Origin of the sequence: Phycicoccus jejuensis (genome assembly GCF_000720925.1) — a bacterium.
Lineage (GTDB): Bacteria > Actinomycetota > Actinomycetes > Actinomycetales > Dermatophilaceae > Phycicoccus > Phycicoccus jejuensis.
Genome location: NZ_JOEE01000010.1, coordinates 1 through 56,654 on the forward strand (window position 1 = coordinate 1; position 56,654 = coordinate 56,654).

At 74.0% G+C, this 56,654-nt stretch carries 53 protein-coding genes, 1 other RNA gene and 1 riboswitch; of the genes, 12 read left to right on the top strand and 42 right to left on the bottom strand.

The genetic code is table 11. The features are described 5' to 3' along the window. Positions 1–597: 597 nt before the first annotated feature. Positions 598–1,872 (bottom strand): tyrosine--tRNA ligase, encoded by a 1,275-nt coding sequence (gene tyrS / locus IG69_RS0116990; protein ID WP_030529364.1) that lies wholly within the window; start codon positions 1,870–1,872, stop codon positions 598–600. Positions 1,873–1,984: 112 nt separating this feature from the next. Here tyrS and IG69_RS0116995 point away from each other — a divergent pair, with 112 nt between their 5' ends. Beyond that, positions 1,985–3,031, top strand: coding sequence for an adenosine deaminase (locus tag IG69_RS0116995; RefSeq protein WP_030529365.1), 1,047 nt, complete (start codon positions 1,985–1,987; stop codon positions 3,029–3,031). Here IG69_RS0116995 and IG69_RS0117000 read toward each other — a convergent pair. The 13 genes from IG69_RS0117000 to IG69_RS0117060 form a co-directional block, all read right to left on the bottom strand. After that, complete coding sequence (locus IG69_RS0117000) at positions 3,017–3,640, bottom strand: DNA-3-methyladenine glycosylase (protein WP_036830556.1); 624 nt, start codon at positions 3,638–3,640, stop codon at positions 3,017–3,019. The two genes, IG69_RS0116995 and IG69_RS0117000, sit on opposite strands and share 15 nt — an antisense overlap. Before the next feature lie 4 nt (positions 3,641–3,644). After that, complete coding sequence (argH, locus tag IG69_RS0117005; RefSeq protein ID WP_036830527.1) at positions 3,645–5,090, bottom strand: argininosuccinate lyase; 1,446 nt, start codon at positions 5,088–5,090, stop codon at positions 3,645–3,647. Further along, a complete protein-coding gene (argR, locus tag IG69_RS0117010; protein WP_030529368.1) occupies positions 5,087–5,590 on the bottom strand; it encodes an arginine repressor in 504 nt (167 codons plus the stop codon). Before argR ends, argH begins: the two co-directional genes overlap by 4 nt. Continuing rightward, positions 5,587–6,534: an ornithine carbamoyltransferase gene (gene argF / locus IG69_RS0117015; RefSeq protein ID WP_030529369.1), complete on the bottom strand. Its 948-nt coding sequence runs from the start codon at positions 6,532–6,534 to the stop codon at positions 5,587–5,589. The genes argR and argF overlap by 4 nt, the downstream gene beginning before the upstream one ends. After that, entirely contained in the window at positions 6,531–7,745 is a 1,215-nt protein-coding gene (locus tag IG69_RS0117020) for an acetylornithine transaminase (RefSeq protein ID WP_030529370.1), read from the bottom strand. Before IG69_RS0117020 ends, argF begins: the two co-directional genes overlap by 4 nt. Next, a complete protein-coding gene (gene argB, locus IG69_RS0117025) occupies positions 7,738–8,685 on the bottom strand; it encodes an acetylglutamate kinase (protein WP_030529371.1) in 948 nt (315 codons plus the stop codon). The genes IG69_RS0117020 and argB overlap by 8 nt, the downstream gene beginning before the upstream one ends. A gap of 13 nt (positions 8,686–8,698) precedes the next feature. Continuing rightward, a complete protein-coding gene (gene argJ / locus IG69_RS0117030; protein ID WP_030529372.1) occupies positions 8,699–9,853 on the bottom strand; it encodes a bifunctional glutamate N-acetyltransferase/amino-acid acetyltransferase ArgJ in 1,155 nt (384 codons plus the stop codon). Next, entirely contained in the window at positions 9,853–10,257 is a 405-nt protein-coding gene (locus IG69_RS0117035; protein ID WP_030529373.1) for an ACT domain-containing protein, read from the bottom strand. The genes argJ and IG69_RS0117035 overlap by 1 nt, the downstream gene beginning before the upstream one ends. Positions 10,258–10,262: 5 nt before the next feature. Then, entirely contained in the window at positions 10,263–11,306 is a 1,044-nt protein-coding gene (gene argC / locus IG69_RS0117040) for an N-acetyl-gamma-glutamyl-phosphate reductase (protein ID WP_030529374.1), read from the bottom strand. A gap of 323 nt (positions 11,307–11,629) precedes the next feature. Beyond that, positions 11,630–12,445, bottom strand: a complete 816-nt coding sequence (locus IG69_RS0117045) for an SDR family oxidoreductase (protein ID WP_245616185.1) — start codon at positions 12,443–12,445, stop codon at positions 11,630–11,632. After that, complete coding sequence (pheT, locus tag IG69_RS0117050; RefSeq protein ID WP_030529376.1) at positions 12,442–14,991, bottom strand: phenylalanine--tRNA ligase subunit beta; 2,550 nt, start codon at positions 14,989–14,991, stop codon at positions 12,442–12,444. The genes IG69_RS0117045 and pheT overlap by 4 nt, the downstream gene beginning before the upstream one ends. Further along, positions 14,991–16,085 carry a phenylalanine--tRNA ligase subunit alpha gene (gene pheS / locus IG69_RS0117055; protein WP_030529377.1) on the bottom strand — a complete coding sequence of 365 codons (1,095 nt, stop codon included), beginning with the start codon at positions 16,083–16,085 and terminating at the stop codon, positions 14,991–14,993. Before pheS ends, pheT begins: the two co-directional genes overlap by 1 nt. A gap of 211 nt (positions 16,086–16,296) precedes the next feature. Beyond that, positions 16,297–17,511, bottom strand: a complete 1,215-nt coding sequence (locus IG69_RS0117060) for an MFS transporter (RefSeq protein ID WP_036830531.1) — start codon at positions 17,509–17,511, stop codon at positions 16,297–16,299. 144 nt (positions 17,512–17,655) lie between these two features. Between IG69_RS0117060 and IG69_RS0117065 the strand changes: the two genes are divergently transcribed. Beyond that, a complete protein-coding gene (locus IG69_RS0117065; RefSeq protein ID WP_030529379.1) occupies positions 17,656–19,221 on the top strand; it encodes a catalase in 1,566 nt (521 codons plus the stop codon). A 4-nt stretch (positions 19,222–19,225) separates the two neighbouring features. Here IG69_RS0117065 and IG69_RS0117070 read toward each other — a convergent pair whose 3' ends face one another. The 19 genes from IG69_RS0117070 to IG69_RS0117160 form a co-directional block, all read right to left on the bottom strand. After that, positions 19,226–20,293 carry a sensor histidine kinase gene (locus IG69_RS0117070; protein WP_036830533.1) on the bottom strand — a complete coding sequence of 356 codons (1,068 nt, stop codon included), beginning with the start codon at positions 20,291–20,293 and terminating at the stop codon, positions 19,226–19,228. A 10-nt stretch (positions 20,294–20,303) separates the two neighbouring features. After that, positions 20,304–21,113: a TrmH family RNA methyltransferase gene (locus IG69_RS0117075; RefSeq protein WP_030529381.1), complete on the bottom strand. Its 810-nt coding sequence runs from the start codon at positions 21,111–21,113 to the stop codon at positions 20,304–20,306. 11 nt (positions 21,114–21,124) lie between these two features. Further along, positions 21,125–21,508, bottom strand: a complete 384-nt coding sequence (gene rplT / locus IG69_RS0117080) for a 50S ribosomal protein L20 (protein ID WP_030529382.1) — start codon at positions 21,506–21,508, stop codon at positions 21,125–21,127. A 47-nt stretch (positions 21,509–21,555) separates the two neighbouring features. Then, a complete protein-coding gene (gene rpmI, locus IG69_RS0117085) occupies positions 21,556–21,750 on the bottom strand; it encodes a 50S ribosomal protein L35 (protein WP_030529383.1) in 195 nt (64 codons plus the stop codon). Between the two features lie 60 nt (positions 21,751–21,810). Further along, complete coding sequence (infC, locus tag IG69_RS0117090) at positions 21,811–22,533, bottom strand: translation initiation factor IF-3 (RefSeq protein WP_084696895.1); 723 nt, start codon at positions 22,531–22,533, stop codon at positions 21,811–21,813. A gap of 231 nt (positions 22,534–22,764) precedes the next feature. After that, complete coding sequence (locus IG69_RS0117095; protein WP_030529385.1) at positions 22,765–23,514, bottom strand: SseB family protein; 750 nt, start codon at positions 23,512–23,514, stop codon at positions 22,765–22,767. Between the two features lie 23 nt (positions 23,515–23,537). Then, complete coding sequence (locus tag IG69_RS0117100; RefSeq protein WP_030529386.1) at positions 23,538–24,764, bottom strand: MFS transporter; 1,227 nt, start codon at positions 24,762–24,764, stop codon at positions 23,538–23,540. 53 nt (positions 24,765–24,817) lie between these two features. Further along, positions 24,818–25,555 carry a bifunctional 1-(5-phosphoribosyl)-5-((5-phosphoribosylamino)methylideneamino)imidazole-4-carboxamide isomerase/phosphoribosylanthranilate isomerase PriA gene (gene priA, locus IG69_RS0117105; protein ID WP_030529387.1) on the bottom strand — a complete coding sequence of 246 codons (738 nt, stop codon included), beginning with the start codon at positions 25,553–25,555 and terminating at the stop codon, positions 24,818–24,820. Positions 25,556–25,766: 211 nt separating this feature from the next. Then, positions 25,767–26,408, bottom strand: a complete 642-nt coding sequence (gene hisH / locus IG69_RS0117110) for an imidazole glycerol phosphate synthase subunit HisH (protein ID WP_030529388.1) — start codon at positions 26,406–26,408, stop codon at positions 25,767–25,769. Next, the gene (locus IG69_RS0117115; protein ID WP_051750699.1) at positions 26,405–27,064 is read right to left on the bottom strand and encodes a hypothetical protein; all 660 of its coding nucleotides are present in this window, start codon (positions 27,062–27,064) and stop codon (positions 26,405–26,407) included. The genes hisH and IG69_RS0117115 overlap by 4 nt, the downstream gene beginning before the upstream one ends. Before the next feature lie 4 nt (positions 27,065–27,068). Beyond that, positions 27,069–27,683: an imidazoleglycerol-phosphate dehydratase HisB gene (gene hisB, locus IG69_RS0117120; protein ID WP_030529390.1), complete on the bottom strand. Its 615-nt coding sequence runs from the start codon at positions 27,681–27,683 to the stop codon at positions 27,069–27,071. Beyond that, the gene (locus IG69_RS0117125; protein ID WP_036830537.1) at positions 27,680–28,804 is read right to left on the bottom strand and encodes a histidinol-phosphate transaminase; all 1,125 of its coding nucleotides are present in this window, start codon (positions 28,802–28,804) and stop codon (positions 27,680–27,682) included. The genes hisB and IG69_RS0117125 overlap by 4 nt, the downstream gene beginning before the upstream one ends. Positions 28,805–28,892: 88 nt before the next feature. Next, entirely contained in the window at positions 28,893–29,942 is a 1,050-nt protein-coding gene (locus IG69_RS0117130) for a ribonucleotide-diphosphate reductase subunit beta (protein WP_030529392.1), read from the bottom strand. Next, complete coding sequence (locus IG69_RS0117135) at positions 29,939–32,365, bottom strand: ribonucleoside-diphosphate reductase subunit alpha (protein ID WP_030529393.1); 2,427 nt, start codon at positions 32,363–32,365, stop codon at positions 29,939–29,941. The genes IG69_RS0117130 and IG69_RS0117135 overlap by 4 nt, the downstream gene beginning before the upstream one ends. Positions 32,366–32,524: 159 nt before the next feature. Further along, positions 32,525–32,733: riboswitch (cobalamin riboswitch) on the bottom strand. A 388-nt stretch (positions 32,734–33,121) separates the two neighbouring features. Then, on the bottom strand, positions 33,122–34,471 hold the full coding sequence (hisD, locus tag IG69_RS0117140) for a histidinol dehydrogenase (RefSeq protein ID WP_030529394.1): 1,350 nt from the start codon (positions 34,469–34,471) through the stop codon (positions 33,122–33,124). 67 nt (positions 34,472–34,538) lie between these two features. Continuing rightward, the gene (locus IG69_RS0117145; protein ID WP_157577700.1) at positions 34,539–35,201 is read right to left on the bottom strand and encodes a PAS and ANTAR domain-containing protein; all 663 of its coding nucleotides are present in this window, start codon (positions 35,199–35,201) and stop codon (positions 34,539–34,541) included. A 57-nt stretch (positions 35,202–35,258) separates the two neighbouring features. Further along, positions 35,259–38,249: a bifunctional [glutamine synthetase] adenylyltransferase/[glutamine synthetase]-adenylyl-L-tyrosine phosphorylase gene (locus tag IG69_RS0117150; RefSeq protein WP_030529396.1), complete on the bottom strand. Its 2,991-nt coding sequence runs from the start codon at positions 38,247–38,249 to the stop codon at positions 35,259–35,261. A 10-nt stretch (positions 38,250–38,259) separates the two neighbouring features. Continuing rightward, entirely contained in the window at positions 38,260–39,597 is a 1,338-nt protein-coding gene (locus IG69_RS0117155; RefSeq protein ID WP_030529397.1) for a glutamine synthetase family protein, read from the bottom strand. Positions 39,598–39,704: 107 nt separating this feature from the next. Further along, positions 39,705–41,978: an immune inhibitor A domain-containing protein gene (locus IG69_RS0117160; RefSeq protein WP_084696904.1), complete on the bottom strand. Its 2,274-nt coding sequence runs from the start codon at positions 41,976–41,978 to the stop codon at positions 39,705–39,707. 308 nt (positions 41,979–42,286) lie between these two features. Between IG69_RS0117160 and panB the strand changes: the two genes are divergently transcribed. Together panB and IG69_RS0117170 are read left to right on the top strand one after the other, a co-directional pair. After that, positions 42,287–43,162, top strand: coding sequence for a 3-methyl-2-oxobutanoate hydroxymethyltransferase (gene panB, locus IG69_RS0117165; RefSeq protein WP_030529399.1), 876 nt, complete (start codon positions 42,287–42,289; stop codon positions 43,160–43,162). Beyond that, complete coding sequence (locus IG69_RS0117170; protein WP_245616186.1) at positions 43,159–43,848, top strand: class I SAM-dependent methyltransferase; 690 nt, start codon at positions 43,159–43,161, stop codon at positions 43,846–43,848. Before panB ends, IG69_RS0117170 begins: the two co-directional genes overlap by 4 nt. A gap of 9 nt (positions 43,849–43,857) precedes the next feature. On the opposite strand, the gene IG69_RS0117175 is transcribed toward IG69_RS0117170, so the two are convergent. Next, positions 43,858–44,049, bottom strand: a complete 192-nt coding sequence (locus IG69_RS0117175; RefSeq protein WP_030529401.1) for a hypothetical protein — start codon at positions 44,047–44,049, stop codon at positions 43,858–43,860. A gap of 44 nt (positions 44,050–44,093) precedes the next feature. Here IG69_RS0117175 and map point away from each other — a divergent pair, with 44 nt between their 5' ends. From map to IG69_RS0117190, 3 genes are read left to right on the top strand one after another with little or no spacing between them, the layout of a single operon-like run. After that, a complete protein-coding gene (map, locus tag IG69_RS0117180; protein ID WP_030529402.1) occupies positions 44,094–44,966 on the top strand; it encodes a type I methionyl aminopeptidase in 873 nt (290 codons plus the stop codon). Continuing rightward, positions 44,963–45,742 carry a polyphosphate--glucose phosphotransferase gene (ppgK, locus tag IG69_RS0117185; protein ID WP_030529403.1) on the top strand — a complete coding sequence of 260 codons (780 nt, stop codon included), beginning with the start codon at positions 44,963–44,965 and terminating at the stop codon, positions 45,740–45,742. The genes map and ppgK overlap by 4 nt, the downstream gene beginning before the upstream one ends. Positions 45,743–45,746: 4 nt before the next feature. Next, positions 45,747–46,211 (top strand): anthrone oxygenase family protein, encoded by a 465-nt coding sequence (locus IG69_RS0117190; RefSeq protein ID WP_030529404.1) that lies wholly within the window; start codon positions 45,747–45,749, stop codon positions 46,209–46,211. Positions 46,212–46,218: 7 nt separating this feature from the next. Here IG69_RS0117190 and IG69_RS0117195 read toward each other — a convergent pair whose 3' ends face one another. The 4 genes from IG69_RS0117195 to IG69_RS0117205 all read right to left on the bottom strand — a co-directional run bounded on the left by IG69_RS0117195 (position 46,219) and on the right by IG69_RS0117205 (position 49,559). After that, on the bottom strand, positions 46,219–46,875 hold the full coding sequence (locus IG69_RS0117195) for an MBL fold metallo-hydrolase (RefSeq protein ID WP_030529405.1): 657 nt from the start codon (positions 46,873–46,875) through the stop codon (positions 46,219–46,221). Between the two features lie 20 nt (positions 46,876–46,895). Beyond that, positions 46,896–47,609 (bottom strand): cobalamin B12-binding domain-containing protein, encoded by a 714-nt coding sequence (locus IG69_RS21285; protein ID WP_030529406.1) that lies wholly within the window; start codon positions 47,607–47,609, stop codon positions 46,896–46,898. Positions 47,610–47,712: 103 nt separating this feature from the next. Continuing rightward, an RNA gene (gene rnpB / locus IG69_RS21305) (RNase P RNA component class A) lies at positions 47,713–48,094 on the bottom strand. A 13-nt stretch (positions 48,095–48,107) separates the two neighbouring features. Continuing rightward, positions 48,108–49,559 carry an RNB domain-containing ribonuclease gene (locus tag IG69_RS0117205; protein WP_030529407.1) on the bottom strand — a complete coding sequence of 484 codons (1,452 nt, stop codon included), beginning with the start codon at positions 49,557–49,559 and terminating at the stop codon, positions 48,108–48,110. Between the two features lie 32 nt (positions 49,560–49,591). Between IG69_RS0117205 and IG69_RS0117210 the strand changes: the two genes are divergently transcribed. The 3 genes from IG69_RS0117210 (at position 49,592) to IG69_RS0117220 (ending at position 52,441) form a co-directional block, all read left to right on the top strand. Next, the gene (locus tag IG69_RS0117210) at positions 49,592–50,338 is read left to right on the top strand and encodes a YaaA family protein (protein WP_030529408.1); all 747 of its coding nucleotides are present in this window, start codon (positions 49,592–49,594) and stop codon (positions 50,336–50,338) included. Next, on the top strand, positions 50,335–51,429 hold the full coding sequence (locus IG69_RS0117215; RefSeq protein ID WP_030529409.1) for an ArsB/NhaD family transporter: 1,095 nt from the start codon (positions 50,335–50,337) through the stop codon (positions 51,427–51,429). The genes IG69_RS0117210 and IG69_RS0117215 overlap by 4 nt, the downstream gene beginning before the upstream one ends. 115 nt (positions 51,430–51,544) lie before the next feature. Next, positions 51,545–52,441, top strand: a complete 897-nt coding sequence (locus IG69_RS0117220) for an oxygenase MpaB family protein (protein ID WP_030529410.1) — start codon at positions 51,545–51,547, stop codon at positions 52,439–52,441. Here the strand turns inward: IG69_RS0117220 and IG69_RS0117225 are convergent. Genes IG69_RS0117225 through IG69_RS0117235 form a run of 3 tightly spaced genes read right to left on the bottom strand, consistent with a single transcriptional unit; the run spans position 52,425 to position 54,572 of the window. Next, a complete protein-coding gene (locus IG69_RS0117225; RefSeq protein WP_030529411.1) occupies positions 52,425–52,892 on the bottom strand; it encodes an SRPBCC family protein in 468 nt (155 codons plus the stop codon). The genes IG69_RS0117220 and IG69_RS0117225 overlap by 17 nt on opposite strands. A gap of 25 nt (positions 52,893–52,917) precedes the next feature. Further along, positions 52,918–54,162 carry an O-succinylhomoserine sulfhydrylase gene (locus IG69_RS0117230; RefSeq protein ID WP_245616187.1) on the bottom strand — a complete coding sequence of 415 codons (1,245 nt, stop codon included), beginning with the start codon at positions 54,160–54,162 and terminating at the stop codon, positions 52,918–52,920. Next, positions 54,159–54,572 carry a rhodanese-like domain-containing protein gene (locus IG69_RS0117235; RefSeq protein ID WP_030529413.1) on the bottom strand — a complete coding sequence of 138 codons (414 nt, stop codon included), beginning with the start codon at positions 54,570–54,572 and terminating at the stop codon, positions 54,159–54,161. The genes IG69_RS0117230 and IG69_RS0117235 overlap by 4 nt, the downstream gene beginning before the upstream one ends. Before the next feature lie 337 nt (positions 54,573–54,909). On the opposite strand from IG69_RS0117235, the gene IG69_RS0117240 reads away from it, so the two are divergent. Then, a complete protein-coding gene (locus IG69_RS0117240; RefSeq protein WP_030529414.1) occupies positions 54,910–55,476 on the top strand; it encodes a GNAT family N-acetyltransferase in 567 nt (188 codons plus the stop codon). Positions 55,477–55,500: 24 nt separating this feature from the next. Here the strand turns inward: IG69_RS0117240 and IG69_RS0117245 are convergent, their stop codons facing one another. Continuing rightward, positions 55,501–55,974: a GNAT family N-acetyltransferase gene (locus IG69_RS0117245; RefSeq protein WP_030529415.1), complete on the bottom strand. Its 474-nt coding sequence runs from the start codon at positions 55,972–55,974 to the stop codon at positions 55,501–55,503. A 51-nt stretch (positions 55,975–56,025) separates the two neighbouring features. Between IG69_RS0117245 and IG69_RS0117250 the strand changes: the two genes are divergently transcribed. Beyond that, positions 56,026–56,613 (top strand): maleylpyruvate isomerase N-terminal domain-containing protein, encoded by a 588-nt coding sequence (locus IG69_RS0117250; RefSeq protein ID WP_051750701.1) that lies wholly within the window; start codon positions 56,026–56,028, stop codon positions 56,611–56,613. Positions 56,614–56,654: the final 41 nt, after the last annotated feature.

Consider the following 56,654-nt stretch of genomic DNA (forward strand, 5'->3'; position numbering starts at 1 on the left):
CACACGAGATCGTGTGAAACCCGGCTGAGCACGAACAACCAGCAAAAGCTGTTTGTTCGTCATCAACCAAAGGAAAAACTCGGCACCACTCCCACCCCCCACCCGAACGGGCAAGGAACGAAGCGATGCGACGAGGTAAAAATTGGCATCGATTCTTGACACGCTGTTGAGTTCTCAAGGTCCGGACGCGCACCCACGAGCACCTCATCGAGGTGATCGCCGGGGCTGTTCCGTGGGAGTTGCTGTCTGCGGCGCTCTCGCTCCGCGGCAACCACTCCAAGTTACCCTCTCCGTTCCGTCCCGGTCAAACTCGCTCCGTGCGGGGCTCGCTGTCCGGTGGGGCCGGCCACGCGCTCTCCGTGCACCGTGGTGCTCGGGTCCTGCGTGGGGGATGTCAGCTCGGTGGTCCGGCCTACTTGGTGCGGGGCTGGACGGCCCTGCCGCTTGGTGTCCGGTTCGCCCTCTCGGGCTGACGTCGAGAACAGTAGATGACTCCTCGCGCAGAACACAAATCCGCTGCCCCGCCGCACGCCGCCTTTGCCCAGAACGCGACGAACCCCGCTGCAGCACAGCGGGGTTCGTCGTCAGATCGTCAGCTCAGGCGCTTGGCGACGCCTCGACGAGCCCCGCCGCGAGGTTCTTGCGCCCTCGCCGCAGCACGACGACGCCGCCCGCGAGCACGTCGTCGGCGCCCAGCACGGCGTCCGGGTCGGAGACCTTGGCCCCGTTGACCGAGGCCCCGCCCTCCCCCAGCGTCCGTCGCGCGGCGTTGCGGGAGTCGGCGAGGCCGACCGCGACGAGCGCGTCGACGAGGGGCATCCCGACGGTCACGGCACCCGAGGGCAGCTCGGCCGCGGCGTCGCGCAGGGTCGGGCCGTCGAGCGCCCGCAGGTCACCCTTCCCGAAGAGCGCCTCGGCCGCGGCCCGCGCGGCGTCGGTCGCGGCCTGCCCGTGCACCAGCGCGGTGACGTCCTCGGCGAGCGCCCGCTGGGCCGCCCGCTTCCACGGCTCCGCCTGCACCTGGCGCCCGAGGTCCTCGATCTCCTCGCTCCCCCGGTCGGTGAAGACCTTGAGGAGGGTGACGACCGAGGCGTCCTCGACGTTGAGCCAGTACTGGAAGAAGGCGTAGGGGCTGGTCATCGACGGGTCGAGCCAGATGGCGTTGCCCGCGCTCTTGCCGAACTTCTCGCCCGAGGAGTCCGTGAGCAGCGGGGTCGTCAGCAGGTGGACCGAGGCGCCCTCGACGCGGTGGATGAGGTCGGAGCCGGCGGTGAGGTTGCCCCACTGGTCGTTGCCGCCGGTCTGCAGCGTGCAGCCGAAGTCGCGGTAGAGCTGGAGGTAGTCCAGCCCCTGGAGCAGCTGGTAGCTGAACTCCGTGTACGAGATGCCCTCGTCGCTGTTGAGGCGCGCCGCGATGGCGTCCTTCTTGACCATCTGGTTGACCCGGAAGTGCTTGCCGACGTCCCGGAGGAAGTCCAGTGCCGACATCGGCGCCGTCCAGTCGAGGTTGTTGACGAAGACCGCCGGGTTGGCCTCGTCGCCCCCGAGGAACGGCTCGACCTGGCGGCGGATGTTCGCCACCCACTCGGCCGTCTGCTCCTTGGTCTTGAGCACCCGCTCGGCGGTGGGCCGCGGGTCGCCGATCAGCCCGGTCGACCCGCCCACGAGGCAGATGACGCGGTGCCCCGCCCGCTGGAGGTGGCGCAGCAGCACGAGCTGGACGAGGTTGCCGAAGTGCAGCGACGGCGCCGTCGGGTCGAACCCGCAGTACGCCGTGATCGGCCCGTCGGCGAGTGCGGTGCGCAGCGCGGACTCGTCGGTGGACTGCGCCACCAGCCCCCGCCACTGCAGCTCGTCGAGGATGTCGGTCACGGTGCGCGCTCCTGGGGTCGTCGGGTGCCGGCGGTGCGCCGGCCCGGCCAAGCCTGCCACGCGGGGCGCCGACGCCGCCCCGGGGTCCGGCGGTGCGTCATGCTTGCGGCTCGTGACCGCCCCCACCCCCTCGCCCCGCCCCGACCTCACGGACTTCGTCGCCGGCCTGCCCAAGGCCGAGCTGCACGTGCACCACGTCGGCTCCGCCTCGCCGCGCATCGTCGCCGAGCTCGCGGCCCGCCATCCCTCCAGCCCGGTCCCGACCGATCCCGAGGAGCTGGCGCGGTTCTTCACGTTCACGGACTTCGCGCACTTCGTCGACCTCTACCTCGCGACCGTCGACCTCGTCCGCACCGACGACGACGTCCGGATGCTCACCTACGAGGTCGCGCGGGAGCTGGCCGGCCAGAACGTGCGCTACGCCGAGCTGACGATGACCCCGTACACCTCGGTCGTGCGCGGCATCCCCATCGAGGCCTACACCGCCGCGATCGAGGACGCCCGGGTGGCCGCCGATCGCGACCTCGGCGTCGTCCTGCGATGGGTCTACGACATCCCCGGCGAGTCGGGGCGGCCCGCCGCCGACGCGACGCTCTCGCACGCCCTCGACCACGGTCCCGGCGCGCTCGTCGGCTTCGGCCTCGGAGGGCCCGAGATCGGCGTCCCCCGGCCGCAGTTCGAGCCCCACTTCGCCGCGGCGCGGGCGGCGGGCCTGCACTCGGTGCCCCACTCGGGCGAGTCGACCGGTCCGCAGTCGGTGTGGGACGCCCTCCTCCTGCTCGGTGCCGAGCGCATCGGCCACGGCACGTCGTCCGTGCAGGACCCCGCGCTGCTCGCGCACCTCGTCGAGCACCGCATCCCGCTCGAGGTCTGCCCCACGAGCAACGTCGCGACCCGGGTCGTGGAGCGCCTCGAGGAGCACCCGATTCGCGCCATGGTCGAGGCCGGCGTCGTGGTGACGGTCAACAGCGACGACCCGCCGATGTTCGGGACGACCCTGAACCGCGAGTACGAGGTCGCCGCTGCGCTGCTCGATCTCGACGCCGCCGGGGTCGCCGACCTCGCGCTGGCAGCGGTCGACGCCTCCTTCGCGCCGGACGCCGTGCGCACGGCCCTCTGCGACGAGATCCGCGCCTACGCGGCGTCAGCCCCGGCCTGACGCCGGGCGGCGGCGGGCGACGGCCGCCCGGTAGGGGCTGACCGTCGGCTCGCCCGCGAGCCAGAACCGCCAGGGGAACGCCGCCCCGTCGCCGCCGGCGCCGCTCACGCCCACTCGCGGCCCGGTCGCGACAACGGCCGGGTCCGGGGGGTCGGCCAGCACGAGCCGGCCGTCCGTGGCGGGGTCGAGGAGGTCGAGCCCGTTCTGCTCGCGTCCGAGCGCGAGCGTGCGCGTGAGCCGCGCGGGTCCGCGGGCGAGGTCGCGCGCCCGCACGCCGGGGCGCCGCTCGGCGGCGGTCGCGTGGCCGTCCACGACCTCCCCGGCCCGCAGCAGGACCGCCGACGCGCTGCCCTCGGGGCCGGTGACGACGTTGGCGCAGAAGTGCATCCCGTAGGTGAAGTACACGTAGAGCAGCCCGGCCCGGCCGAACATCACCTCGGTGCGCGGGGTGCGGCCTCGGAAGGCGTGCGACCCCGGGTCCACCGACCCGGCGTAGGCCTCGACCTCGGTGATCCGCAGCGTCACCCCCGCGTGGGTCAGGTGCGCGCCGAGGAGGCGCGGGGCGACGTCGAGGACGTCGCCCCGCAGCACCTCGGCCACGCCGGGCACGGGGTCAGCGGGCCCGCGGCAGGTCCCGCGACCAGTCACGGGCAGCCGCGACCAGCGCCTCGACACGCTCGAGCTGCTCGGCCACCCGGGCCGGTGCGGTCCCGCCCAGCGCGGACCGCGAGGCCATCGACCCCTCGACGCTCAGCACGTCGCGGACCCCGGGCGTCAGGTGGGGCGAGATGGCCGCGAGGTCGTCGTCGTCGAGGTCCCACAGCTCGATGCCACGCTCCTCGCACGCGCGCACCGACTCGCCCGCGACCTCGTGCGCCACGCGGAAGGGGACGCCCTGGCGCACGAGCCACTCGGCGACGTCGGTGGCCAGCGAGAAGCCCTCCGGCGCGAGCGAGGCCATCCGCTCCGTGTGGAAGGTCAGGGTGGCGACCATGCCGGAGAACGCCGGCAGGAGGACCTCGAGGGTGTCGACGGCGTCGAACACCGGCTCCTTGTCCTCCTGGAGGTCGCGGTTGTAGGCCAGCGGAAGCGCCTTGAGGGTCGTCAGCAGCCCGGCGAGGTCGCCGACGAGCCGGCCGGCCTTGCCGCGGGCCAGCTCGGCGACGTCGGGGTTCTTCTTCTGCGGCATGATGCTCGACCCGGTCGAGTACGCGTCGTCGAGCGTGACGAAGGAGAACTCCTTGGTCGCCCAGAGGATGACCTCCTCCGCGAGCCTCGAGACGTCGACGGCGGTCATCGCGCAGACGAACGAGAACTCGGCGACGAAGTCGCGCGAGGCAGTGCCGTCGATGGAGTTCTCGACCGCGCCGGCGAAGCCCAGGTCGCTCGCGACGGCCTCGGGGTCCAGGCCGAGCGAGGACCCGGCGAGCGCGCCGGAACCGTACGGGGACAGCGAGGTCCGCGCGTCCCAGTCACGCAGGCGGTCGACGTCGCGCAGCAGCGGCCAGGCGTGCGCGAGCAGGTGGTGCGAGAGCAGCACGGGCTGCGCGTGCTGGAGGTGGGTGCGCCCCGGCATCGGCACCCCGAGGTGGGTGCGGGCCTGCCCGACGAGGGCCTCGACGACGTCGAGCACGAGCCCGGCGACGACGCGGGCGTGTTCGCGCAGGTACATCCGGAAGAGCGTGGCCACCTGGTCGTTGCGCGAGCGGCCGGCCCGGATGCGGCCCCCGACGTCGGCCCCGGCGCGCTCGATGAGCCCGCGCTCGAGGGCGGTGTGCACGTCCTCGTCGGACTCGGCGGGGACGAACGCGCCCGACTCGACGTCGGCGCGCAGCCGCTCGAGGCCGTCGAGCATCGCGTCGAGCGTGGCGTCGTCGAGCAGACCCGCGGCGTGGAGGACGCGGGCGTGCGCGCGGGAGCCGGCGAGGTCGTGCGGCGCGAGCCGCCAGTCGAAGTGCGTCGACTTCGAGAGCGCGGCGAGGGCGTCGGCCGGCCCGCCGGAGAACCGTCCGCCCCAGAGGCTCACGGAGGCGGCGGGGTCGGCGTCGGGCGGGGTCACGGGGTGTCCTTCCGGGTGTACGACAGGAGCCGGTCGACCACCTCGCGGCTGCGGGCGGGGCCGGACGTGATGACCATGATGGTGTCGTCGCCGGCGATCGTGCCGAGCACCCCCTCGACCGAGGTGTGGTCGATGGCCGACGCGAGGAAGTTCGCAGCGCCCGGCGGAGTCCGCAGGACGACGAGGTTGCCCGAGTGCTCGGCGGCCACGAGCAGCTCCTGGCACCGGGATGCGAGGCGTGTGGTGCGCTCGTCCTCGTCCGGTGCCGGGCGCACGGTCCGGTCGCCGCCCTCCCCCGGCACGGCGTAGACGAGCGACTTGCCGACCCGGACGCGCTCGGCGCCGACGTCGACGAGGTCGCGCGACAGGGTCGCCTGCGTCACCTCGATGCCGTCGGCCGCGAGCAGGTCGAGCAGCTCGGTCTGGCTGCGGACCGGCGTGGACTGGAGGATCTCGGTGATCCGCTGCTGGCGGGCGGCGCGCGAGGTCGAGACGGTCACGCGCTCGCCCCGGCCTGCTCGACCAGCCAGGACAGCAGCGCCTTCTGGGCGTGCAGCCGGTTCTCGGCCTCCTGCCAGACGACCGAGCGCGGCCCGTCGATGACCTCGGCGCTCACCTCGTAGCCGCGGTACGCGGGCAGGCAGTGGAGGAAGACCGCGCCTGCGGCCGCGTGCGCCATCAGCGCGTCGTCGACGGCGTACGTCGTGAACGGGCTGCCCTCGCCCTTGCGGTCGTCGGCTTGGGCCTCCTGGCCCATCGAGACCCAGGTGTCGGTCGCCACCGCGTCGGCGCCGGTGATCGCCTCGACGGGGTCGTCGGTGACATGGACCGAGCCGCCGGTGGTGGCGGCCAGCTCGCGGGCGCGCTCGACGACGTCGGCGGCCGGCGGGTGGCTCGCGGGGGTGCCGATGCGCACGTGCAGGCCGGCGGTGACGCCGCCCAGCAGGTAGGAGTGCGCCATGTTGTTTGCGCCGTCGCCGACGTAGGCCAGGGTGCGGCCCGGCAGGTCGCCGAGCGCCTCGCGCAGGGTCAGCAGGTCGGCGAGGACCTGGCACGGGTGGAAGTCGTCGGTCAGCGCGTTGACCACCGGCACACCGGCGTACGCCGCCATCTCGGCGAGGTCGGACTGCGCGAAGGTGCGCCACACCACGGCCGCGGACTGCGGCCCGAGGATGCGGGCCACGTCGGCGACCGACTCGCGCACCCCGACACCGGCCAGGCGCCCGTCGACGACCATCGGGAAGCCGCCGAGGCCCGACACGGCGCCGACGAACGACACCTGCGTGCGCAGCGTCGGCTTGTCGAAGAGGATCGAGACGGTGCGCGGTCCCTCGAGCCGGCGGTCCGAGAACGGCTCGGCCTTGAGCGCGAGGGCGCGGTCGAGCACGGCGGCCTGCTCGGCGGGCGAGAGGTCGTCGTCGCGCAGGAAGTGGCGCAGGGTCATCGGGTCTCCTCCGTGGCGAGGTCGAGCAGCCCGGGCAGGGAGTCGACGAACAGGTCGAGCTGGCCGGCGGTGACGACCAGCGGCGGGGCGAGGCGGATGGCGTCGGGCGCCACCGGGTTGAGGATGAGACCGGCCTCGCGGGCGTGCGCGGCGACGGCCGGCGCCCAGTCGCCGGCGAGCGTGACGGCGCGCAGCAGGCCCGCGCCGCGCACGCCGGTGACCCGCGGGTCGGCGAGGGCCGCGATGCGCTGCTCGAGGTGCTCGCCCATCGCCCGCGCGTGGTCGACGAGCCCCTCGGACTCGATCGTGTCGAGGACCGCGAGCCCGGCCGCGCACGACAGGGGGTTGCCGCCGAAGGTCGAGCCGTGCTGGCCGGCGGTGAGCATCCCGGACACCTCGGGCCCGAAGGTGACGAGCGCACCGATCGGCACGCCGCCGCCGAGGCCCTTGGCGAGGGTCATCGCGTCGGGCACGACCCCGGCCTGCTGCCAGGCGAACCAGGAGCCGGTGCGGCCGACGCCGGTCTGGATCTCGTCGAGGACGAGCAGCGCGCCGGCCTCGGTCGTGACCCGGCGGGCCGCGCGGAGGAACTCCGGCGAGGCCGGCACGACGCCGCCCTCGCCCTTGATCGGCTCGAGGACGACGGCGGAGGTGTGCTCGTCGACGGCGGCCTCGAGCGCCGCGACGTCGCCCCACGGCACGTGGACGACGCCGGGGATGAGCGGCTCGAAGGGCTCGCGGTAGGCGGGCTTGTGGGTGAGCGCCAGCGCACCCGTCGTGCGGCCGTGGAAGGCGCCCTCGGCGGCGACGATGCCGGTGCGCCCGGTGCGCCGTGCGAGCTTGACCGCGGCCTCGATGGCCTCGGTGCCGCTGTTGCAGAAGAAGACCGCCGACCCCGCAGGTGCGTCTGCCACCTGGAGGATGCGCTCGGCGAGCTCGACCTGCGGGACCGAGGTGTAGAAGTTCGAGACGTGGACCAGCTGGCCGGCCTGCTTCGAGACGGCGGCGACGAGCGCCGGGTGGTTGTGCCCGAGCGCGTTGACGGCGAGGCCGCCGACGAGGTCGAGGTAGCGACGGCCGTCGACGTCCCAGACCCACGCGCCGTCACCGTGCTCGAGGACGAGCTGGGGGCGGCCGAAGACCTGGACGAGGGCGGACTCGTAGCGGCCGAGGAGCTCCTCGGTGTGCGGGGCGGGCTGTGCCTCAGGCATCCTCGCCCTCCTCCCGGTCCGGCAGGACCATCGTGCCGATGCCCTCGGAGGTGAACACCTCGAGGAGGATGCTGTGCGGCTGGCGGCCGTCGACGACGTGCGCCTGCGGGACGCCGTTCTCGACCGCGCGGATGCACGCCTCGAGCTTCGGGATCATCCCGGCGTCGACGCGGGTGAGCAGCTCGCGCGCGGCGCCCGCCCGCAGCTGCGACAGCAGCGAGCCGCGGTCCGGCCAGTCGGCGTAGACGCCCTCGACGTCGGTGAGGACGACGAGCTTGCGCGCGCCGAGCGCGACCGCGAGGGCGGCGGCGGCGGTGTCGGCGTTGACGTTGAGCACCTGGCCGTCGACCTCGAGGTCCGGGGCGATCGTCGAGACGACGGGGATGCGCCCGGCGTCGAGCAGGTCGAGCACCGCGCCCGGGTCGACCTCGACGACGTCGCCGACGAGGCCGATGTCCTGCTCCTCGCCGTCGATGGTCACGCCGCGACGCCGGGCACCGAAGAGACCGGCGTCCTCGCCGGAGAGCCCGACCGCGACCGGCCCGTGCTGGTTGAGCAGGCCGACGAGCTCGCGCCCGACCTGCCCGGTCAGCACCATCCGGACGACGTCCATCACCTCGGGGGTGGTGACGCGCAGGCCGCCGCGGAACTCGGACTCGAGGCCCAGCCGGTCGAGCATCCCCTTGATCTGGGGGCCGCCGCCGTGGACCACGACGGGTCGCAGCCCGGCGTAGCGCAGGAAGACGATGTCCTGCGCGAACGCCGCCTTGAGCGCGTCGTCGGTCATCGCGTTGCCGCCGTACTTGACGACGACGAGCGCCCCGCGGAAGCGCTCGAGCCAGGGCAGCGCCTCGACGAGGGTGGTCGCCTTGGACTGCGCGACGCGCAGGGCCGCGGCGTCGATCGCGCCGCGGAGCGACTGCTGCTCGGGTGGGGTCATCGGTCCGCTCCGATCAGGTGGAGTAGGCGGAGTTCTCGTGGACGTAGTCGTGCGTGAGGTCGTTGGTCCAGACGGTGGCCGTGGCGTCGCCCGCGTGCAGCTCGACGACGACGCGCACCTCGCGGGCCGTGAGGTCGACGAGGGAACGGTCCTCTCCCACACCGCCGGAGCGGCACACCTGCACGCCGTTCATCGCGACGTCGAGCGTCGCGGGGTCGAACGCGGCGGCGGTCGTGCCGACGGCCGCGAGCACCCGGCCCCAGTTCGGGTCGTTGCCGAAGACCGCGCACTTGAAGAGGTTGTTGCGCGCCACCGCCCGGGCGACCTCCAGCGCGTCGTCCTCGGTGGCGGCCGAGCGCACCTCGACGGCGATGTCGTGGTGGGCGCCCTCGGCGTCGGCGACGAGCTGCCGGGCGAGGTCGGCGCACACCGCGGTGACGGCCTCGGTGAGGGCGGCGGGCTCGGCCTCGACACCGGAGGCCCCCGATGCCAGGAGGACGACGGTGTCGTTGGTCGACATGCACCCGTCGGAGTCGACCCGGTCGAACGTCTCGCGAGTGGACGCGCGCAGCACGCCGTCGAGGGCGGCCGGGTCGACGACGGCGTCCGTGGTCACGACGACGAGCATCGTCGCGAGGGCGGGCGCGAGCATCCCCGCGCCCTTGGCCATGCCGCCGACCGCCCAGCCGTCGGGGTGCACCTCGACGGCGGTCTTCGCGACGGTGTCGGTGGTCATGATGGCCTCGGCCGCGGCCGCTCCCCCGTCGTCGGCGAGGCCGGCCGCGGCGGCATCCACGCCGGGCAGCAGGAGGTCCATCGGCAGCCGCTCGCCGATGAGGCCGGTCGAGCAGACGACGACGTCGCCGGGGGCGACCCCGAGGGCGGCGCCGACGTGCTCGGCGGTGCGGTGGGTGTCCTGGAAGCCGGGCGCCCCCGTGCAGGCGTTGGCGCCGCCGCTGTTGAGGACGACGGCGTCGGCCCGGCCGTCGGCGACGACCACGCGCGACCAGGTGACGGGTGCTGCCTCGACCCGGTTGCTCGTGAAGACGGCGGCGACGTGGTGGTCGGGGCCGTCGTTGACGACGAGCGCGAGATCCGGGCGGCCGGAGGCCTTGAGCCCGGCCGTGACCCCGCTGGCGCGGAAGCCCTTCGGCGTGGTGACGGACATCAGCGCAGACCTCCCGAGAGCGAGCTGGGCGTGACGACGAAGCCGGCCTTGCGCCACGCGGCCGACGCGTCGGCCGTGCGCTCGGACGGGACGAGCACCCAGTCGGTGTCGAACGTCGAGATGCCGAGCACGCTGATCTGCGCGTCGACGAGCGGGGCGAGGATGTCGGCGAAGACACCGACCGCGGAGAAGTCGAGCGGGCCGGCGACCTCGACCGCGCGGAACGGGCCCTCGGTGCGCGCGCCGGCCGGCACCGAGGCGCTGGCGCAGACGACGGAGGTCTCGTCGGCCGTGCGGGTCAGGGACGCGAGGGGGCCGGTGCTCCAGTCGAACGCCGGCTCCTCCCCGCTGGGCAGGCGGACCACCGAGACGTCCTCGGGGTGCTCCATGAGGTGCAGGGGCATCGCGCTCACGGGGCCACCCCCGCAACCGGCAGGCCGGTGGTCTCGGGGAGGCCGAGTGCGAGGTTGAGGCACTGGACGGCCGCGCCGGCCGTGCCCTTGGCGAGGTTGTCGACCGCCGCGACGACGACGACCCGTCCGACCCGCTCGTCGAGGACGACCTGGAGGTGCACGCAGTTGCTGCCGAGGACGCTCCCCGTGCTGGGCCAGCGCCCCTCCGGGAGGAGGTGCACGAAGGGCTCGTCGGCGTAGGCGGCCTCCCACGCCGCGCGGACGGCCGCCGCGCTCGTGCCGGGCGTCACCCGGGCCGTGGCGGTCGCGAGGATGCCGCGCGGCATCGGGGCCAGCGTGGGGGTGAACGAGACCGTCACCTCGCCCGCACCGCAGGCGCCGAGGTTCTGCTCGATCTCCGGGGTGTGCCGGTGCACGCCGCCGACGCCGTAGGGCGACATCGCGCCCATCACCTCGGCGCCGAGCAGGTGCGGCTTGAGGACCTTGCCGGCGCCCGAGGTGCCCGAGGCCGCGACGACGGTGATGTCGCCCGGCTCGACGACGCCGGCGACGAGGCCGGGGGCGAGGGCCAGCGACACCGCGGTCGGGTAGCAGCCGGGGACGGAGATCCGCGTGGCCCCGGTGAGGGCGTCGCGCTGCGGACCGTCCGCGGTCGGCAGCTCGGGCATCCCGTAGGGCCACGAGCCGGCGTGCGGGGTGTCGTAGAAGGCGGTCCAGGCCGCGGCGTCGCGCAGCCGGAAGTCGGCGCCGCAGTCGACGACGACGACGTCGTCCGGCAGCTCGGCGGCGAGGGCCGCGGAGTGGCCGTGCGGCAGGGCGAGGACGACCGCGTCGTGCCCGGTGAGGACCTCGACCGTCGTCTGCTCGAGCACCCGGTCGGCCAGCGGCGTGAGGTGGGGGTGGATGCCCCCGAGGCTCTGGCCCGCGTTGCCCGCGGCGGTGACCGCCCCGACCTCGAGCCCGGGGTGCGCGAGGAGGAGCCGGAGGACCTCTCCCCCGGCGTACCCGCTCGCTCCGGCGACGGCGACACGCTGCGTCATGTGCATGACCATACAGGACTCGGTACATCCATGCACATGCGGTCCGGGCGCCGACCCCGCACGTGCGGGGTTATCGCTGTCCGATCAGCCCTCCGACCACGAAAAGCCCGCACGTGCGGGGTTATGGCTGTCCGATCGGCACGCCGACCACGGAAAGCCCGCACGTGCGGGGTCATCGCTGTCCGATCGGCACGTCGACCACGGAAAGCCCGCACGTGCCGGGTTGTCGACGGCTGCGGCCGGGGAGGCGTGCAGGATTCGACACTTTCGTCGGTCCGTGCACGCGCCTGGGGAGCGTGACCCGGGACCCGGGACGCGGTGGGTCAGGCCAGGGGGTCGTCCGGACGCAGGACGAGGTAGAGCATTCGCTCCCCCGGCTCCAGCCCGCGCTCGGCCATCGCCCGCAGCGACGCCGGGGTGTCGACGCCGGCGCGGACGAAACGGCCGGAGAACGCGTCGAGCTCGCCCGACGCGAGGGCCAGCACGAGCGCGGTGACCTCCTCGGGGGAGGTCCACTCGGTGCGCCCGGCGTGCGCCTCCATCGACTCGGTCATGTCGGTGCGGACGACACCCGGCATGAGGTCGAAGGCCCGGATGCCGCGATCCCACCCCGCGAGGTGCGTCGACCCCGTGATGCGCGCCAGCGCCGTCTTGCTCACGTTGTAGGCGCTCGCCTCCGCGCCGGCCCGCCGGCCGGCCCCGGAGTTGAGGTTGACGACCCGACCGCTGCCCGCGGCGAGCAGCTGCGGGGCGACGGCCCACGTCACGAGGTAGGCGCCGAGGACGTTGACCTCGACGGTGCGCCACCACTCGTCGGGGTCGGAGGCGAAGAGGTCGACCTCGGTGTCGATGACCCCCGCGTTGTTGACGAGGAGGTCGATGCGACCCTGCCGCTCGACGACGTCGGCGACCCACTCCTGCACCGCAGCCCGGTCGGTGACCGGCGCGACGGCGGACGAGCCGCGCTCGACGACCCAGCCGGCGTCCTCGAGCGCGTCCGCGACGGCCCGGCCGATGCCCCGCGAGGCACCGGTGACGACGGCGACGAGGTGCCCGCCGCGGCCGGCCTCCTCCTCGGTGTCCGGCTCCGGGGTCACGTCGCCGTCGTCGTCGACCGGCTCGTCGAGGACGTCGGTCACGCCCGCTGCACCGCCCCGTGGACGCGCGCCGCCTCGGCCACCGCCGCGTCACGCAGGGCGGAGACCTCGTCGGTCGTCATCGTGCGCTCGGGGCTGCGGAAGGTCAGCCGGTAGGCCAGCGAGCGCCGGCCCTCCCCGACCTGGTCGCCCTCGTACACGTCGAAGAGCCGCACCTCCTCGAGGAGGTCGCCGCCCCCGGCGACGAGCGCCTCGTGGACCTGCGCGGCGGGCACCGACGCGTCGACGACGAGCGCGACGTCGCTCTGCGCCATCGGGTACGTCGCGAGCGTCGAGGCCGTGACCGGCCGGTCGGCCGCGACCGTGAGGGCATCGAGGTCCAGCTCGCCGCCGACCGTGCGGGCGGGCAGCCCGAGGGCCGCGACGACCTTGGGGTGGAGCTCGCCGACGTGGCCGAGCACCGTGCCGTCGGCCAGCGAGACCCGTGCGCACCGGCCGGGGTGCCAGGGCATCACGGCGTCGGAGGTCACGACGACCTCGACGGCCAGCGCCTCGGCGAGCGCCTGCACGAGCTCGAGGACGTCGACGACCTCGGCCCGGCGCCCGGCGCCCCACCAGCCGGCGCGGTCGCGGTCGCCCGCGAGGAGCACCGCGAGGTGGCGCGGCTGCGGGGGCACGGCGTCGCGGATGGCCGCGAGCGTCGCGTCGGACGGGTGGACGCCGACGTCCTCGGTCGGGGCCGCCTGCCGCGGGCCGGTGAGGGCCGTGACGAGCCCGAGCTCGAAGAGCGCGACGTCCTTGGCGCCCCGGGAGACGTTGCGGCGCAGCGCGTCGACCATCGTCGACACGAGCGAGGTGCGCATCCACGGCTGCTCGTCCGAGAGCGGGTTGGCGATGCGCACGGTGCGCGCCGACTCGGCGGCGACGTCGAGCCCGAGCGCGACCCAGCGGTCCTCGCCGACGAACGGCGCTCCCCACACCTCGGAGAGGCCCTGCGCGGCGAGCAGGTCGGCGACGGTGCGCCGCACCCGCTGCGCGTGCGTGAGCCCCGATCCACCCGGTGGCGTCGGCAGGACCGACGGGATGCGGTCGTACCCGTGGATGCGGGCGACCTCCTCGACGAGGTCCTCGGCGGTCGTGAGGTCGGGGCGCCACGTCGGCGGGAGGACCGTGAGCAGGTCGCCGTCGGCCGCGACCGTGCAGCCGATCTGCTCGAGGACGCCCACGACGGTCGCGGCGTCGTACTCCACGCCGACGATGCGCGACGGGAAGCCCACCGACATCGGGATGGCCGCCGGCGGCTCGACCGACCCGGCGTCGGTGACCTCGTTGCCGGCCGTGCCGCCGCCGTACTCGACGAGCAGCTCGACCGCGAGCTGGAGCGCCGCCGGCGCGAGCTCGGGGTCGACGCCGCGCTCGAAGCGGCGCGAGGCTTCCGACGGCAGCCGGTGCCGGCGGGCGCTGCGCGCGATGGTCACCGGGTCGAAGTGCGCCGCCTCGAGGAGGACGTCGGTCGTCGAGCCGGACACCTCGGTGCTCGCACCGCCCATGACGCCGGCGAGCCCGATCGGCGTCCCGCCGCCGTCGGTGATGAGCAGGTCCTCCGGGTCGAGGGCCCGGTCGACGTCGTCGAGCGTCGTCAGCCGCTCCCCCGGCCGGGCGCGGCGCACGACGATCTTCTCGCCGAGGGTCGCCAGGTCGTAGGCGTGCAGCGGCTGGCCGAGCCCGAGCATCACGTAGTTCGTCACGTCGACGGCGAGCGAGATGGGGCGCATGCCGGCCTCGGTGAGCCGGGTGCGCATCCACCCCGGCGTCGGCGCCGCGACGTCGAGGCCGCGGACGACCCGCGCCCCGAACCGGTCGCAGCCCGCACGGCCGCGGATGGGCGCGTCGTCGGCGAGCTCGACGGGGTAGCCGCTCGGGCTCGCCGGCGGGACGCGCCGCGCGAGGTCGGCGACGGGGTCCGAGAACGCCGCGCCGGTGGCGTGGCCGTACTCGCGGGCCACGCCGCGCACCGAGAAGCAGTACCCGCGGTCGGGCGTCACGTTGACCTCGACGGTCTCGCGGTCCAGCCCGAGCAGGGCGATGGCGTCCGCACCGGGCACGCAGCGCTCGAGCATCGCGGGGTCGTCGGCGTAGCGACGGGTCAGGACGATGATGCCGTCGTGGTCCTCGCCGAGCCCGAGCTCGCGCTCGGAGCAGATCATCCCGGCCGAGACGTGGCCGTAGGTCTTGCGCGCCGAGACCTCGAGCGGACCCTGCGGGGTCGGCAGCACGCCGCCCGGGAGGATGACGACGACGAGGTCGCCCGCCTCGAAGTTGTGCGCGCCGCAGACGATGCCCTGGGGCTCGCCGGTGCCGTTGGCCGACCCGACGTCGACCGAGCACCAGTTGATCGTCTTGCCGTTCTTCTGCGGCTCCTTCTCCAGCGTCAGCACCCGCCCGACGACGAGGGGGCCGGTGACCCCGCCACCGTGCAGCCCCTCCTCCTCGAGCCCGACGGCGACGAGGGAGGCCGCGATGTCGAGACCCGTGGCCTCCTGCGGCACCGCGACGTACTCGCGCAGCCAGTCGACCGGAACCCGCATCAGATCTCCATCCCGAACTGCGCGTCGAAGCGCACGTCACCCTCGATCATGTCGCGCATGTCGCTGACCCCCGTGCGGAACATCAGCGCGCGGTCGATACCCATCCCGAACGCGAACCCGGTGTAGCGGTCCGGGTCGACCCCGCAGGCCAGCAGCACGTTGCGGTTGACCATCCCGCAGCCACCCCACTCGATCCAGCCGGTGCCCTTGCACGTGCGGCAGTCGGGGTCCTCGCCGCGGCAGACGAAGCAGCGCAGGTCCATCTCGGCGCTGGGCTCGGTGAACGGGAAGAAGGAGGGGCGCAGGCGCGTGGTGATGTCCGCGCCGAACAGCTCGGCGGCCAGCCGGTCGAGGGTGCCCTTGAGGTGGGCCATCGTGATGCCCTCGTCGACGGCGAGGCCCTCGACCTGGTGGAAGGCCGGCATGTGCGTGGCGTCGAGCTCGTCGGTGCGGAAGACCCGGCCGATGGCCGCGACGTAGACCGGCACCCCGCGCTCGAGCAGGGTGCGCGCCTGCACCGGCGAGGTGTGCGTGCGCAGGATCAGCCCGTCCTGCGGGGGGTCGACGTAGAAGGTGTCCTGCATCTGGCGGGCCGGGTGGTCGGCGTCGAAGTTGAGGGCGTCGAAGTTGAACCACTCCGCCTCGATCTCCGGGCCCTCGACGACCTCCCAGCCCAGGCCGACGAAGAGGTCGGCGATGCGCTGCGACATCAGCTCGATGGGGTGGCGGCGGCCCAGCGGGCGGCGGCCGCCCGGCAGGGTGACGTCGAGCGCCTCCTCGACGAGGATGCGCTCGTCGCGCTCGGCCTCGAGCTCGGCCTGCCGCGCGGTGAAGGCCTGCCCGACGCGGCCGCGCGCCTGCCCGACGCGCTTGCCGGCCTCGGCCTTGGCGCTCGGCGGCAGGGCGCCGATCTCGCGGTTGGCGAGGGCGAGCGGGCTCTTGTCGCCCTGGTGGGCGCCGCGGACGGCCTTGAGCTCCTCGAGGGTCGTCGCGCCGGCGGCGGCGGCGAGCGCGGCCTCGACGGCGGCGTCGATCGTGGTGGGGTCGAGGGCGGCGACCTCGACGGGGTCGTAGCTGGTGTTGGGTCCGGACATCTGTCTGCTTCCACGTCGGTCGGGGTCGGCGGCACCGAGTCTAGGGAGCGGCGCGCCGGTGGCTGGACGGGGTCGTGCCCCCGGGCGCGGGAGCCGGTCGCAGGGACCGGCTGCGGGGTGCGGCGCTCAGGACGCGCGCGACAGCGGGCCCGAGGGCCTGATAAATCGCTGCGGAGCGGTGGTCACGCGCCCACCCTAGCCGCAGGGGCGCTCAGTGCGCCGAGCGCTCCGCCGCGGGCGCGGGCACGGGCGCGGCGCCCGAGGGGCGCGCGGGCCAGGCCGAGACGACCACGACGACGAGCAGCCCCACCGCCGCGACGGCGAGGAAGGCGCTCGGGGCGCCGTAGTGGTCCGCCGCGAAGCCGGCGAGCGGGGCGCCGACGGCGCCGCCCCCGGTGAGGGCCGAGCCGTGCCAGCCCATCGCCTCGCCGCGCACCCGCACCGGGACCGCCCGGACCGCCTCGTCGACGGTCGCGGTGATGGTCGGCGCGCAGAGCAGGCCGGCGACGAGGGCGAGGACGCCGAGCTGCAGCGGCGTCTGCGCGAGGGCCATCGGGGCCGTGACGACGACGAGCGTGAGCAGCAGCCACCGCGAGGGCACCTCGCGCGAGAGCGCCCCGTAGACGAGGCCGCCGACGAGCGACCCCAGGCCCCAGAGCACGATGACGAGCCCGAGCGCCGAGACCTCGCCGAGCTCCCGGACGGCGGCGACGAAGCCGAGGTCGGAGCCGGAGAGGACGACGGCGGTCGCGAGGACGCTGAGCAGCACCGGCAGGAACGGCCCGAAGAGCCAGGTCCGGCGGCGCACGCTGGTGTCGTGGCTCTCGCGCTCGGCCTCGCCGCGCAGGGGCGGGTCGACGAGCCACAGGACCGCCCCGGCGAGCACGCCGAGCACCTGGACCCAGAAGAGCACCCACGTGCTGCCGTACTGCGTGACCGCCCACACCCCGACGGCGGGAGCGGTCATGAAGACGAGCTCGAGGGCGGCGGAGTCCAGCGAGATGGCCGTGCGCCGGTCCTGCTCGGGCACGACGGCGATGACCGCCTGCCGGATGATCGAGGTGACCGGGACGAGGAAGAGCCCACCGATCGTCGCGAGCACGAGCAGGACCCAGTAGCCGACGAAGGGCGCCGCCAGCCAGCACGCGCCGGAGACGAGGACCGAGGGGCCGACGAGCGCCCGCAGACCGCGGCGGTCGAGCAGCTTCCCGCGCCAGGGGCTGCCGAGGGCGATGGCGACGGTCACCAGACCACCGACGAGCCCGGCCTGCGTGTAGCTGCGACCGAGGGTCGTGACGACGTGGACGGTCAGCAGGACCGGGGTCGCGAACAGGGCCAGGCGCGAGAAGACGCCGAGGAGCAGGGTGCGCCGCAGCGACGGTCTGGAGAGGACGCGCCGGTAGGGCGCCAGGGTCACCGTCGTCACCCGCACACTCTGTCACCGCCGCGGCCCGCTCGCCATCCGGGGAACTGCCCGGACCGGCCCCGAGATGCCCTGTCGCTCACGGCCGTCGCAGCAGGTCGGCGGGGTGATGATGGCGATGGAGGATCCGACCTCGAGAGGAACCCGATGACGAACGACCCGTACGAGAACCCCGACCAGCTCGGCACGCCCACCGGCTCCACCATGTCGAACGGCGCGCCCACCGAGAGCGACGAGCACAGCCTCAGCCTGTCCCCCAACGGGCCGCTGATGCTGCACGACGTGCACCTGCTCGACACGCTCGCGCACTTCAACCGCGAGAACATCCCCGAGCGCAAGCCGCACGCCAAGGGCTCCGGCGCGTTCGGCACCTTCACCGTCACCCACGACATCACGAAGTACACGAAGGCCGCGGTCTTCCGCCCGGGGGCGACCTCTCGCACGCTCGCCCGGTTCTCGACCGTCGCGGGTGAGCTCGGCTCCCCCGACACCTGGCGCGACGTGCGCGGGTTCTCGGTGCGCTTCTACACCGAGGAGGGCAACTGGGACCTCGTCGGCAACAACACCCCGGTCTTCTTCCTGCGCGACCCCATGAAGTTCCCCCACTTCATCCGCAGCCAGAAGCGCCTGGCCGACTCCGGCCTGCGCGACGGCACGATGCAGTGGGACTTCTGGACCAACTCCCCCGAGTCGGCCCACCAGGTCACCTACCTCATGGGCGACCGCGGGCTGCCCCGCTCGTGGCGGTTCATGAACGGCTACGGCTCGCACACCTACCTCATGAGCAACGAGGCCGGCGAGAAGCACTGGGTGAAGTTCCACTTCCACACCCAGCAGGGGGTCGAGAACCTCACGAACGAGGAGGCCGAACGGATCTCCGGGGCGGACTCCGACTACCACCGCCGCGACCTGTTCGAGGCGATCGACCGCGGCGACAACCCCCGGTGGACGATGTTCATCCAGGCGATGCCGTACGCGGACGCGAAGGACTACCGCTACAACCCGTTCGACCTGACCAAGGTCTGGCCGCACTCGGACTACCCGCTCATCGAGGTGGGCACCTTCGAGCTGAGCGAGAACCCGGTCAACCACTTCGCGCAGATCGAGCAGGCCGCGTTCGCGCCGAGCAACATCGTCCCGGGCATCGGCTTCTCGCCCGACAAGATGCTCCTCGCGCGGGTCTTCTCGTACGCCGACGCGCACCGGGCCCGGGTGGGCACCAACGCCCACCAGCTCCCGGTCAACCGGCCCCTGCCGGAGGTCGAGGAGAAGGCCAACCACCTCGTCTTCGACGGCGCGATGACCTACGAGGTCAAGGGCGGCCCCACGTACATCCCGAACAGCATGGGGCGCGGGCACTCCACGTTCCAGGGGCCGGTCGCCGAGGGCTGGGAGGCCGACGGCGAGATGGTCCGGCAGGCGTACGTCCTCCACGCCGAGGACGACGACTGGACCCAGGCCGGGATGCTCGTGCGCGACGTCTTCGACGACGACCAGCGCAACCGCTTCGTCGACACCGTCGCCGGCGCGCTCGGCGGCGTCCGGGAGGACGTGCTCGAGCGGGCGTTCGCCTACTGGAAGAACGTCGACGCCGAGACCGGCAAGCGCATCGAGGAGAAGGTGCGATCCGGCGAGGGCGACCCCATCCCGGGCGCCCCGGACGAGGACAAGGCGGTCGTCGAGCGACCGCTGCACGAGAGCGCGGCCCGCTGACCCGCTAGCCGACGTCGGGGAACGTGGCCCGGAGGCGTGCACCGCCTCCGGGCGCGTCCTCGACGACGACCTCACCACCGTGGGCCTCGACGAGCCCGCGCACGAGGTAGAGCCCGAGGCCGGTGCCGTGCTTGGCGCCCGCCTGCCAGAACCGGGAGAACACGAGCTCGCGGTGCTGCGGCGCGATGCCGTCACCGTCGTCGCTCACCGTGACGTCGACCGCGGCCGGCCCGTCCCAGTGCGAGCGCTCGGCGGACAGCCGCACGGTCCCCTTGCCGTGGCGCAGCGCGTTGTCGACGAGGTTGGTCATCACCTGCTCGAGGCGGTCCGGGTCGGCCCACACCACGTCGAGCCCCTCCTCGACCTCGACCTGGAGCTGCTCGCGGTCCATCCCGGCGGCCACCCGACGCTCGACCTGGCCCTCGAACCGGGTGCGCAGGTCGAGGGGCTGCGGGTGGACGGTGAGCCGGCCGGTGCCGATCCGCGAGGTGTCGAGCAGCTCGGTGATCAGGCGCGTCACGCGGTCGGCGTCGGCCTCGATCGTCTCGAGCATGAGGCGCTTCTGGTCGTCGGTGAACCGGTCCCAGTTGCGCAGCAGCGTGCTCGAGAAGCCCTTGACCCCGGTCAGCGGCGAGCGCAGCTCGTGGGCGACGGAGGTGAGGAGCGCGGCGGACTCCTTCTCGGCGCGGCGCCGGCCCTCGGCGTCGCGGATGCCGATGACGACCGAGCGGACCGGGCCGCAGCGCCACTCGCGGACGTACTTCGCCGTGACGAGGAGCTCGCGGCCGCTCGGCAGCACGAGGAGCCGCTCGCGGTGCCCGGTGCGGGTCTCGAGGCCCTCCCAGGGCGAGGACAGCTCCCACCAGGAGTCGCCCCCGAGGTCCTGCAGGGGCAGCGCCTCGACGACGTCGCGGCCGACGACGTCGGCGGCGCGCAGGCCGGTGATGCGCTCGGCCCGGCTGTTCATGAAGCGCACGATCCGCTTCGGGCCGACGGCGGCGACGAGCCCGTCGGGGATGAACTCCAGCCCGTTGGCGGCCAGGTCGTCGGGGACCATGAACCGCTCCGTCATGGGTCGCACGCTACCTCCCGGACCCGCCGGACCGCAGCACACCCGCCGAGGCGTAGAGGCAGATCGTCGCCGCCATCGCGAGGTTGAGCGACTCGGCCCGACCGTGGATCGGGACGCTGACGACCTCGTCGCAGAGGGTGCGGGTCTCCTCCGGCAGCCCCCACGCCTCGTTGCCCATGACCCAGCAGTGCGGGCCGGTGAGGTCGGCGTCGGGCAGCGCGGTGCGGCCCGTGCCGTCGGCCGCGAGGGTCCGCACGCCCCGCTCCCGCAGGGCCGCGAGGGCCCCCTCCACCTCGAGCCCGGTGACGACGGGCAGGTGGAAGAGGGAGCCGGCCGTGGAGCGGACGACCTTCGGCGAGAGGATGTCGACCGAGGAGTCGCTGACGAGGACGGCGTCGGCGCCCGCCGCGTCGGCGCCGCGGATCACCGTGCCGGCGTTGCCCGGGTCGCGGACGTTGGTCAGCAGGACGAGCAGGCGGGGGCCGGCGTCGAGGACCGCGCCGAGGGTGAGCGGCTCGTCGTCGACGACCGCGAGCACGCCCTGCGGCGCCTCGGACTCGGCCATCCCGGCGAGGACCTCGGCGCTCACCTCGTGCAGCCACAGCTGCGCGGCCCGGGCCGGCGCGACGATGTCGTCGGCGTACCTGGCCGCGGCCTCGGGGGTGAGGTAGAGGTCGCGGACCCGGCCGGCGGCGTACCGGACGGCCTCGCGCACGCCCTGTGGTCCTTCGACGCAGAAGCGGCCGGTGCGCTGTCGCACCGACCGCTTCTGCAACGAGCGGACCGCCTTGACCCGGTCGGACCGGGGGTTGGTCAGCACTCGGGGGTCGCTCAGGCGGAGGCCTTGGCGGGCTCGCGGGCCGGCTGGTTGGCCTTCGAGAGCTCGACGAGCGCGGCGAACGCGGCCTCGTCGTTGACCGCGAGCTCGGCGAGCATGCGGCGGTCGACCTCGACCTCGGCGGCCTTGAGGCCCTGGATGAAGCGGTTGTAGGTCATGCCGTTGGCGCGGGCCGCGGCGTTGATCCGCTGGATCCAGAGGCGACGGAAGTCACCCTTGCGGGCCCGGCGGTCGCGGTAGGCGTAGCCGAGGCTGTGCTGGACCTGCTCCTTGGCCTTGCGGTACAGGCGCGAGCGCTGCCCGCGGTAGCCGCTGGCCCGCTCGAGGACGACCCGGCGCTTCTTCTGGGCGTTGACCGCCCGCTTCACGCGTGCCACGTGAGTTCTCCTTGCTCTGCTTCGTCAGTAGGTGGGGGTGGGTCGGCTCACTTGCCGAGGAGCTTCTTGATCTTCGGGGCGTCGGCCGGCGAGACGAGGACGTCCTTGGAGAGGCGACGGGCCTTCTGCGGCGTCTTCTCGTGGAACTTGTGCACGTGGCCGGCCTGCTCGCGCATGACCTTGCCCGAGCCGGTGATCCGGAAGCGCTTCTTCGTGCCGCTGTGGGTCTTGTTCTTCGGCATGGTGCCGATCTCTCCTTGCGTCGGTGGTGCGTCGGGGGTGTGTCTGTCGGGGGGCGGGCGTCAGCCCGCGGTGGTGGTCTCGTCGGCCGTCGCGGCCGGCTCGGCCGCGGTGTCCTCGGAGACGGTCGCCTCGTCGCTCGTCGTGGTCTCGTCGAGCGGCTCGTCGGCGGCGGCGTGACCGGCCTTGGCCTCGTCGCGCTTCTTGCGCTGCTCGGCCATCGCCTGCGCCTTCTTCTTCGTCGGCGCGAGGACCATGACCATGTTGCGGCCGTCCTGCTTCGGCTGGGACTCGACGATGCCGAGCTCCGCGACGTCCTGCGCGAGGCGCTGGAGGAGGCGGAAGCCGAGCTCGGGGCGCGACTGCTCGCGACCGCGGAACATGATCGTCACCTTGACCTTGTCGCCGCCCCCGAGGAACCGGACGACGTGGCCCTTCTTGGTGCCGTAGTCGTGCGGGTCGATCTTCGGGCGGAGCTTGATCTCCTTGATGACCGTGTTGACCTGGTTCTTGCGTGCCTCACGGGCCTTCATGGCGGCTTCGTACTTGTACTTGCCGAAGTCCATGAGCTTGGCGACCGGGGGCTTGGCCATCGGCGCGACCTCGACGAGGTCGAGGTCCGCCTCCGCCGCGAGACGGAGCGCGTCCTCGACGCGGACGATGCCGACCTGCTCGCCGTTGGGGCCGACCAACCGCACCTCGGGAACCCGGATGCGGTCGTTGATGCGTGGCTCGCTGATGTGCTTCTCCTTCGTCACGTCCTGCGAATCGGTGCCCGCCGGCACGAGAAAGGCTCCTCGCGCCGGGTGCGAGGAGCCTGTCGTTTCCGACCGGCCCACCACGGGATGCCGCGGCACACCCTCTGCGGGTGCGCACGACGTCTCGTCGCGGACCGGGAACCCGGCGACCCTGGGGTCGACGCGGGTGGAAGCGGGGCTTCTCTTGCACACCGCCCCGTGACGAGGCGGTCGGTCAGCGGTCAAGGCTACCAGCAGCGGCCCTCGGGCCGAAATCGCTCAGACGATGCGGAAGGCGAGGCCGTCGACGCGGGCCCGCAGCTCGCCGTCGGTGGCGAGCCGCTCCCCCACCCGGGTGGCGACCGCCCGCACCTCGTCCGCGTCCAGCCCGGCCCGCAGGTGGAGCACGATGCCGAGCACGCCGGCGCCGTGCGGGGCGCCCTCCTCGACCTCGTGGCCGGCGACGGCGGGCTCGTCGGCGAGGGCGGTGGCGACCGCCCGGGCGACGAAGGGGTCCGTGTGGGCCGGCTCCCACGCCCGCTCCTGCGCCAGCGCCCAGAGCATCGAGGGCCGCAGCACCCTCGTCGCGGGGCCGGCGACGTCGACGACGAGGACGTCGCAGCCCTCGGAGACCGCCGCCTGGGCGGCGCGCGCCGGCGTGACCGGCACGGGTCGGGCGGCGGCGTCCCACGCGGCGAGCGAGTCGGCGCCGGTGAAGACGGGCAGGGCGCGCGAGCCGTCGGGGGCGACGAGGGTGACCGCGGCCATGTCGACGCCCTTCTCGACGGCGAGCGGGCCGGTGGCGTCGACCTCGGTCGGCTCGGCGACGACCGGCACGAGGAGGCGGCCGTCCTCGAGCGCGCGCATGAGCGCGAGGTCGTCGCCCGGGGCCGCGAGGAGCGCCCGCAGCGCCGGGTCGGCCTCGCCGGTGTCGGACTCGAAGCCGGACGGGCTCAGCTCGCGCCGCTGCCACGGGGTGCCCGCGGAGTCGCTCGCGGCGCCGCTGGTCTCGGGATGGTCGTCAGGCACGTCCGCCACGGTACCGAGCGGCCTCAGGCGACGGGCTCGCGGGCGGGAGGCGGCGCCACCCGTGCGGCCGCGCGGGCGGCCCGGCGTCCCCGGGCGGCACCGGAGGTGACGAGGCTCCCGAGCAGCGCGACGAGGACGCCCGCCGCCGCGACGACGAGGAAGCCCGCGCCCCAGCCGGTGTGGTCGATGACGAACCCGGTGAGGGGCGCACCGAGCGCGGTGCCGGCGGTCATCGAGGAGCCGTGCCAGCCCATCGCCTCGCCGCGGGCCGACGCCGGGACCGCCCGGCTCACCTGGTCGATCGTCGCGGTGATGGTCGGGGCGCAGAACAGGCCGGAGACGAGCGCGAGGACCCCGAGGGTCCAGGGGCCGCCGGCGAGCGCCAGCGGAGCGGTGGTGACGGCGAGGCCGCCGAGCAGCCAGAAGGCGCTGACCGAGCGGTGCATCCCGCCGTAGACGAGGCCGCCGACGAGCGAGCCGAGGGCCCAGACCGCGAGGACCGGGCCGATGGCGCCCGGCGCGCCGAGGTCGCGCAGCGCGGCGACGACGCCGAGGTCGGTGCCGGAGAGGACGACGGTGCTCGTCGCGGCTCCGAGGCAGACGACGAGGAAGCCCGGGCGCAGCCAGGCCGAGCGAGGGACGGCAGCCCGCGCCGGCTCGTCGGGGTCGACGTCCTCGCGCAGGACCGGGTTCGCGACCCAGAGCAGGACCCCGGCGAGGACGCCGGCGCCCTGGACCGCGAGCAGGACGAGGTCGGTGCGCCACGCGGCCGCGGCCCAGACGCCGAGCGCCGGCCCCACCATGAACGAGAGCTCGACCGCGACCGCGTCGAGCGAGATGGCGGTGCGCCGGTCCTCCTCGGGGACGGCCGCGATGACCGCCTGCCGGATGATGCTGAAGGACGGGACGACGAACAGCCCGGCGAGGGTCGCGAGCCCGAGCAGCCACCAGTAGCCGAGGAACGGCGCCACCGACCAGCACGCCGCCGTGACGAGCACCGACGGCGCGACGACGCGGCGCAGCCCCCGACGGTCGAGCAGGCGCCCGCGCCACGGCCCGGAGACGGCGATCGCGAGGGTCGCCGCCGCGGCGACGACACCCGCCTCGCCGTAGGAGCGACCCAGCGCCGAGACGACGTGGAGCGTGATGACGACCCCGCCGGCGAAGATCGGCATCCGCACGAGCACCCCGAGGAGGAGGGCACGGCGCAGGGCGGGCACCGCGAGGACGCGGCGGTAGCGGGTGGTCACCCGCCGATGGTCGCACCCACCGCCGACACCGGCGAAAACGGAGGGCGCGTGCCTCAGGGGCGGCCGGCGACCTCGAGGGCCTCGGGGAGGGTGAACGCCCCGCGGTAGAGCGCCGACCCGACGATGGCGCCCTCGACGCCGTCGGCGACGAGCCCGCGGACCGCGGCGATGTCCTCGAGGGTCGAGATGCCGCCCGACGCGACGACGGGCCGGTCGGTGCGGGCGCAGACCTCGCGCAGCAGTCCGACGTTCGGGCCCTTCATCATCCCGTCCTTGGCGACGTCGGTCACGACGTAGCGGGCGCAGCCCTCGCGGTCGAGCCGCTCGAGGGTCTCCCACAGGTCGCCGCCCTCGCTCGTCCAGCCGCGGGCGGCCAGCGTGGTGCCCCGGACGTCGAGGCCGATGGCGACGCGGTCGCCGTGCTCGGCGATGGCGCGGGCCGTCCACGCGGGGTCCTCGAGGGCGGCGGTGCCGATGTTGACGCGCCGGCAGCCCGTGGCGAGGGCCCGGGTCAGCGAGTCCTCGTCGCGGATGCCCCCGCTCATCTCGACGTGGATGTCGAGGCGGCCGACGATCTCGGCGAGCAGGTCGGCGTTCGAGCCGCGCCCGAAGGCGGCGTCGAGGTCGACGAGGTGCAGCCACTCGCTGCCCTGCTCCTGCCAGCGCAGGGCGGCCTCGATCGGGTCGCCGAACTCGCCGCCGCTGCCGGCGACGCCCTGGACCAGCTGGACGGCGCGGCCCTCGACCACGTCGACGGCGGGCAGGAGCTCGAGGCGGGGCTGGTCGCTCATGGGTCCAGTCTGCCGGTCGCCCACCGGCCGCCACCGACCGGTCCACCCGACCTCACACCCACCCTCGGACCTCACGCGTATCGGGTGACCCGATACCGCTGCGCTTCACCCGACAACCGTTCCCGGGTACAGCGCGGTCGTATCGGGTGACCCGATACGCGCGTGACGTGGGGGATCGGCCCGGGGACCTGGTGTCCCGCTGATGGCGCGGTCAGAGCGAGCGGACCCAGTTGGCGAGGAGGGTGAGCCCCGCCTCGCCGGACTTCTCGGGGTGGAACTGCGTCGCCGCGAGCGGACCGTTCTCGACCGCGGCGACGAACCGCTCGCCGTGCGTGGCCCACGTGACCTTCGGGGCGACGGCCGCGAAGGTGTCGTCCGGGGGCGCGAGCTCCCAGTCGTGGACCGCGTAGGAGTGGACGAAGTAGAAGCGCTCGGACTCCACCCCGGCGAACAGGGAGCTCCCGGAGGGGACCTCGACCTCGGACCAGCCCATGTGCGGCACCACCGGCGCGTGCAGCCGGGTGACGGTGCCGGGCCACTCACCCACCCCGGGCACCGGGGCGCCGCTCGGCTCGGCCGAGCCGTCGAAGAGCACCTGCATCCCGACGCACACCCCGAGGACCGGGCGGCCCCCGGCGAGGCGTCGGCCGATGATGAGCGGGCCGCGGGCGGCGGCGAGCCCCGCCATGCAGGCGTGGAAGTTGCCGACGCCGGGCACGAAGAGGCCGTCGGCGGCCAGCGCCGCCTCCGGGTCGCCGGTCAGCGTGACGCGGGCGCCCACGTGCTCGAGCGCGCGCACGGCCGAGCGGACGTTGCCGCTGCCGTAGTCGAGCACGACGACGTCGGGGCTCATCGGACCTCCCGCTCCCGGCCGACGGAGGGCTCGCCGCGGGCGGCCTCCCACTCGGCGCGGTGCTGTGCCTCGTCGGCGACGAGGCGGTCGAAGGCGAGGACGCCGCGGGCGCCGGGCTCGACGTCGGCAGCGCCGGCGGGGTGGCCGCGCACGAGCAGCTCCTCGCCGGGCAGCCCGAGCAGGCGCAGCACGGTGACGAGGACGTCGAGCGGCTCGCCGTCCCCGGCGCGCAGCACGCCGGCCACGTCCTGGACGCGGGCGCCGCCACCGGCGGCCCCGACCAGCTCACCGAGGGCGAGCCGTGGCAGGGACGGCGTCTCGACCACCCCGGTCCGGGGCTGCCAGACGAGCCAGTGCTGGGCGCGCCGGACGCCCCCGGGCTGGAGGGTGACCACCGCGTGACCGCCCAGGGCGAACATCCCGATGGCCGGGCACGCCGAGCGGGGCACCGGCCGGGCGGCCAGCACCTCGAGGGCGACGTCGAAGGGGGCGGCGCTGCGGGCCGCGTCCTCGGCGACCGTCACCGCCGTCCAGCGCCCGTACGGCACGACCGTCGCCGCGACGAGCCCACGGCGCAGCCACCGGCCGACCGCGGCGGGTGGCCGGCGCACGAGGAGCAGCCCGTGCCCCGCGCTCGGGCGCGCGTCGGCGGCCACGGCGTTAGAGCGCACCCTTCGCGCTCGGGACGCCCTCGACCCGCGGGTCGCGGGCGACGGCGGCGCGCAGGGCGCGCGCGAGCGCCTTGAACTGGGCCTCGACGACGTGGTGCGGGTCGCGGCCCGCGAGGACGCGGACGTGGAGGGCGACCTGGGCGTGGAAGGCGAAGGACTCGAGCACGTGGCGCGTCAGCGAGCCGACGTAGTGGCCGCCGATGACGACGTGCTCCTGGCCGGCCGGCTCGCCCTCGTGGACGCAGTAGGGGCGGCCGGCGACGTCGACGACGGCGAGGACGAGCGCCTCGTCGAGCGGGACGGTGGCGTCGCCGAAGCGCGAGATGCCGGACTTGTCGCCGAGCGCCTCGCGGACGGCCTGCCCGAGGACGATCGCGACGTCCTCGACGGTGTGGTGGGCGTCGACGTGGGTGTCGCCGTCGGCGCGCACCGTGAGGTCGATCAGCGAGTGCTTGGCGAGCGAGAGGAGCATGTGGTCGTAGAAGGGGACGCCGGTGCTCACCTCGCCGCGGCCGGTGCCGTCGAGGTCGACGGTCACCTCGACGGTGCTCTCGGACGTGGCCCGGCGCACCGTGGCGGTGCGGTGGGTCTCGGCGGTGCTCACGGGGCTGCTCCAGCGTGGGTGGGGACGAGGGCGGTCAGGGCGTCGAGGAAGGCCGTGGTCTCCTCGGGCGTCCCGGCGGTGACACGAAGATAGTGCGGGATGCCGACGTCCCGGACGAGGACACCCCACTCCAGCAGCGCCTGCCACGTCGCGTGGCTGTCGCGCAGGCCGCCGAAGAGGACGAAGTTGGCGTCGCTGGCCACCGGGTCGAGCCCGAGCGCGGCGAGCTCGGTGACGATGCGGTCGCGCTGGTCCTTGACGACGCCGACGGTCTCGAGCATGAGGTCGGCGTGGGCGAGCGCGGCGCGGGCGACGGCCTGCGTCGGCGAGGACAGGTGGTAGGGCATCCGGACCAGCCGGAGGGCGTCGACGAGGACCGGGTCGGCCGCGAGGTAGCCCAGGCGGCCCCCGGCGAGGGCGAACGCCTTGCTCATCGTCCGCGTGACGACGAGCCGCGGGCGCCCCTCGAGGAGGGTGAGGGCCGACGGCGTGCCGGGCCGCGCGAACTCGGCGTACGCCTCGTCGACGACGACGAGGCCGTCGGTGGCGTCGTGCACCGCCTCGACCGTCGCGAGGTCGAGCGCCGTGCCGGTCGGGTTGTTCGGCGAGCAGAGGAAGACGACGTCCGGGCGGTGCTCACGCACCTGGGCGACCGCGGACGCGGCGTCGAGGTCGAAGGCCCCGGCACCCGCGACGCCCCGCATCCCGTCGACCCACGTCGTGCCGGTCGTCGTCGTGATGATCGGGTGCATCGAGTAGGCCGGGGTGAACCCGAGCGCCACCCGGCCCGGGCCGCCGAAGGCCTGGAGCAGGTGCAGGAGCACCTCGTTCGAGCCGTTGCCGGCCCAGACCTGCTCGGCCGTGACGGCGGTGGCGCCGCGCGAGAGGTAGGCGGCGAGGTCGGTGCGCAGGGCCGTGAACTCGCGGTCCGGGTAGCGGTTGAGCCCGGTGGCGACCTCGGCCACCGCGCGCGTCATCGCCTCGGCGACGACCGCCGGCACCGGGTAGGAGTTCTCGTTGGTGTTGAGGGCCACCGGCACCTCGAGCTGGGGTGCCCCGTAGGCGGTCCGGCCCCGCAGGTCCGGCCGGAGCATCGCCTCGATCGTCGTGCGGGGGTCCATGCCGTGGAGTCTAGGAGGGCTGCCGGGAGGGGCTGCGCGGCGGACCACCCTGCGGCCCGCCGCGCCGCCCCGTCGCGGCCCGTCCCGGTCAGAAGTCGTCGTCGAACGTCACCGAGCCGCCGACCCCGACCTGGTAGGCCGAGACGCGGCGCTCGAAGAAGTTCGAGAGCTCCTGGACGTCCTGCAGCTCCATGAACGCCAGCGGGTTCGGGGAGCCGTACAGGGGCGTGATGCCGAGCCGCTCCAGCCGCCGGTCCGCGACGTGCTCGAGGTAGGAGCGCATGTCGGCGGTCGACAGCCCCGCCACCCCTCCCCCGAGCAGGTCCTGCGCGAACTGCGCCTCGGCGTCGACGGCCTCCGCGAGCATCCGGCGCACGTCGTCGGCGAATGCGTCGTCGACGAGGTCCGGCTCCTCGGCGCGGGCGGTGTCGAAGACGTCGAAGGCGAACGCCATGTGCATCGACTCGTCGCGGAAGACCCAGTTCGTGCCGGAGGCGAGGCCGTTGAGCAGGCCGCGCGAGCGCAGGAAGTACACGTACGCGAAGGCGCCGTAGAAGAACAGCCCCTCGATGCACGCCGCGAAGCACACGAGGTTGAGCAGGAACGCCCGCCGGTCCTCACGGGTCTCGAGGGTCCGCAGGTCGGCCAGGGAGTCGATCCACCGGAAGCAGAAGTCGGCCTTGGCCTTGATCGACGGGATGTTCTCGACGGCCGCGAACGCCTCGAACCGCTCGCGCTCGTCGGGGACGTAGGTGTCGAGCAGCGTCAGGTAGAACTGCACGTGCACCGCCTCCTCGAAGAGCTGGCGCGAGAGGTAGAGGCGCGCCTCGGGGGCGTTGACGTGCTCGTAGAGGTTGAGCACGAGGTTGTTCGCGACGATCGTGTCGCCCGTCGCGAAGAACGCGACGAGGCGCTTGACGAGGTGCTGCTCGGCCGCGCTGAGCCTCCGGAGGTCCGCGAGGTCGGAGTGCAGGTCGACCTCCTCGACCGTCCACGTGTTCTTGATGGCGTCGCGGAACCGGTCGTAGAAGTGCGGGTAGCGCATCGGCCGGAGCGTGAGGCTCATGCCGGGGTCGAGCAGCCGCGCGTCCTGGCCGGAGGTCGAGGCGGTGGTGGGCGTGGTGGCGGGGGTGGTCACTGGCAGGCCTCGCAGCTCTCGGGGTTCTCGAGCGAGCAGGCGAGGGCCTCCTCGTCGGTCGGGGTGGTCGTCGTGGGCAGCGGTGCGGCGGAGCGGGTCTCGGACACCGTCGCCTGCTGGATGCGCGTCGCCGGCCGCGAGCGCAGGTAGTACGTCGTCTTGAGGCCGGACTTCCACGCGTGGAGGTACATCGACGACAGCTTCCCGATCGTCGGGCTGGCCATGAAGAGGTTGAGCGACTGGCTCTGGTCGACGTACGGCTGGCGGGCGGCGGCCATCGCGATGAGCGCCCGCTGCGGCAGCTCCCACGCCGTGCGGTAGAGCGTGCGGACGTCTTCGGGCAGGTCGGTCAGACCCTGCACCGACCCCTCGGCGCGCTTGACGGCGTCCCGCGTGGCGGCGGTCCACAGGCCGCGGGCCTTGAGCTCGCGCACGAGGTGGCCGTTGACCTGGAGGAACTCGCCCGACAGCGTCTCGCGCTTGAAGAGGTTCGAGACCTGCGGCTCGATGCACTCGCCGCAGCCCGCGATCGAGGCGATCGTCGCGGTCGGGGCGATGGCGACGACGAGGCTGTTGCGCAGTCCGTGCTCGGCCACGTTCTCGCGCAACCGGTCCCAGCGCTCGGGCTGCGTCGGCGTGACGTCGAAGTGGTCCGGGTGGAGGACCCCGCGGGCCGCCCGGGTGCGCCGGAACGCCGGGTGCGGGCCGTGCGCCGCGGCGAGCTCGCTGGAACGCTCGAGCGCCGTCAGCAGGACCTCCTCCGCGATCCGCGTCGAGAGGGCGAGGGCCTCCTCGGAGTCGAAGGGCAGCCGCAGCGCGAAGAGGACGTCCTGCAGGCCCATGTAGCCCAGCCCGATCGGGCGCCAGCGCGGGTTGGACGCCGCCGCCTGCTCGCTCGGGTAGTAGTTGACGTCGACGACGCGGTCGAGGAAGGTCACGGCCGTCCGGACGGTCGCGCGCAGCTTGGCCCAGTCGACGTCGGTGCGGTCGGCCGTCAGGTGCCGCGAGAGGTTGACCGAGCCGAGGTTGCAGACGGCGGTCTCCTCGTCGCTGCTCACCTCGAGGATCTCGGTGCAGAGGTTCGAGAGGTGCACGACCTGGCCGGGCTCGGCGGTCTGGTTGCACGCGCGGTTCGCGGCGTCCTTGAACGTCATCCAGCCGTTGCCGGTCTGGGCGAGCGTGCGCATCATCCGTCCCCACAGCTCGCGCGCGGGCACCTGGCGCACGACCCGGCCCTCGCGCTCGGCGGCGCGGTAGGCCTCGTCGAACTCCTCGCCCCAGAGGTCGGTCAGCCCGGGCACCTCGCTCGGGTCGACGAGGCTCCACGGCTCGTCGGCCTCGACCCGGCGCAGGAACTCATCGGGCAGCCAGTTGGCGAGGTTGAGGTTGTGGGTGCGGCGGGCGTCCTCGCCGGTGTTGTCGCGCAGCTCCAGGAACTCCTCGACGTCGGGGTGCCACGGCTCGAGGTAGACGCACGCGGCGCCCTTGCGCCGGCCGCCCTGGTTGACGGCGGCGACGCTCGCGTCGAGGGTGCGCAGCCACGGGACGATGCCGTTGCTCGTGCCGTTCGTGCCGCGGATCAGCGCGCCGCGCCCGCGGACCCTCGAGAAGGCGATGCCGATGCCGCCGGCGAACTTCGACAGGCGCGCCACCTGCTGGTAGCGCTCGTAGATGGAGTCCAGCTCGTCGCGCGGGCTGTCGACGAGGTAGCAGGAGCTCATCTGCGTGTGGCGGGTGCCGGAGTTGAACAGGGTCGGGCTGCTCGGCAGGTAGTCCAGGCGCGCCATCAGCCGGTAGAGCTCGAGCGCCTCACGGGTGCTCGTCGCGAGCCCGCAGGCGACGCGTAGGAGGAAGTACTGCGGCGTCTCGAGGACCAGCCGGGTCGTCGGGTGGCGCAGCAGGTAGCGGTCGCAGACGGTCCGCAGCCCGAAGTACTCGAAGAGCCGGTCGTTGGCCGGGTCGACGGCGCGGTCGAGCTTGACGGCGTTGGCCGCGACGAACTCCGCCGTCGCGTCGCCGATGAGGCCCTCGGCGTGCCCGAGCGCGACCGACTGGCTGAAGGACGCGACCCCGTGGCCACGCACCTCCTTGTCGACGTAGCCGGCGAGCAGCCGTGCTGCCAGGCGGCTGTACTCCGGCTCCTCGCCGATGAGCTCGGCGGCGGTCTGGATCGAGAGCCGGTCCAGCTCGGCGGTCGTCGCGCCGTCGTAGAGGCCGCTGATGGTGCGGGTCGCGACGCGCAGCGGGTCGACCTCGTCGAGGCCGTCGCTGACGCGCTCGACCGCGCGGACGATCTTCGTCACGTCGACGGGCTCGGTGTCCCCGTCGCGCTTGCGCACGCGCATCGCGGTGCGGTGGGTCCCCGGTGCCGGCTGGTCGGGGGTCGTGGTCGCCGGGGCGGGGCCCTGGGCGGTGGTGGTCATGCTCTCTCCTCGCGAGCTCGATGAGCCTGCCGCGAGCCGCGCGAGGGGTGACGAGGAGCGTCGGGAGCGCCGGGTGGGCGGCGTCGCGCACCGTCCCCCGGACAACCCACCTGCCCTCCGTCGGCCGTCCCACGAGACCGCGAAAGGTGCCGCCCCCGGGTGGGGACGGCGCGACTGGCAGGTCTTCGGACTCGCGGGCCCGGCTCGCGCCGCCTACTGCCCGTCGCTTCCCAGGCCTCTCGGCCCAGTGCTCTGACGGGGGTCGTTCCCACTCACCGCTGCGGGGCAGTCCCGGACTCTCACCGGGTTCCCTCTTGCCCCTCTTCCCACCCGGGGGTGGATCGAGGACCAGCTGCGAGACACACCATATGTGGGGTCACCGACAACACGTCGCACCCACATGTCGTGGCGTGTCGCCGTCGTCCGGGGCGCTGCTCCTCACCACGCGGGCTCGGACCGTTCCCTTCTCCCGGCGACCTGCGCAGGTCCCGGTGCGGTCGCACACGCAGCCGCGCAGGTCGCACGGAGGAGCGAGCGGATGCCCGCTCGACGACGGAAACCCCGCACGTGCGGGGACATCGCGCTCGCCGAACCGGCGCGACCACGAAAAGCCCGCACGTGCGGGGACATCGCGCTCGCCGAACCGGCGCGACCACGAAAAGCCCGCACGTGCGGGGTATCCGTGGGCTCTGGTTCGGTTCGCGGGGTGGCGGCCAGATGTCGCCGCCATCCGGCGAACCGGACCAGAGGCGGGCGTCAGGCGCCGGGCTCGACCTCGGGGACGCGGGCCAGGACGGCCTCGCCGTGGCCGGGGAGGTCCTCGGCGCGGGCGAGCGAGACGACGTGCGCCCCGACCTCGCGCAAGGCGTCCTGCGTGTACTCGACGACGTGGATGCCGCGCAGGAAGGACTGCACCGACAGGCCGCTGCTGTGCGCCGCGCACCCGCCGGTCGGCAGGACGTGGTTGGACCCGGCGCAGTAGTCGCCGAGGCTGACCGGCGACCACGCGCCGACGAACACGGCGCCGGCGCTCGTGACCCGGGCGGCGACCGCGGCGGCGTCGGCCGTGATGACCTCGAGGTGCTCGGCGGCGTAGGCGTTGACGACGTCCAGCCCCACCTCGACGTCGTCGACGAGGACGATCGCCGACTGGCGGCCGGCGAGCGCCGTGGCCACGCGCTCGGTGTGCTTCGTCGCCGCGACCCGACGCTCGAGCGCCTCCTCGACGGCCTTGGCGAGCTCCGGGCTGTCGGTGACGAGCACGGCCGCGGCCAGCGGGTCGTGCTCGGCCTGCGAGACGAGGTCGGACGCGACGTGGTCGGCGTCCGCGGTGGCGTCGGCGAGGACGGCGATCTCGGTCGGGCCGGCCTCGGCGTCGATGCCGATGAGCCCCTTGAGCAGCCGCTTCGCCGCGGCGACGTAGATGTTGCCGGGGCCGGTGACGAGCGAGACCGGGTCGCAGACGTCGTCGCCGTCCTCGACCCCGTACGCGAACGCGGCCACGGCCTGCGCGCCCCCCATCGCCCACACCTCGTCGACGCCGAGCAGGTGGCAGGCCGCGAGGATGGTCGGGTGCGGCCACCCGCCGTGGTCGCGCTGCGGCGGGCTGGCGACCGCGAGCCCCGGCACGCCGGCGAGCTGGGCGGGCACGACGTTCATCACGACGCTGCTCGGGTACACCGCGAGACCGCCGGGGACGTAGAGGCCGACCCGGTCGACCGGCACCCAGCGCTCGGTGACGGTGCCGCCGTCGGCGACCTGCGTGGTCGTGTCGCGGCGGCGCTGGTCGGCGTGGACGAGGCGGGCGCGGCGGATGGACTCCTCCAGCGCGGCGCGCACGACCGGGTCCAGGGTCTCGACGGCGCGGGCGATGACGTCGGCGGGGACGCGCAGCGCCGGCGGGCGGACGCCGTCGAAGCGCTCGGCGGCCTCGTAGAGCGCGGCGGCCCCGCGGTCACGGACGTCCTCGACGATGGGGCGGACCGCCGCGAGGGCGGCCTCGACGTCGAACTCGGCGCGCGGCAGCGCGGCCCGCAGCTCGCGCAGGCCGGGGCGGCGTCCGCGCAGGTCGAGGCGGGGGACAACGGTCGTCGTGCGGTCGGGCATGGCGTCCAGTCTAGGTTCGGTGCGTGAGCGCCCCGCGCCGACGTTCGACAGCCGGCGTCCGTCCGGCTCAGCCGGTCTCGGCCTCGTCGTCGTCCCGGCCCGCCGCTCGGCGCGGGGGACGCAGCGCCTGCTCCAGCACCTGGAGCAGCGAGCGCTCGGTGCCGGGCTCCGGCTGCGACGCCAGCAGGTCCGTCACCCGGCTCGCGATCGTCGCGAGCTTGACGTTGCCCCGCTGCGAGTAGCGCGAGAGCAGCCCGAAGGCGGCGTCGGCGTCGAGCCCGTAGGCGAACATCACCGCGCCCTTGACCTGCTCGATGGCCGCGCGGTCGGCCGTGGCGGCGGCCACCGCCTCGGCCGACACCTGGCGGCTGGCCCGCGACACGTCGAAGGCGATGCCCCGCAGGGCGGTCGGCTCCCCCGCGGCGTCGCGGATGACGTCACCGACGAAGGCGATGACCCGCTCGCGCTCCTCGTCGTCGCGCAGCCGGTACTGCCCGGCGAACGGTCCGGGCTCGCGGACGGCCTGCTCGAGGACCTCCGCGACCACCGGCCGGTCGGAGGGGTGCATCCGCTCGAAGACGAGGACCGAGGGGTCCCGACCGGTGTCGCGGACGCCGATGAGGACGTACATCTCCGGTGACCACGTCCAGCGCGCGGACGCGATGTCGAACGTCGCCTCCGCGAAGACCGCGCCGCCCTGACCTGCAGGGACACCAGGAGTCGATGCCACGCCGGAAGCATGCCACGGGCCCGCGACGCCCCGCACCGCGGTGTCGAAGGATGGGGGTCAGGCGTCGTAGAACTCGGCCTCGAAGGCCGCCCGCGCCCGGCGCGCCACCCGCCGGTAGCGCTCGGCGAGGTCCTGGGCGGTCCCGGACTCCATCCCGAGGATGCGGGCCACGCCGTCGGCGTCGCGGTCGTAGGTGGGGACCGAGTCGACCCCCTTGCCCCGGAAGAGGACCCCGGCGTTGCGCATCGCGGACGCCAGCCGCCACGCGCCGGCCAGCGCCGACGCGTGGTCGGCGTCGACGAGCCCCAGCTCCGCCGCCGCCTCGAGGGCCGCGAGGGTGGACGGCGTGCGCAGCCCGGGGTGCGCGTGCGCGTGGCGCAGCTGGACGAGCTGGACGACCCACTCGACGTCCGACAGGCCGCCGTGGCCGAGCTTGAAGTGCGTCTTGCGGTCGGCGCCGCGCGGCAGCCGCTCGGACTCCATCCGGGCCTTGAGCGTGCGGATCTCGCGCACCTGCCCGGCGTCCAGACCGCCCTCGGGCCACCGGATGGGGGCGACGAGGTCGACGAAGCGCTGCGCGAGGTCGGGGTCGCCCGCGACGGGGGTGGCGCGCAGCAGCGCCTGCGCTTCCCAGACCAGCGACCAGCGGGCGTAGTACTCGCGGTACGAGGCGAGCGAGCGCACGAGCGGGCCCTGCTTGCCCTCGGGTCGCAGGCCGGCGTCGACGTCGAGGACCGGGTCGGGCCCGGGGCGTCCGAGCAGCGTGACGAGCCGGCGCACGACCTCCATCGCCTGGGCCTGCGCCGCGACCTCGTCGGCACCCGGCAGCGGGTCGTGGACGAAGAGGACGTCGGCGTCGGAGCCGTAGCCCTGCTCGCGCCCGCCGAGCCGGCCCATCCCGACGACGAGCAGCCGGGTCAGCGGCTCGCCCTCCCCCACGACCTCGCGCAGGCACATCTCGAGGGTCAGCTCGAGCAGCGCCGAGGTGAGATCGGTCATCGCGGCGCCGAGGTCGAGCGGCCCGAGCGTGCCCGCGAGGTCGGCGACGGCGATGCGGAACAGCTCGGAGCGCCGGATGACGCGGGCGGCGAGGACCGCCGACTCGGCGTCGTCCTTGCGCCCGGCCGCCGAGCGCATCCGCCGCAGCACGTCGTCGCGCGATCGCGGCGTGAGGCCGCTGGAGTCGCCGAGGAACTGCACGCACTCGGGCGCCTGCTCGAGCAGCGACGCCGCGTACCGGCTGCGGGCGAGGGTGTGCGCGAGGCGTTCCGCCGCGGACCCCTCGTCGCGCAGGAGCCGCAGGTACCAGTGGGTCGAGCCCAGCTCCTCGCTGATCCGGCGGAACGCGAGCAGCCCCGCGTCGGGGTCGGCCTCGTCGGCGAACCAGCCGAGCATGACGGGCAGGAGCTGGCGCTGGATGGCCGAGCGGCGGCTCACCCCGCCGGTCAGGGCCTCGAGGTGGCGCAGCGCGTTCGCCGGGTCGCGGAAGCCCAGCGCGGAGAAGCGCTCCCGGGCCGCCTCTGGGGTCAGGCGCACGTCCTGGTCGGACAGGCGCGCCACGGCCGAGAGCAGCGGCCGGTAGAAGATGCGCTCGTGGAGCCGGCGCACCTCGCGCCGCCGGGCCCGCCACTGCTCCATGACCGTCTCGCCGGGGGCGCTCCGGTGCCCCATCGACCGCCCGAGGCGGCGCAGGTCGTCCTCGCCGGTCGGCATGAGGTGCGTGCGGCGCAGCCGGTACAGCTGGATGCGGTGCTCGAGCGCGCGCAGGTAGCGGTAGGCGTTCTCGAGCACGGCGGCGTCCTCGCGGCCCACGTAGCCGCCGGCCGAGAGCGCCGCCAGACCCTCGAGGGTGGTCGCCGTCCGCAGCGACTCGTCGGCGCGGCCGTGGACGAGCTGGAGCAGCTGGACGGAGAACTCGACGTCGCGCAGGCCGCCGGCACCGAGCTTGATCTGGCGGTCGGCCTCGGCCTTGGGGATGTGCTCCTCCACGCGGCGACGCATCGCCTGGACGTCGTCGACGAAGTGCTCGCGGGTCGAGGCCTGCCAGACCATCGGCTGCACCGCGTCGCAGTAGGCGGCCCCGACCTCGACGTCGCCGGCGACCGGGCGCGCCTTGAGCAGCGCCTGGAACTCCCACGTCTTGGCCCAGCGCTCGTAGTAGGCGAGGTGGCTCGCGACGGTGCGCACGAGCGGGCCGTTCTTGCCCTCGGGCCGCAGCGCCGGGTCGACCTGCCAGAGCGACCCCGCACCGGTCGAGGCCGAGCACAGCCGCATGAGCCGGGTCGCGAGGTCGGTGGCCACCGCCACGGCCTCCTCCTCCGGCACGCCGTCCGCGGGCTCCGCCGCGAAGATGACGTCGACGTCGGAGATGTAGTTCAGCTCGCGCCCACCGGTCTTGCCCATCGCGACCACCGCGAGACGGGTGCGCGCGGCGTCCGGGCCGACCTCCTGCCGGGCCAGGTGCAGGGCGGCCTCGAGGGCGGCGGCGGCGAGGTCGGCGAGCGCCTCCGCGGTGGACGGGAGCACCTCGAGCGGGTCGTCGGCGGTGAGGTCGAGGGCGGCGATGCCGATGAGCTGCTCGCGGTAGCCGACGCGCAGCGCGTCGGCGCCGGTCAGCTCCCCCGGCTCGGCCACCTGCCCGACGAGCCGGCGGACCCGCTCCGCCGCCGGCACGGGGGCGGCCTGCGTCGCCGCGGTCCACTGCTCCGGATGGGCGACGAGGTGGTCGGCCAGCGCGGTCGAGGCGCCGAGGACGGCGAGCAGGCGGTGCCGGGCGACGGGGTCGGACCCGACGACCCGCACCACCTCGGCCCGTCGCGCGCGGTCGACGGCGACGGCCTCCATGAACCGGACCAGCCCGAGCAGCGCCGCGTCGGGGTCGGCCGTGCGGGCCAGCGACTGGCTGAGCCCGCCGGTCTCGATCCGCGCGGGGTCCCCGGCGAGCTCGGCGACGGCGGGGTCGTCGAGCAGGGCGTTGGCGCGGCGGGGGTCGGCGAAGCCGAGGCGGGCGATCCCCGCCGGGACGGACTCGGGCGCTCGGGAGCTCACGGTCCGACGCTCAGAGCGCGGGCAGGTAGCGCTCGAGCTCGAAGGCGGTCACCTGGTTGCGGTAGTCGGCCCACTCGGCCCGCTTGTTGCGCAGGAAGAAGTCGAAGGTGTGCTCGCCGAGGGTCTCGGCCACGAGCTCGCTCGACTCCATCACCTCGATCGCCTCGGACAGGCTCGCCGGCAGCGGCTGGATGCCCATCGCGCGGCGCTCGGAGTCGGTGAGGCTCCACACGTCGTCCTCGGTCTCGGGCGGGAGGTCGTAGCCCTCCTCGATGCCCTTGAGCCCGGCGGCGAGCAGCACCGCGAAGGTGAGGTAGGGGTTGCACGCGGTGTCGATGCTGCGCACCTCGACGCGGGTGCTCTGCCCCTTGTCCGGCTTGTACATCGGGACCCGGACGAGGGCCGAGCGGTTGTTGTGGCCCCACGTGAGGTGCGCGGGCGCCTCGCCGCCGCCCCAGAGGCGCTTGTAGCTGTTGACCCACTGGTTGGTGACCGCCGCGGTCTCGGCGCCGTGGTGCAGCAGGCCGGCGATGAACTGCCGCCCGACCTTCGAGAGCTGGTAGGGCGCGCCGGGCTCGTGGAAGGCGTTGGTGTCGCCCTCGAAGAGCGACATGTGCGTGTGCATCCCCGAGCCGGGGTGCTCGGCGAACGGCTTCGGCATGAACGAGGCGTAGATGCCCTGCTCGAGCGCGACCTCCTTGACGACCGTCCGGAAGGTCATGATGTTGTCGGCCGTCGTCAGCGCGTCGGCGTAGCGCAGGTCGATCTCGTTCTGGCCCGGGGCGGCCTCGTGATGGCTGAACTCGACCGAGATCCCCATCTCCTCGAGCATCGTGATCGCCGCCCGGCGGAAGTCGGCGCTCGAGCCGTGCGGCGTGTGGTCGAAGTACCCCGAGGTGTCGATCGGCGCGGGGCTCTGCCCCGGCACCCAGCCCTGCTTGAGGAGGAAGAACTCGATCTCGGGGTGGGTGTAGAAGGTGAAGCCCATGTCGGCGGCCTTCGCGAGGGCCCGCTGGAGCACGTGCCGCGGGTCGGCCATGCTCGGCGTGCCGTCGGGCAGCGTGATGTCGCAGAACATCCGGGCGGTGCCGTTGCTCTCGCCGCGCCAGGGCAGCACCTGGAACGTGGACGGGTCCGGCTTGGCGAGCATGTCCGACTCGTAGACGCGGGCGAAGCCCTCGATGACCGAGCCGTCGAACCCGATGCCCTCGGCGAAGGCCCCTTCGAGCTCGGCCGGGGCGACGGCCACCGACTTGAGGGTGCCGAGGACGTCGGTGAACCAGAGCCGGACGAACCGGATGTCGCGCTCTTCGATGGTGCGGAGGACGAACTCCTGCTGACGGTCCATGCGCAGCATCCTGCCGCATCCGTGCGTCACGGGGGCGACGGGACGCCGAAGGGGGCCCGGGCGTCTCGCCCGGGCCCCCTCCGTGTGTGAGCGGGGTGCTCGTCAGGTCACTTGAAGGCGACCTTGACCATGAGCGTCCGACCACCGTTCTTCGACTTCTTGACGGTCATCGTCGTGCCCGAGCCCGCGACCTTGGTCGAGTTCCAGGGGTTGATCGAGGACCAGTACTTCGTCGGGTTGCTGTCGTCGAAGGTCGCGATGCCCTTCGAGGACGGCACCGTCGAGGCGGACCCGTTCTTGTGGAACGTCACGCGGTCGGTGCGCTCGAGGCCGAAGGTGGCGTCGAACGGCTGGCGACGGTTGCCGAGGAGCGAGCCGTCGGCGAAGGCCACCGGGTTCGGACGCGCGTCGACCGGGAGGACCTGGCCACCGCCCGGGTGGGCGCTGGTGTTGTTGTCGCCGTACTCACCGTTGGCGAACCAGACGAGCATGCCGTTCTGGTACGGGAAGCGCTCGACCCAGTCGGGACGCGTGTTGCTCCAGCCGAAGTTGTACGGACCCGTCTTGAGGGTCTTGTCGTACCCGCTGTAGGTGCGGTTCTCGGCGAAGTAGGTGTCCTGCACCTGGCGCTCGGTCGTGCCGTTGATGATCTCGAAGCCGCCCTTGGCGGTCCACGCGCCGGCGCCGGACTCGACGTCGTCGGTGGTCGTCATCGTGCCGACCTTGGTGGTGATGTCGTCGACGAAGGCCTCGGAGGCGACACCGCCGTCGGTGGACATCCGGAAGCGGAACTGGACCTTCTTGCCGGCCCAGTCGGAGAGGTCCCAGCTGGCCTTGGTCCAGGCGAGGGCGCTGTCGGTGTCACCGTCGAGCGAGCCGTCGATGCCGTCGCCGACCGGGGTCCAGGTGGCGCCGCCGTCGGCGGAGACCTCACCGTAGAGGTAGTCGTAGTCGACCTCGATGTTGCCCGAGACGAACGCCTCGACCGAGCCGGAGGTCGCCCCCGTGAGGTCGACGTCCTTGGTCAGCGTGGAGGACAGGTCGTTGCCGAGCCCGCTCCACCACTCGCCCTTGCCGGAGTGCGGCGTGTTCTTCTCGGTGACGACCGTGCGCTTGGGCAGCGGCACGATGATCGCCTGCGCCTCGCTGTTGGTCACCTTGTCGGCGGAGCCGAGCTTGACCGTGGTGTCCTGGCCGTAGGGCACGACCACCGGGTCGAGCCAGCCGAGCTGGAGCTTCTCCCACGGGCCCATGTAGCCGGGCGTGGTGCCGATGGAGTCCTTGCCGTGGTTCAGCCACGAGCCGCCGGACATGAGGGTCCAGAAGCCGGTGCCGTTGTCGCCACCCGCGGTGTCGTAGAGGTCCGGCAGACCGAGGTCGTGGCCGAACTCGTGGGTGAAGACGCCGAGGCCGCCGTTCTCGGGCTCGGTCGTGTAGTCACCGATCCACATGCCGGAGTCACCCAGCGGCACACCGCCGAGCTTGTTGCCCGCGGGGCCGGTCTTGCCCTGGTCGGTGGAGTAGGCGTACCAGCGGTGGGACCAGATGGCGTCCTCGCCCTGCGCGCCGCCACCGGCCTCCTCGCCCTCACCGGCGTGGATGGCCTGGAAGTGGTCGATGTAGCCGTCGGGCTCGTTGAAGTTGCCGTCGCCGTCGTAGTCGTAGCGGTCGACCTTGTCGAACTGGGCGAGGTACTTCTTGATCTGCTTGTCGGTCTTGCCCTGGGCCTTCTGGTCGTCGTACCAGGCCTGGGCGGTGTCCTTGACGAACGGCCAGTAGGTGGTCGCGTCCGAGTACTTGTTCGAGCCGTAGCGCGCCTCGTTGTAGGGCACCTTGACCCAGTCGGAGACGTCGCCCTTGGCGAGGAAGCGGCCGTTGGACTGCTTGAGGTAGAAGTCCTTGAAGGACTCGCCGTTGCCGAACATCATGTCGAGGTAGTGCTGCCGGTTGAAGTCCGCGAGCCAGTACGTCGAGTTGTCGTTCTTGCGGTCCGGCTTCGGGATCTGGTTGTGCACGGGGCCGGCGGTGCCGCCGGTCGCCGCGTTGACCTTGTCACCGAAGTCGACGAGGACGGTGAAGATGTCCTCCTCGCGGTCGACCGGGTAGTTGACGTACTTGGTCTTGCCCGCCGTCCTGCCCTTGCGGTTGGCGTCGCCCTTCTTGCTCTTGACCTCGATCACGCGGTTGCCGTTGATCGTGGTCGTCTTCGCCGTGCCGTTGACGAGCTGCTTGACGGCGTCCTCGCGCAGCTCGGCCTGCGCCTCGGCGAGGGGGTTGGGCAGGTTGTCGAGCTTCTTCGCAGTGCCCTTCTCCGGGGTGTCCGGACCGGCGGGGACCGCCTGTGCCGTGGTCGGGGCCAGCGTCAGCGCGAGGGCTGCCACCGCCACACCCGACACCACGTTCACGTGTCGTCTCTTCACGAGATCTCCTCCATGGGTGGATGCCCCGCGTCCTGTCAGCGCAAGGCACCGTGGACGTAACCACAGGATCGGCGGCAGATCGAGGGTTGACCGGTGGGTTTTTCGGCGAACGGTCGTCCGGACGGGACCGAAAGTCACCGGCGGGGGTATCGTCGAGATGGTCGAATTCGTTCGCCCGCACCGGAATTGCGCAAAAAGTCTGCACTTCACCCCGCAAAGGTAAATTCTTTACCAAGGCGCTCGACGCGTGTCGGCCTACGATCGGGCCCATGAGCGAGCAGGCCGCGGGCTCCCCCGCACCCGAGTCCACCGCCCCCTACGGCACCGGGGCCCAGGCCGCGCCGCAGCGTCGCGTCCGGGTCCCGCACCTGCTCGCGATGAAGGAGCGCGGCGAGCGCTGGGCGATGCTCACCGCCTACGACATGTACACCGCCGAGATCTTCGACGAGGCCGGCATCCCCGTCCTGCTCGTCGGCGACTCGGCCGGCAACAACGTCTACGGCTTCGAGACGACCGTGCCGGTCACCGTCGACCACCTCGTCCCGCTCGTGCGCGCCGTCACGAGCGCCGCCCGCCGCGCGATGGTCGTCGCCGACCTGCCCTTCGGCAGCTACCAGGCGAGCCCGCAGCAGGCCCTGGCGACGGCGACCCGCTTCATGAAGGAGGGGATGGCGCACGCCGTCAAGCTCGAGGGCGGCGCCGCGATGGTGCCCGAGGTCGAGCTGCTCGTCCGCGCCGGGATCCCGGTCATGGGGCACATCGGCTTCACCCCGCAGAGCGAGCACGTGCTCGGCGGCTACAAGGTGCAGGGGCGCGGGGCGGGGGCCGAGAAGCTCCTCGCCGACGCCCTCGCCCTCGAGGCGGCCGGCTGCTTCGCCGTCGTCATGGAGATGGTCCCGGCGCCGGCCGCGGCCGAGGTCACGAAGGCCCTGCACATCCCGACGATCGGCATCGGCGCCGGGCCGGAGTGCGACGCGCAGGTCCTCGTCTGGCAGGACATGGCCGGGCTGCGCGGCGGGCGGGCGCCCCGCTTCGTCAAGAAGTACGCCGACCTGCGCGGCGAGCTGCTCGGCGCCGCGCGTGCCTACGCCGACGACGTCGCCGGCGGCACCTTCCCCGCCGCCGAGCACTCCTTCGAGTCGTGACCGGGAACCCGGCCACCGGCAGCGAGCGTCCCAGCGCCATGTGGAGCCCGACCCCGCCCCCGCCCCGCCCGGGGCCGCCGACCCGCTGGTCGGCCCACCAGCACGGCCCGGAGGCCGCCCGCGCCTACCGCCAGCGCTTCCTCGACCTCGCGGCGTCCGGCCGCGACCTGCACGGCGAGGCCCGGTTCGTCACCGAGCTCGCGCCGCCCCCCTCCCGGGTCCTCGACGCCGGGTGCGGCTACGGACGGGTCGCGAGCGAGCTGACCCGGCTCGGCCACTACACCGTCGGGGTCGACGCCGACCCCGACCTCGTGGCCCTCGCCGAAGAGGACCACCGGACCCGGTTCGTCGTCGCCGACCTCGCGACGCTCGACCTGCGCACGGAGCAGGAGTTCCACGTCGTCGTCATGGCGGGCAACGTCGTGCCCTTCCTCGCGGACGGCACGCTTCCGGCGGTGCTCGAGCGGCTGACCGCGCACCTGGCGCCCGGCGGGCACCTCGTCGCGGGCTTCTCGCTCGCGGGGTCGCTGCCCGACGGCGCCGCGGCGGTCGCGCCCGCCGACTACGACCGGTGGGCCCGCGCGGCCGGGCTCTCGTTCATCGGACGCTTCGCCGGGTGGGACCGCACCCGGTTCACCCCCGACAGCGACTACTCGCTGTCGGTGCACCGCCGCCTCGGCGGCTGAGCCCTCCGCTCAGGACGAGGTGCTCCCGCGCTCGTCCCACTCCTTGTCCTCGGCGTCCCAGCGCTCGGAGTTCTCGCGCGCCTTCTGCAGGGCCCCCTCGGCCGCCTCCCGCGAGTCGTACGGGCCGAGGACGTTCGCGTCCTGGCTGCGGTCCGCGTCGGTCTCGACCTGGCCGGTGTCGACGTTGTACCAGTAGGACATCTCGGGTTCTCCTTCGCCGGGGCGCTCTGCCTAGACTCCAACCTATGCCCCTGACCCACGCCAGCGTGGCGCCCGGTGCGGTGTCCCCGCGTCGCGACGTGCCGGCCGGCATCCCCCGGCCCGAGTACGTCGACCGCCCTGCCCCCCAGCCGTACACCGGGCCGGAGGTCAAGGACGCCGAGACGATCGAGCGGATGCGCGTCGCGGGCCGCATCGCCGCCGACGCCATGGCCGCGGCCGCCGCCGTCATCGCCCCCGGCGTGACGACCGACGAGATCGACCGGGTCGGGCACGAGTACCTCCTCGACCACGGCGCCTACCCATCGACCCTGGGCTACCGCGGCTTCCCCAAGTCGCTGTGCACCTCGGTCAACGAGGTCGTCTGCCACGGCATCCCGGACGACCGCCGGCTCGAGGACGGCGACATCGTCAACATCGACATCACCGCGTTCGTCGGCGGCGTCCACGGCGACACCGACGCCACCTACCTCGTCGGGGAGGTCGACGAGGAGTCACGCCTGCTCGTCGAGCGCACCCACGAGGCGATGATGCGGGGCATCCGCGCCGCCCGCCCGGGGCGCGAGATCAACGTCATCGGCCGGGTCATCGAGTCCTACGCGAAGCGCTTCGGCTACGGCGTGGTCCGCGACTTCACCGGGCACGGCATCGGCACCGCGTTCCACAGCGGGCTCATCGTCCCCCACTACGACGCCGCGCCCTCCTACGACACCGTCATCGAGCCCGGCATGACCTTCACGGTCGAGCCGATGCTCAACCTCGGCACCCACGAGTGGGAGATGTGGGACGACGGGTGGACGGTCGTCACGAAGGACCGCCGACGTTCGGCACAGTTCGAGCACACCGTCCTGGTCACCGAGGACGGTCCCGAGATCCTCACCCTGGGAGACGCAGCATGAGCACCGGACACCCCCTCGGCATCGACGTCGGCGGCAGCGGCATCAAGGGGGCGCCCGTCGACCTCGCGGAGGGCACCTTCGCCCAGAAGCGGCTGCGGATCGACACCCCGGCGGTCTCGACCCCCGAGGCCGTCTGTGACGTCATCGCCCAGGTCGTCGACCACTTCGACGAGGTGCGCAGCGACTCCCCCATCGGCGTGACGATCCCCGGCGTCGTCCAGCACGGCGTCGTCAAGACCGCGGCGAACATCGACAAGTCGTGGATCGGCTGCGAGATCGAGAAGCTGCTCGAGGACCGCCTCCAGCACGACGTCGTCGTCGTCAACGACGCGGACGCCGCGGGCGTGGGCGAGCTCAACTACGGCGCGGCCAAGGGGCACGACGGCCTCGTCGTCCTCACGACCCTCGGCACCGGCATCGGCACGGCGATCTTCAACGAAGGGGTGCTGGTGCCGAACTCGGAGCTCGGGCACCTCGAGATCGACGGGCACGACGCCGAGACGCGGGCGGCCAGCTCGGCCAAGACGCGCGAGGACCTCAGCTACCCCGAGTGGGCCGAACGTCTCCAGCGCTACTACCGCGTCCTCGAGGACCTCATCTGGCCCGACCTCATCGTCGTCGGTGGCGGCGTCTCCAAGGACTCCGACGAGTTCCTGCCGCTCCTCGACATCCGCACCCCGATCGTCCCGGCGGTGCTGCGCAACAAGGCCGGCATCATCGGCGCCGCCGTGCTCGCCACCGCGAGCCAGCAGCGGCACGGCCGCCACACCGGCTGACACCGTGGGCGGCGCGACCTGGCTCCTCGTCGTCGCGTCGGTCGCGGTCGCGGCGACCGCCGGGGTGTTCGTCGCCTTCTCGACGTTCGTCATGCGCGCCCTCGGCGACCTGCCGCCGGCGGACGCCGTCCGGGCGATGCAGGCGGTCAACCGGCGCGCCCCGTCGCCGGCGTTCATGGCGCTGCTCGTCGGCTCGACGCTGCTCGCGGTCGCGGGGGCGGTCGGGGCGGTGGTCACGGGAGGCCGCGTCGTCCCGGCCGTCGCCGGTGCGTTCCTGGCCGTGGTGGCGTTCGCCGTGACCGGTGTCGTCAACGTGCCGCTCAACGACCGGCTGGCCGCGACGGACCCGTCGGACGGGGCCCGGGCGTGGCCCGCCTACGCCGGCCCGTGGACCCGCGCCAACCACGCGCGGGCCGGGCTCGGGCTGCTGTCGGCGCTGCTGCTCGCCATGGCCGCCGTCCCGGCCTGAGGCGGGGCTACTCGCCCTCGCGGAACTCGGTCGGGCCGGCGCCGGCGAGGTCGTGGATGCGGGTGTCGGGGCTGCCGAGCTGCTCGGCCTGCCCGAGGTAGAGGGCGCGGCCGCGGGCCCGGAGCAGCCCGTCGTGGACGGGCACCGCGTGGGCAGCCGCGTGCCGGCGCAGGAACGCGGTCATCTCACGGCTGCGCGCCCACGGCGCCTGGAGCGGGAAGGCGAGGACGTCGACCGGGCCGGGGTCGGCGTCGAGCGCGTCGCCGGGGTGGAAGAACGAGGGCTCGCCGTCCGCGTCGAGGCGCACGCCGACGTTGGGGATGCGCGGGATCTCGTCGTGGATGAGGGCGTGCACCTCGCCGACGGGCGTGACGGTCACCTCGCCGACCCGCGTCGGGCCGTCGTGCCCCCGTGCCTCGATGCCGGCCTGCACGAGGACCTCGAGGCTGCCGGGGTCGGCGACGACGAGCGCGCCGGGGCTGGCCGCGAGGAGGGCGGGGACGCGGTCGAGGTCGAGGTGGTCCGGGTGCTGGTGGGTGACGAGCACCGCGTCGAGGTCGCGGACGCCGGTGAGGTCGTCGGCGAAGGTCCCGGGGTCGATGAGCAGACGGGTGCCCGCGCACTCGACGAGGAGGCAGGCGTGACCGAGGTGGGTGATCCGCATGGACCCCACGCTAGGCCGCCTCAGCCCAGCGCGGGCTCCGCGTCGTCGTCGCGTCGGGAGCCGTTCGCCACGGCGGGGTCGGCGACCTCCGCGGCGTCGTGGCGCGGGACGCGGGCGTCGACGACGTCGGCCGCCGCGACGAGGTCGTCGGGCAGCACGGTGAGCTCGGGCGGGCAGCTGGTGAGCGCCTTGGCGCCCTCGCCGGCGACGAAGAGCGGCAGCGAGCGCCCGAGGCGCACGAGCGAGGGCATCCGGGCGTCGAAGGCGGTGCGCCGCACCCCGGCGAGGACGACGGCGTCGGCGCGCAGGAAGCGCGCGGCCTCGCCGATCGCGGTCATCGGGGAGTTGGCACCGAGGCTCACGACGCGCCACCAGCGGGCGTGCAGCATCGCGCCGAACAGCTCGAGCGGCAGGTCGTGCAGCTCGCGCGGGGGGCAGGCCAGGACGACGGTGCGCGCCTGCGGGCCCGAGACCGGCAGCCGCAGCTCGCCGAGGACGCCGCGGAACGCGCTGGAGACGAAGTGCTCGTGGACGACCCCGAGGCGTCCGGCCTCCCAGTCGTCGCCGACCTCCTTGAGCACCGGCATGATGACGCCGGTCACCGTGTCGTCGACCCCCGAGACGAGCAGCGCGTCGAGGAGCACGTCGCGGACCGCCCCGCCGTCGAGCTCGCGGGTGGCGGCCATGACGCGCTCACGCGCGAGACCGAGGTCGATCGCCGGGTCACCGGGCACCGGAACGCCTGCTTTCTGTCGGGAACCCGAAGAGCCTAACCTTAGACAAGCGCCGATCTTGCATCGCGGGTCGGGGAAAACGCGCTGGTCACGGGTGCGCCGGGGGACGAGCCGGGCTGTAGGCCGGGTTCTGTGCCGTGCGCCGTCGCCGGCCGCACGGTGACGGTCATCCATCTCGGGTGGCCGTTGCCGACCACCTCCAGCGCCCTACCCGGATGCTCGGGCGGGCCGCCCTCGAACGCATCCTGTCTGGGCTTGCTCCGGATGGGGTTTACCGAGCCGACCTGGTCACCCAGGCCGCTGGTGGTCTCTTACACCACCGTTTCACCCTTGCCCCGCTCGCTCGCGCGACCGGGGCGGTCTGTTCTCTGTGGCACTGTCCCGCGGGTCACCCCGGGTGGCTGTTGGCCACCATCCTGCCCTTCGGAGCCCGGACCTTCCTCGGCGGTGGGTCTCCCCACCGACGCGACCGTCCGCCCGGCTCGTCCGCGGTGGAGTCTAGCGGTCGTGGACGAAGGTGACGCGCCCCGCCGCGACGTCGGCCGCCTCGAGCCGCACCGGCACGGTCGACCCGAGGGCGGCGCGGTCACCGGTGACCTTCGCGAGGACGGGAAGGTCGACGAGCTGCACCTCCATCCCCTTCTCGAGGTGGTCGACGACGACGGCGTCGAACCGCTCGCCGACCCGGCCGGCGAGCACGGCGGCCTCGGTGGCGTCGGCGCAGGCGCGCTCGGCCGCCCGCGCGGTGCGGTCGGAGGCGGTCATCAGGCCCGGGACCTCCGGCAGGGCCGCCCGGATCTCCGCCGGCACCTCGGCGCCGCGGCAGAGGGCCTCGCACACGACGAGCCCGAAGCGGTCGACGAGCCGGCGCAGCGGCGCCGTGACGTGCGCGTACGGCGCGGCGACGGCGGCGTGCTCGCGCTCGGCCGGGGGCTCGCCGTCGAAGGCGGTGTACGACGCCCCGCGGAAGAGCGAGGTCGCCTCGTGGATGAGCGCGAGGTGGTGCGGGTCGGTGCGGTCCAGACCGCGCACGAGGTCGCCGTAGGGCATCCCCTCCGGCCACTCGACCCGCAGCGCGCGGGCGGCGCGGCGGAAGCGGGCCACCGCGTCCTCGGTCGGCGCCGGCATGGTCCGCAGGACGCCCACGCCACCCTCGAGCATCATCGAGGCGGCGGCCATGCCGGTCAGGAGGCTCAGCTGGGCGTTCCACTCCTCGGAGGCGACCGGCGGCCGGAACTCGAGCGTGAAGCCGCCGTCGGGTCGCTCGCTCACCTGCTGCTCGGGCATCGGGAGGCTGGCGCCCCCGCGCGCCTGCTCCTGGGCGATGCGCCGCTCCCCCACCTCCCGCAGGAGGACGAGCACCTCGTCGGCGGTGCCGGCGTCGACGTCGGCCTGCACGCCGGCGTAGTCGAGGCGGGCGCGGCTGCGGACCGTCGCCCGGTGCACCTCGGCGTCCGTCAGCACGCCCTCGCCGTCGAGGCGCAGGTCCCAGACGAAGGCCGGGCGGGTCTCGCCGGGCAGCAGGCTGGCGGCCGCCTCGGACAGCACCGGCGGGTGCAGTGGCACGCGCTCGTCGGGGCAGTAGACGGTCTGGCCCCGCTCGCGCGTCACCCGGTCCAGGGCGCCGCCCGGGCGGACGAAGAGCGGGACGTCGGCGATGGCGTAGCGCACCCGGTGCCCCGCGCCGTCGCGCTCGATGTGCAGCGCCTGGTCGAGGTCCATCGACCCGGGCGGGTCGAGCGTCACGTAGGGCACGTCGGTCTCGTCGGGGTGCCCGTCGCGGGGCTGCTCGGCGGCCACGCGCTCGGCCTCCGCGAGGGCGTCGGGGGGGTAGGGCGCGTCGAGGCCGAGCTCGGCGCGGACGGCGGCGAACCGGTCCCGGAGGGCCTGCTCGACGGTGCGCGGGGTGTCGGCGTCGGTCGGCCGCAGCGCGACCCTGGGATGCGGCATGGCAGCCAACCTAACCTCCGTAGGCTGTGCCGGTGCTCATCCTGCTCCCGCCGTCGGAGTCGAAGTGGAACCGTCCCCGCGGTGGCCCGGCCGACCCCGGCACCTGGTCCTTCCCCGACCTCGCCCCGGCCCGCGCCGCCGTCGCCCGCGACCTCGCCGCGGTGAGCGCCTCGCCCGACGCGGCGGCGGCGCTCGGCGTCTCGGAGGGCCTGCTCGACGAGGTCGCCCGCAACCTCGCGCTCGACCGGCTGCCCGCGACCCCGGCCGCACAGGTCTACACGGGCGTGCTCTACGACGCCCTCGACCTCGCCTCGCTCGACACCGCGGCGCGCCGGCGGGCCAACCGCTGGCTCGTCGTCGTCTCGGCGCTGCACGGAGCCGTCCGCCCGACCGACCGGATCACCGCCTACCGCCTCTCGATGGGCGTGACGCTGCCCGAGGTCGGTGCGCTGGCGTCGCACTGGCGGCCGGCGCTCGACGGGCCGCTGACCGAGGCCGCCGGACGCGGCGCGGTCGTCGACTGCCGCTCGGCCGCGTACGCCGCCGCGTGGCGTCCCGGCCCCGGGGTCGCCGAGCGCTGGGTGCAGGTGCGCGTCCCGGGGGCCAGCCACATGGCCAAGCACACCCGAGGGCTCGTCGCACGCCACCTGTGCGTCGAGGGCGTCGCGGCCCGCTCCGTGCCGGCGGTCGCCGAGGTCGTGGCGCGGGCCTTCGACACCCAGCTGCACGAGCCGGCCCGGCGCGGTGCGCCCTGGGTGCTCGACGTCGTCGCCCCGTGACCGGCGCAGAGGCGCTCGACCTCGCCGGCCGCCTCGGCCCGGTCGTCGTCTTCCTCCTCGCGATCACCGTCACCGCCGAGCTCGCCGAGCGGGCCGGCGTCTTCGACGTCGCCGGCCACGCCGTGGCGCGGATGGGCGGGGGCCGACGCTGGGTGCTCTGGGTCCTCTTCTCGGTCTTCGCCGTCGGCGCGACGATCGTCCTCTCGCTCGACACGACGGCCGTCCTGCTGACCCCGGTCGGGCTCGCCATCGCCGCACAGGTCGGCCTCGACCCGCGGCTGCTCGCCGTGACGACCCTCTGGATCGCCAACACCGGGTCGCTCCTCCTGCCCGTCTCGAACCTCACCAACCTTCTGGCGCTGCACACCCTCGGCCGGGCCGGGCTGGGGCACACCGACTTCGTCAAGGCGTCGTGGGCACCGGCGATCGTCGCCGTGGTCGTGACGCTCCTCCTCATCGCGCTGCTGCACCGGCGCAGCCTGCGCGGCTCCTACGACGTCGCTCCCCCGGCGGAGCCGCACGACGTCGTGCTCCTGCGCGTCGCCGCGGTCGTCTGCGTCGTCCTCGGGCCGCTGTTCGCCCTCGGGGCCCCGCCGTGGCTCGTGTCGCTCGTCGCCGCCGCGGTGCTGCTCGCCACGACCTGGTGGCGCGGACGGTCCCTCCTGCGGGGCCTGCCGGTGCCGTGGCTGATGGCCGCCGGCTTCGTCGCCATCTCGGTCGTCGTCGAGATCCTCCAGCAGCGGGGCCTCTCCGACCTCGTGACGGGGGCGCTCCCGGCGGGGACCGGGGCCGGGGCGCTGCTCGCCCTCGCCGGCGCCGGGGCCGGGCTGTCGAACGTCGTCAACAACCTGCCGGCCTACCTCGCGCTGGAGCCGGCCGCGGCCGGGTCGGTCGAGCGGCTCGTCGCCCTGCTCGTCGGGACGAACGCCGGCCCGCTCGTCACGCCGTGGGCCTCGCTCGCCACCCTGCTGTGGATCCAGCGCTGCCGGGCGCGCGACGTGGTCATCCCGTGGCGGTGGCTCGTGCCCGCCGGGCTGGCCTGCGCGCTGCTCGTCGTCGTCAGCGCGACCCTGTCGCTCACCCTCGTCTGAGCCGACCGCCCACCGGTCCGACCTTCGACAGCCGGAAGCCGGAGGGTGCCGTCGCCCGTTGGGTGGGTAGGAAGGAAGCCCCGGGCGACGTGTCGCCCCTGACGGACGGAGGACGATGAGCGTCGTCGACGACATCGGCAGGCAGGCGCAGCGCCGCCTCGGCAACGCCCTGCGGGCCCGCGTGGCCGGTGACGACGCGTCGGAGCGCGCGGCCGTCATCTGGGGGCGTGTCGGAGAGCGCCGCTTCACCCCGGACGACCCGGTGTGGCGTGTTCACGCGGACGCCGCGATGTTCCCCGGCGGCGTGGGGGCCCTGCTCCTGCAGTCCCTGCACCCGTCGGCGATGGCCGGCGTCGCGGGGCACAGCGGCTACCGCAGCGACCCGTGGGGGCGCCTGCAGCGCACCTCCCACTTCCTCGCGACGACGACGTTCGGGACGGTCGAGGACGCCGACGAGGCGATCGCCCGCGTCCGGTCCATCCACGAGCGCGTGCGCGGCAAGGACGAGGACGGCGTGCCCTACCGTGCCTCCGACCCGGACCTGCTGTCGTGGGTGCACGTCGCCGAGGCGTGGAGCTTCCTGACGGCCTACCAGCGGTACGCGTCGACGCCGCTCGACCCCGACGAGGCCGACGCCTACGTCGAGCAGTCGGCCGTCGTCGCACGCCTGCTGGGCGCCGACGCCGTGCCGACCGACGTCGCGGCGCTGCACGCCGCGCTCGAGGCGTACCGGCCGGTCCTGCGCGCCACGGACGCCGCGCGCGACGCCGCCCGGTTCCTGCTCCTCGACCCCCCGCTGCCCTGGACGCAGCGCGCCGGTTACGGGCTGCTGGCCTCGGGCGGGGTCGCCATCCTGCCGGACTGGGCGCGGCGCGAGCTGCGGCTGCCGGTGCACGGGCCGGTGCGCGGGGCCGCCGGCGTGCTCGGCCTCGTCGGCACCAAGGCGGTGCGGTGGGCGATGGCCGGCGTCGCCGAGGAGCGACAGGTGGAGGGGCTCAGCCCGTCGTCGTGACGAGCGCCTCGATGCGCTCGAGGGTGGCCGCCATGTTCTTGCGGGTCATCCCCTCCATCCGGCGGACGAACGGCTTGCTCACCGCCGCCTCCTCGGAGATGTCCCAGGACTCGGTGACGAGGGTGCCGCCCTCGACCGGCTCGAGGTCGTAGCGCCAGATGCGGCCGCCGACGACCTTGCCGACGGGACCGGAGGCGGTCGTCTGCCACGCGATGCGCCGGTTCTCCTCGAGCTCGATGATGGTGTTGAGGGTCGAGTACGCGAGCCCGATCTTCATGTCCATCCCGAAGCGGTCGCCGAGGGCGAGCCGCCGGCCGCCGCTGCGGGCACCCTGCACGGAGCCGCCGCCGTCGATGCGCGCGTGGCCGGCCGGGTCGTCGAGCAGCGCGAAGATCGGCTCGGGGTCGGACGGGATGAGTCGCTGCACGGAGACGACGTCGCGGGAGGTCATGCGCGCGACGCTAACAGCCTGTGGGTCACCGGCGGTGGGTCGCCTCCGCGGCGGCCAGGGCCCGGTCGAGGTCCTCGACGAGGTCGTCCGGGTCCTCCAGCCCGAGGGAGACGCGGACGGTGCCGTCGGTGATCCCGACGGCCGCACGGTCCTCGGGCGAGAGGCGGCGGTGGGTCGTCGTGGCGGGGTGCGTCGTCAGGGACTTGGCGTCGCCGAGGTTGTTGCTGATGTCGACCAGCCGCAGCGCGTCGAGCAGCGCGAACGCCGCGTCCTTGCCCCCCTCGACCTCGAAGGTCACGACGGTGCCGGCGCCGCCCTCGAGCTGGCGCAGGGCGAGCTCGTGCTGGGGGTGGCTCGGCAGGTGCGGGTAGACGACCCGGACGAGGCCGCGCCCCTCCTCCCGCCACTGCTCGAGGGTCTCGGCGACGCGCAGCGCCGTGGCCGCCATCGCGCGGACCCGCAGGTCGAGGGTCTCGAGGCCCTTGGTCATCACCCAGGCGTTGAACGGCGACAGCGACGGGCCGGTGTGCCGCATGAGGTTCTTGACCGGGCCCTCGATGAACTCCCTCGGCCCGAGGATCGCCCCGCCGAGCGCGCGGCCCTGGCCGTCGATGTGCTTGGTGGCCGAGTACACGACGACGTCGGCGCCATGGGCCAGCGGGTGGCTGAACACCGGTGTGCCGAAGACGTTGTCGACGACGACGGTGGCCCCGGCGGCGTGGGCCAGCTCGGAGACGGCGGCGACGTCGACGAGCTCCTGCATGGGGTTGCTGGGGGTCTCGAAGAAGACGGCGGTGGTGGGGACGGCGAGCGCCTCGCGCCACTGGTCGAGGTCGGTGCCGTCGACGAAGACGGTCTCGACCCCCCAGCGCGGGAGGATCTCGTCGACGATGACGAAGCAGGACCCGAAGAGCGCGCGCGAGGCGACGACGCGGTCACCGGCCCCGCAGAGGGCGGCCATCGCCGTGAAGACGGCCGACATCCCCGAGGCGGTGGCGAAGCAGGCCTCGGCGCCCTCGAGGAGGCGCATCCGCTCCTCGAAGGTCGAGACGGTGGGGTTGCCGTACCGGCTGTAGACGTAGTGCTCGACCTCGTCCTTGAAGGCCGCCTCGGCCTGCGCCGCGGACTCGTAGACGAAGCCGGAGGTGAGGTACAGCGCCTCCGCGGTCTCGTCGAAACCGCTGCGCTGCAGACCGCCCCGGACCGCCAGGGTCCGCGGGCGCAGCGTCGGCTCGGGGTGGGGGTCGGTCTGCGGGTCGGGAGCCGTCACTGCTGGCTCCACGGCAGTCCGTCGACCTTCCAGCCCGAGACGTGGCGGTGGCCGGCGTGGTCGACCGGGCCCTCGAAGCCCTCCAGGACGTTGTAGGCGGGGCCGAGGCCGGCGGCGGTGGCGGCGTTCGCCGCGGCGACCGAGCGGACGCCCGAGCGGCAGAGGAAGTAGACGGGGCGACCGGGCGTGACGCCGGCGGCGCGCAGGTCGTCCACGAAGGAGTCGTTGACGGCGCCGCCGGGGAAGCGGCTCCACTCGACGAAGACGACGTCCTTGCCGGCGCCGGCGAGATCCGGGACACCGACGAAGGACCACTCGGCGCTCGTGCGGACGTCGACGAGCACGGCGTCGTCGGGGCCCGTCACGGCGGCGTAGGCCTCGGGCGGGGTCACGTCTCCTGCGTACGTCATGCCCACGAGGGTAGGACGGTCGCTGCCGGGCCCGCACGACGTCTCAGCCCCGCCGGGTCGAGGTGAAACCCGACCACCCCAGGGGGTCGAACATCACCTCGACCCGCCGACTCCCCCGGCAGCACGGGGGTCCTGCGGCCGCTGCCGGTTGCTCCACCCCTCGAAGCAACCGGGACGAGCGGTCCGACCGCTCATCATGACTGCGTCAGGGGGTGACGCGAACAACAGCGGGTCGCGCTCCTCTGCGTCCTCGGGCCGGCGCGGCAGGGACCCGGGCGTCGCACGGCGCCGAGAACCCGCTTGATCGCCCGACCGTCCGGCGGGGAGGCTGACGGGCATGGCCCCTGCGACGCCGTTCAGCGAGAAGCCCACCCTCCGCGGCGAGCTCGTGACGCTCCGGCCGGTCACGGGGGATGACGCCGCTCTCCTCGACGCCGTCGTCCGCGACGACCCGGAGGTCGCCGAGCTCACCGGCTCCGTCCACCGCACGGGCGACTCGCCGCCGCCGATCGACCCCGCCCGGCTCCGCGCGATCTACGAGTCCTGGGCCGTCGCCGACGACCGGCTCGTCCTCGCCGTCGTCGACAACACCACGGCCGCCGTCGTCGGCGAGGTCGTCCTCAACGACTGGGACCCCGCCAACCGCTCGTGCGGCTTCCGGACCTTCGTCGGTCGCGCCGGACGCGGGCGTGGCCTCGGCACCGAGGCCACGCGGCTCGTCGTCGAGCACGGCCTGCGCACGATGGGCCTGCACCGCATCACGCTCGAGGTGTACGCCTTCAACCCGCGCGCCCGCCACGTCTACGAGAAGGTCGGCTTCGTCCACGAGGGGACCGGCCGCGACGCCCTGCGCTTCGACGACGGGTGGGTCGACGTGCACCTCATGGCGATCCTCGGCGGCTGAGGCGCCGTCCGCCCGGGCGGGGGCTCACCGCAGCGGCAGCTCGAAACGCCGCAGGACGGGGTGCGGCGGGAAGAGCGACCACGACACCTCGTCGGTCGCCACCCATCCCCGCCGCTCGTAGAACCGGATGGCGCGCCGGTTCTCCTCGAACACCCGCAGCCACGCCACCGCGTGCCCGTCGCGGGCGATCGCCGCGACGACCTCGTCATGCAGCCGGGCCGCGAGCCCGCTCCCCCACGTCGGGCGCGCCGTCCCGAGGTGGAACAGCTCCGCCCCGCGCACCGCCGCGAACCCGACGAGCTCGCCGTCCTCGACCGCCGCGAAGGACCGGATGCCCGGGTCCGCCAGCTCGTGCACCCAGCGCGAGCGCACCTCGGCCGCCGGGAAGGGGTGGGTCTCCTGCGGGAAGATGTGACCGAGCGCGGCGACCGCCCCCGCCTCCTGGAGCGGCAGCAGGGCGTCGAGGTCGTCCGGGGTCAGCGGTCGGGTCAGCGGCATCGGCGCGACCGTACCCGCCCGCACCGGCCCGGCCGGTGCGAGGGTGGTCGGGTGCCCCCGCTGACCGTCGACCACGCCGAAGGTCTCGCCGCGTTCCGTGCGTCCGTCGCCGCCGTCGCCGACGCCGTCCGCGACCTCCCGGAGCCCGCGCTCTTCGAGCCCTCGCGCTGCGCGGGATGGACCCGGTTCGACGTCGTGGCCCACGTGCTCGCCGGATGGGAGGAGCTGCTCGGCGGTCTCGCCCGGCGGACGGCGGGCCCCGCCACCGTCGATGCCGCGAGCTACTGGGCGGCCTACGCCGAGGCCGGCTCGGGCGACGACCCCGTGCTCGTGCTCATGGACCAGCGGCGGTGGACCGACGCCCACCGCCGGCCCGCGGCAGCCGTCGCCCGGCTCCTCGACGTCGCCGACCGCGTGCTCGCCGCGTCGGGCGCCCTGCCCGACGGGCACCACGGCTTCCAGGGCCACGTGCTGACCAGCGGCGACCTGCTCGCGTCCTGGGCCGTCGAGGACGTCGTCCACCTCGTCGACCTCGACCTCGACGCCACCCCACCGCCGGCCGCCCTCGACCTGGCCCGCCGCACGGCCGAGGCGCTCCCACGCGACGCCGTGCCCTGGGACCCCGACGCGCTGGGCTGAGGCCCCACCCCGCACGTCATCGACCGCACCGGCCGGCGACT

Excerpts from the sequence above, each read along its gene's own strand:
- argF (WP_030529369.1), bottom strand. The coding sequence starts at position 6,534 with ATGACCCTGCGCCACTTCCTGCGCGACGACGACCTCTCGCCCGCCGAG.
- IG69_RS0117020 (WP_030529370.1), bottom strand. The coding sequence starts at position 7,745 with ATGCCTGAGGCACAGCCCGCCCCGCACACCGAGGAGCTCCTCGGCCGC.
- argB (WP_030529371.1), bottom strand. The coding sequence starts at position 8,685 with ATGACCCCACCCGAGCAGCAGTCGCTCCGCGGCGCGATCGACGCCGCG.
- argJ (WP_030529372.1), bottom strand. The coding sequence starts at position 9,853 with ATGTCCGTCACCACGCCGAAGGGCTTCCGCGCCAGCGGGGTCACGGCC.
- IG69_RS0117035 (WP_030529373.1), bottom strand. The coding sequence starts at position 10,257 with ATGCCCCTGCACCTCATGGAGCACCCCGAGGACGTCTCGGTGGTCCGC.
- argC (WP_030529374.1), bottom strand. The coding sequence starts at position 11,306 with ATGACGCAGCGTGTCGCCGTCGCCGGAGCGAGCGGGTACGCCGGGGGA.
- pheT (WP_030529376.1), bottom strand. The coding sequence starts at position 14,991 with ATGCGGGTTCCGGTCGACTGGCTGCGCGAGTACGTCGCGGTGCCGCAG.
- pheS (WP_030529377.1), bottom strand. The coding sequence starts at position 16,085 with ATGTCCGGACCCAACACCAGCTACGACCCCGTCGAGGTCGCCGCCCTC.
- IG69_RS0117065 (WP_030529379.1), top strand. The coding sequence starts at position 17,656 with ATGACGAACGACCCGTACGAGAACCCCGACCAGCTCGGCACGCCCACC.
- IG69_RS0117070 (WP_036830533.1), bottom strand. The coding sequence starts at position 20,293 with ATGACGGAGCGGTTCATGGTCCCCGACGACCTGGCCGCCAACGGGCTG.
- rpmI (WP_030529383.1), bottom strand. The coding sequence starts at position 21,750 with ATGCCGAAGAACAAGACCCACAGCGGCACGAAGAAGCGCTTCCGGATC.
- priA (WP_030529387.1), bottom strand. The coding sequence starts at position 25,555 with ATGAGCGACCAGCCCCGCCTCGAGCTCCTGCCCGCCGTCGACGTGGTC.
- hisH (WP_030529388.1), bottom strand. The coding sequence starts at position 26,408 with ATGAGCCCCGACGTCGTCGTGCTCGACTACGGCAGCGGCAACGTCCGC.
- IG69_RS0117125 (WP_036830537.1), bottom strand. The coding sequence starts at position 28,804 with ATGGACCCCCGCACGACGATCGAGGCGATGCTCCGGCCGGACCTGCGG.
- IG69_RS0117135 (WP_030529393.1), bottom strand. The coding sequence starts at position 32,365 with ATGACCACCACCGCCCAGGGCCCCGCCCCGGCGACCACGACCCCCGAC.
- hisD (WP_030529394.1), bottom strand. The coding sequence starts at position 34,471 with ATGCCCGACCGCACGACGACCGTTGTCCCCCGCCTCGACCTGCGCGGA.
- IG69_RS0117155 (WP_030529397.1), bottom strand. The coding sequence starts at position 39,597 with ATGGACCGTCAGCAGGAGTTCGTCCTCCGCACCATCGAAGAGCGCGAC.
- panB (WP_030529399.1), top strand. The coding sequence starts at position 42,287 with ATGAGCGAGCAGGCCGCGGGCTCCCCCGCACCCGAGTCCACCGCCCCC.
- IG69_RS0117175 (WP_030529401.1), bottom strand. The coding sequence starts at position 44,049 with ATGTCCTACTGGTACAACGTCGACACCGGCCAGGTCGAGACCGACGCG.
- map (WP_030529402.1), top strand. The coding sequence starts at position 44,094 with ATGCCCCTGACCCACGCCAGCGTGGCGCCCGGTGCGGTGTCCCCGCGT.
- ppgK (WP_030529403.1), top strand. The coding sequence starts at position 44,963 with ATGAGCACCGGACACCCCCTCGGCATCGACGTCGGCGGCAGCGGCATC.
- IG69_RS0117195 (WP_030529405.1), bottom strand. The coding sequence starts at position 46,875 with ATGCGGATCACCCACCTCGGTCACGCCTGCCTCCTCGTCGAGTGCGCG.
- IG69_RS0117205 (WP_030529407.1), bottom strand. The coding sequence starts at position 49,559 with ATGCCGCATCCCAGGGTCGCGCTGCGGCCGACCGACGCCGACACCCCG.
- IG69_RS0117220 (WP_030529410.1), top strand. The coding sequence starts at position 51,545 with ATGAGCGTCGTCGACGACATCGGCAGGCAGGCGCAGCGCCGCCTCGGC.
- IG69_RS0117225 (WP_030529411.1), bottom strand. The coding sequence starts at position 52,892 with ATGACCTCCCGCGACGTCGTCTCCGTGCAGCGACTCATCCCGTCCGAC.
- IG69_RS0117235 (WP_030529413.1), bottom strand. The coding sequence starts at position 54,572 with ATGACGTACGCAGGAGACGTGACCCCGCCCGAGGCCTACGCCGCCGTG.
- IG69_RS0117240 (WP_030529414.1), top strand. The coding sequence starts at position 54,910 with ATGGCCCCTGCGACGCCGTTCAGCGAGAAGCCCACCCTCCGCGGCGAG.
- IG69_RS0117245 (WP_030529415.1), bottom strand. The coding sequence starts at position 55,974 with ATGCCGCTGACCCGACCGCTGACCCCGGACGACCTCGACGCCCTGCTG.